We start from the raw sequence: 41,259 nt of genomic DNA, 5'->3' as shown, positions 1-41,259 counted from the left end.
GAGATGACGATGCGGTTCATGGTGATCGTCAAGGCGACCGACGAGTCCGAGAGCGGTGCCCTCCCCACCCCGGAGGCGCTCGCCGAGATGGGCGCGTTCAACGACGAGCTGACCAAGGCGGGCGTGATGCTCACCGGGGACGGGCTGCAGGCGAGCTCGAAGGGCGCCCGCATCCGGTACTCCGGAGAGAGGCGCACCGTGATCGACGGACCCTTCACCGAGACCAAGGAGCTGGTCGCCGGGTTCTGGCTGATCCAGGTGGGGTCACGGGAGGAGGCGGTCGAATGGATGTCCCGGGCGCCGTTCCGGGACGGTGAGGTGGAGATCCGCCAGCTGTTCGAGGCCTCGGACTTCCCCGGGTAGCCGGAGACTCGATGGACCGGGGTCGACCGGGGGGTGGCTCCAGCCTCCCCCCGGTACAAACCCGGACAATCCCGCTATGCCCACCTCCGTCGACTTCCTCATCCTCTGCGACGCCGCGCAAGTCTCGCCGGACAGCAAGCTCCACCTCCTCGGCGGCGCCTGGACCCACCACCAGCGCCAGGTCCCGCAGAACCCGCCGCCGGGGTCGGCGCCGCCGATCTCCCAGTTCGCCATCGCCGCCGGCTTCCTCGTCGACTGGAACGAGACCGACGACCCGCTGGTGGTGAGGATCAGCGTCGAGGACGACGACAACCAGCAGCTGGCCCAGGTCTCGGGTCAGCTGCTGGTCGGCCGCCACCCCCAGGCGATCGTCGGCACCGACCAGCGGGCGCTGATCGCGGTGCCGGTCACGATGGTCTTCGAGAGGGCGGGGCCGCACCACGTCCGCGCCGGGGTCGAGGGCCGGGCGGTGGACAAGGTCACCCACTTCACCGTCGTCGACCTGCCGGTCGCGGGGTAGGCCATCGATCTGAACAGGTGATAGCGGCGCTGTCGTATCGACGCCAGCGAGCTACCTTTCGGACGTTCGTGCAGTGGCGACCGCCCCACCTGGCGGTTCGTACGGGCAAGGAAGTCAGAGGTTTCGGCGTTGCTCTCATATGAAGGGCACGACCATCTCTCATGGGGGTGTCATCGCGGTGCGACGCGACCTGCGAGCGGGTGGGTGTAGGCTCCGATGATGAGTGGCACCCCTCCGGTCGTGGCGGCCCGGCTGGCCGCGCTGCGCGCTCCGGTCGCCCTCTGCCTCAGCGGTGGCGGAGCCCGCGGCGCCGCCCAGGCGGGCGTCGTCATCGAGCTCGTCGCCCACGGGCTGCGCCCCGATCTGATCGTCGGCACCTCGATCGGCGCCTGGAACGGCTCCTGGCTCGCCGCGCACCCCGAGATGGAGAACGCCCGCGCCCTGCAGTACTGGTGGACCGACCCCGAGGTGCGCCGGATGATGCGCGGGATGCTGCTCGGCTACGCCGGGGCGATCGCCTGGCGGCGCAGCGCGGCGCTCTCCGCCGGCCGGGTCGAGCACCTGCTCGGGCGCGCCCTGGGGAAGCTCACCTTCGAGGATCTGCAGATCCCCCTCGCCATCGGCGCCTGCGACCTGCTCAGCGGCGACCTCATCTACTTCGACCGCGGCCCGGTCGCCGCGGCGGTGCGGGCGTCGTCGGCGATCCCCACGGTGCTGCCGCCGGTGCCCCTCGACGACCGGCTCTTCCTCGACGGCGGCGTCATCGACAACTTCGGCGTCAACGAGGCGGTGCGCCGCGGCGCCCGGACCATCCTCCTCGTCGACGCCAGCACCTCGGAGCTGAGCAACCTCCCGGTCGGGCTCGGCGCGATCATCGACCGTGCCACCCTGGTCGCCCAGCTGCACCAGCGGCGCCGCTCGCTGGCCGCGGCCGCCGGCGCCGGGGTGCCGCTGCACCTCATCGAGGTGGGTGCGCTCGGCGGCGTCCTCGACTTCACCCACCTCGGCGGCTCGCTCGAGCTCGGTCGCAAGGCGGCACGCGCCTGGCTCGCCGGCGAGACCCTGCCCGCGACGGTCCCGCTCGCCGAGGAGGAGCGCCGCCGCGTGGTCGCGAGCTGGCGGATGATCGAGGACCGGGTGCTGCCGCTGTGGCGCCGCGCCACCGGCCAGGCAGCCCACCCGGGACCGGCCGGAATCGCCCTGCCGCCGCCGGGGATGGCCGAGGCGAGCGGCGGCTGATGACCTCTGCGGCGAGCGGCCGGCGGAGGCTGCTGCGCCTCGGCCCCCAGGGCCGCTCGTGGACCACCGACGCGGTGGTGGTCGAGGAGCCGATGGAGATCCGCGCCGGCGGCGTGCCGGTGGCGGTGACGATGCGCACCCCGGGCCACGACTTCGACCTCGCCGTCGGCTTCCTGGTCACCGAGGGGGTGATCACGGGGGCGGAGCAGATCGCCACCATCCGCACCTGCGAGGTCGCCGCCGACGGGCGGCACAACATCCTGGAGGTCGAGCTCACCGCCTCCGCCCCCGGCTTCGACCCCGCCCGGGCCCGCGCCTTCTACGTCAGCTCCTCGTGCGGTCTGTGCGGGCGCGCCAGCCTCGACGCGGTGCGCACCCGGGCACGGTGGGACGTCGCCGGCGACCCGGTGCGGGTCTCGGCCGAGCTGCTCGCCGCCCTGCCGGCGCGGCTCCGTGAGGCGCAGCGGGTCTTCGACCGCACCGGCGGGCTCCACGCCGCCGCGCTCTTCGACGCCGGGGGACGGCTGCTCTGCGTCCGCGAGGACGTGGGCCGGCACAACGCCTTCGACAAGGTGATCGGCTGGGCGGCCACCGACGGGCGGCTGCCGCTGCGCGCCCACGTCATCCTCGCCTCCGGGCGGGCCAGCTTCGAGCTCGCCCAGAAGGCGCTGCTCGCCGGCATCCCCGTGCTCGCCGCGGTCTCGGCGCCGTCGAGCCTCGCCATCGAGCTCGCCGAGGAGGCGGGGATGACGCTGGTCGGGTTCCTCCGCGACGGCGGCATGAACGTCTACACCGGCCACGAGCGGATCGAGGTGGCCGCCGGCTAGAGCTGGCGGCAGGCCCCGGCGATCTCCGCGGCGGGCGGCACCCGGGTCACCTCGAGGCCGGCGCGTTGGGCGAGGGCGGCGAAGCGGGCGGCGTCGCGCACCGCGCAGGCGCGCTGGTCGTTGTTGAAGTAGACGAAGCCCTCGACGTCCCGTCCCCAGAGCTCGGCGAGGCGCAGCGCCCAGGAGCGCAGCGCGGTGTCGCCGTAGCCGGGGCGGTTGCGGCCGCGGCCGGCGTGGAGGCGGAGATACGCCCAGTCGGCGGTGCGCCACAGCGGGGTCACCGGGCGCGACTCCCGGTCGGCGAGGCAGAGCGCGGCACCGTGCCGCTCCAGCAGGGCGCGCACCTCGGGGACGAACCACGACCGGTGGCGCATCTCCACCGCGACCCGCACCCCGGCGGGGAAGCAGGCGAGGGTCTCGTCGAGGCGTGCGGGCTCGGCGCGCATCGTCGGCGGCAGCTGGAGGAGCACGGGCCCGAGGCGGTCGCCGAGCGGCTCCATCCGCGACATCAGCAGCGCCACCGGCTCGGCGGGGTCGCGGAGCCGGCGCACGTGGGTGAGGTACCGGCTCGCCTTCACCGTGATCACGAAGTCCGCGGGGGTGCGCTGCCGCCAGCTCTCGAAGGTGGTGGCGGCGGGCAGCCGGTAGAAGGCGTTGTTGACCTCGACCGTGGCGAAGCGGGCCGCGTAGTGCTCGAGCCAGCGCGACTGGGCCAGGCGCTCCGGGTAGAAGCGCCCACGCCAGTCGCGGTACTGCCACCCCGAGGTGCCGGTGGCGACGGTCATCCCGGCCGCTCCGGGCTGGAGTTGGCGGGGCTCAGGCCTCCGGGTCGATCTCCACCACGCCCTGGCCGGCGCGGCCGACCACGCGCATGCGGTGGGTGCGCTCGGTGGCGAGGGGAAGGGTCAGCTCGGCGCCGCAGCCGAGGCAGCGGCCGCGGAGGTCTCCGTGCACCTCCACGAGCACCCGGCGCCGGCCAGAGCACCGCGGACAGGAGGCGAGCCGGACGAAGCCGGGTTCGGACGGGGCGGCGCTCTCTCCGGAGCGCGGCAGGGTCGAGGGAGCTGCCATGTGGGGTCTCCTCGAGCCGGAGGGGTGGGGGCGGGATTGTCGCACCGCACCGGCCCGAAGTGAACCCTCTGTCGATGGCCCGAACCATCCCGTCACATCGCCGGGCTACGGGCTGCCGAGCGTCGGGTGGCGGGGGATGTCCTCGTCGTCGACGTCGCGGGGGGTCGTGACCTTGACCAGCTCGCTCTCGCCGGCGCCGGGGCCGGTGGAGGACTCGGCGACGCGCTCGATCTCGTCGCCCTCGGGCACGACCCGGGGATCGACCCCCTCGGTGGTGGCGTCGGGCGCCGCCTCCTGACCGGGGTCCGGAGGTGTGTGCGGGTCACGGCGGGGATCGGGTGGCTGCTCGGCCATACTCCACTCCCGGTTGAGCTGACAACCCAACCATCATACAAACGGAGTCCGTCAGCGGCAGGTTGGTGCCCTCCTCGCCCGGCTCCCTATGATCCGTTCGGTTCCTTGACCGCCCTCCGGAGAACGCGATGAGTCCAAGGCCTCGCGCCGCCGTCCTGGGTGCCGGCGCCCTGCTGCTGGTCGCCGCCGCCTCGGCGGCGCACACCGCCGCCGGCGCGCCGGCGCGGGCGGCGACGGCGCCACGGCCGGCGATCACGGGACACGTGGCGCGGGAGTCGCTCACCTTCCCTCCGGACACCGCCTGGTGCCGCGCCCACCTGCAGCGGTCCTGCTACCGGCCGGCCCAGCTGCGCCACGCCTACGGGCTCGATCCGCTGCTCGCCCGCGGCCTGGATGGCCGGGGTCGGACCATCGCCGTCGTCGACTCCTTCGGCTCGCCCACCATCGCAGCCGACCTCCACCACTTCGACCAGGCCTTCGGCCTGCCCGATCCCCCGAAGCTCACCGTCATCCATCCGGCGGGCGCCCCGCCCGCCTTCGACCCCGCCAACGAGGACATGGTCGGCTGGGCGGAGGAGACCACCCTCGACGTCGAGTGGGCCCACGCGATGGCGCCGGGCGCGAAGCTGCTGCTGGTGGTCACCCCGGTGTCGGAGACCGAGGGCATCACCGGCTTCCCCGAGATCGTCCGCGCCGAGAACCACGTCGTCGAGCACCACCTCGCCGACGTCATCTCGCAGAGCTTCGGCGCCACCGAGCAGACCTTCCCCTCGGCCGCGGCGCTGCTCGGGCTCCGCTCCGCGTTCAGGAACGCCGCCGAGCAGGGCATCACCGTGCTCGGCGCCTCCGGCGACAACGGGGCCACCGACGCCCGCCTCGACCAGAGCTGCTGCTACCCGATGCGGGTCAACTCCTGGCCATCCAGCGACCCGCTGGTGACGTCGGTCGGAGGCACCCGGCTGAACCTCGACGCCGCCGGCAACCGGCTCTCACCCGACCGGGTGTGGAACGACGACGGCGGCGGCGCCGGCGGGGGAGGGGTGTCGAGCATCTTCGACCGCCCCGATTTCCAGGACTCGGTGCGCAGCGTGGTCGGCGACCATCGGGGCACGCCCGACGTCAGCATGAGCGCGGCCGTCGACGGCGCCGCCGTCTTCTACTACAGCTTCGCCAACCCGAAGGCCTCGGCCGGCGGCTGGCACCTCGTCGGTGGCACGAGCGAGGCCACCCCGCTGTTCGCCGGCATCGTCGCGGTCGCCGGCCAGGCGGCCGGGCGGCGCCTCGGCGTGCTCAACGACCGCCTCTACCGGCTCGCGCGCGAGGACGCCTCCGGGATCGTCGACGTGGTCGGCGGCGACAACAGCCTCACCTTCTGCGCCTCCGCCTGTGCGGCGGCGGTGCCGGTGATGGTCACGGTGAAGGGCTACCCGGCGGTGCGGGGCTACGACCTGGCCACCGGGCTGGGAACCGTCGACGCCTCCCGGCTGGTGAGGGCCCTCTCCGGTCGGGACTAGGGCTGGTCCTGGGGCCGGTTCAGCTGCTCCTGCTGGGCCATGGCGCGGCGGAAGCTGATCACGAAGACGACCACGATCAGAGCGCCGGTCAGGTAGAGGCCGTAGTGGGAGATGTTGTTGGCGAGGTCGATCGCCGGCTTGCCGATGAACCAGCCGAGCATCACGTAGGTGAGGATGAAGCACAGCGCGCCGAGGCCGTCGGCGAGGGCGACCACCCAGATGCGCATCTTGATCTCACCCGCCGCCATCAGGCAGAGCCACTGGGGCAGGAAGGGGATGAAGTAGGCGAGGAAGATCATCGGCGCGCCCCAGCGCGCGAACATCCGCTCCGCCCGCGCCATCCGCCGCTGCGCCCGCGGGCTGGGGCCGGTCATGTAGGTGATCACCCTCCGCCCGTAGCGCCGGCCCGCCCAGTAGTAGAAGGGGTCCGAGAAGCAGGTGATGAAGAGGGGGGCGAGCAGCGCCAGGAGCAGCGGGAAGTCGCCGCGGTGGGCGACGGCGCCGGTGGTGATCATCGCCGGGAGGCTGCCCCGGAGGAACGAGAGCAGCAGCGGGTGGGGGCCGAGCAGCGAGGGCCCGATCGGAGTCGAGAACAGCAGCCAGATGTTGTGGGCGAAGATCGGGCCGACGCAGGCGACATCCGCCGTTCCGACCGGGAAGCCGGTGGTGTCCGGGCCGGTGGCAGGGCGAGGCGTCACCTCAGTGCTCATGTGGCGGCCATTGTCACCGACACGGCGGCTCCGGGGGGTGTGCGGGCGCGCACGGCTGGCTCACGAGGGTGAAACGGCGGCGTCCCGCCGGTTCCTGCGCCTCACAGCTCGGTGTCGCCGGGGTCGCTCGGGGCGGGGGCGGCGATGAGGCGCACCGGCCGGTCGTAGGCCACGTAGTCCCACCCCCAGTTCAGCAGCGCCACCACGCGGCTGCGGAAGCCGACCAGCAGCAGCAGGTGGACGGTGAGCCAGGTCACCCACCCGAGGAAGCCGCCGAGGCGCAGCGGGCCGATCTGGGCGATCCCCGCGTTCCGGCCGATCGTCGCCATCGTGCCCCGGTCGCGATAGCGGAAGGGCGCGGGCGCCTCTCCCCGGAGCGAGCCGGCGATGGACCGGGCCACGTGCTTCGCCTCCTGCATCGCCACCGGGGCGAGCTGCGGGAGGGCCTCGCCGCGGCTGCCGGCCACCCGGGCGAGGTCGCCGATCACGAAGACGTCCGGGTGGCCGGGCAGCTGCAGGGTCGGACCCAGCTCGACCCGGCCCTGGCGGTCGACCCGGCCGAGCCAGGCGCCCACCGGAGAGCCCCTCACCCCCGCGGTCCAGACCACCGTCGCCGCCTCGATCCGGCTGCCGTCGCGGAGCGACACCCCGCGCTCGTCGACCCCGGCCACCTGGGCGCCGAAGACCAGGCTCACCCGCTTCCGCTCCAGGGTGCGGATGGCCGCGCGCTGCAACGAGGGGGCGAAGGCGCCGAGCACGGTGTCGCCGGCCTCGACGATGCAGATCCGCACCTCCTCGAGGTCGAGGTGGGGGAAGTCCCTCCGGAGCACCAGGTGGACGAGCTCGCTCACCGCCCCGGCGAGCTCGACTCCGGTGGCGCCACCGCCCACCAGCACCACGGTCTGGAGCCGTCTGCGGGTCCCCGGGTCGTCGCTCCAGGCCGCCCGCTCGAAGCAGGTGAGCAGGTGGTTGCGCACCGCCAGCGCCTCGCCCAGCGACTTGAGGCCGTGGGTGTGCTCCTCCACCGAGGTGAGCCCGAAGAAGTTGTTCACCGCTCCCGCGGAGACCACCAGGTGGTCGTAGGCGAGCTCGCCCCCGGTGGTGGTGAGCCGCCGGCGCTCGAGGTCGACGCCGATCACCCGGGCGAGGCGGAAGTCGACGTTGCGGTGACGGCGCAGCGCGGCGCGGACCGGGTAGGCGATCTCCGAGGGGTCGAGCAGCGCGGTCGCGACCTGGTACAGGAGGGGCTGGAAGAGGTGGTAGTTGTGCTGGTCGACGAGGACAACGTCCACCGGCACCCCGCGCAGCGCCCGCGCCGCCGCGAGCCCGCCGAAGCCGGCGCCGAGGATCACCACCCGGGGGCGGGCCTCTCCCATGTGCGGCACTCCTGACAGCGGCCGGTGGAGGGACGTACGGTACCGGTCGCGACGGGGCGGGGCAGGGCCAGGCCCCTCACCCAGGGGCGTAGATCCAGTCGGCGATCCGCCGGCGGTGGAGGTCGGCGTCGCCGTGCTGCAGCTCCAGCGCCTTGCCGCGCTTCAGCCACAGGTGGAGGTCGTGCTCCCAGGTGAAGCCGATGCCGCCGTGGAGCTGCAGCGCCTCGAGGTTGGTGCGCCGCTCGGCGTCGCTCGCACACGCCTTGGCGACGCTGGCGGCGATGCTGGCGTCGGGGGCGTCGTTGGCCAGCGCCCAGGCGGCGTAGTACACCGCGGCGCGCGCCGACTCGACCAGCATCAGGGTCTCGGCGAGCTTGTGCTGCACCGCCTGGAACGACCCGATCCTCCGGCCGAACTGCTCGCGCTGCTTCACATGGTCGACGGTCATGTCGAGCATCGCGCCGGCGACGCCGACCAGCTCGGCGGCGGAGGCGGCGGCGGCATGGTCGAAGGCCCAGCGCGCGTCCTCCGGCGAGCTCGAGAGCACGGTGTCGCCGCCGAGCTCGGCGGTCACCGCGAAGAGCCGGCGGGCGCCGTCCATCGAGCGCAGCGGCCGCAGGGTGAGCCGGTCCTGGGTGACCGCGTGCAGCGCCCCCTCGCGCTCGAGGATGACCAGGTCGGCGGTGGCGTCGGCGACGTACGGCGATCCGGCGAGCCCCACGGTGACGCCGGCCTCGCCGCTCGCGATCCGCGGCAGCCAGCGGCTGCGGAGCTCGTCCGAACCGGCGCGGGCCAGCAGCGGCGCGGCCACGGCGGTGGTCTCCAGCAGCGGCTCGGGGAGCAGCGCGCGCCCCGCCTCCTCGAGGATGAGCACCAGGTCGACCTCGTCCATGCCGGCGCCGCCGTGCTCCTCGGGGACGGTCAGCCCGACCACGCCGAGGTCGGCGAGCCTCCGCCAGCGCTCCGGCGAGCGTCCCGTCGGCGAGGCCCAGGCGCCCCGCACCGCGGCCGGGCTGCACTCACGGCGGAGCAGGTCGCGCACGGTGTCGCGGAGCATGTACTGCTCGGGGGAGAAGTCGAAGTCCATGCGCCGTTCCTACTCGCGGGGAAGGCCCAGCACGCGCTGGGCGACGATGTTCTTCTGCACCTCGGAGGTGCCGGCGAAGATGGTGCTGGCGCGCGCGTACAGGTAGTCGGCGTACCAGCCGCCGTCGTGCTCCGCCTCGGGCGAGCCGCGGCCGAGCTCGGCGCGCGGACCGAGGATGTCGAGGGCGAGCTCGTCGAGGCGCACCTTCATCTCCGACCAGTACAGCTTGCTGAGCGAGGCCTCGGGACCGGGCGCCTCGCCACGCGCCAGCCGGGTGAGCGCGCGCTGCACGGTGAGCTCGTAGACGCGGGTCTCGATGTACGACTGGGCGACCCGGCGGCGCACGTCGGGGTCGTCGGCGGCGACCCCATCACCACGGGGCTCGCGGCGCGACAGGTCGATCACGTCGCGGAGGATGCGGTGGAAGAGCGCGGGGCCGTAGAGGCCGCCGCCACGCTCGAAGCCGAGCAGGGTCATCGCCACCGCCCACCCGTCGTCCACCCGCCCCACCACGTTGGCGGCGGGGACCCGCACGCCGGTGAAGAACACCTCGGCGAAGCGCGCGCTGCCGTCGATCTGCACCAGCGGCCGCACCTCGACCCCGGGACTGTGCATGTCGACGAGCAGGAATGTGATGCCGCGGTGCTTGGGCGCGGCTGGATCAGTGCGCACCAGGGTGAAGATCCAGTCGCCGAAACGGCCCAGCGAGGTCCAGGTCTTCTGCCCGTCGACCACGAACTCGTCGCCCTCGCGCACCGCCCGGGTGCGCAGCGAGGCGAGGTCGCTGCCGGCGTCGGGCTCGCTGTAGCCCTGGCACCAGATCTCGTCGCAGGCGAGGATGCGGGGCAGGTGGCGGGACCTCTGCTCCGCGGTCCCGTAGACCATCAGCGTGGGACCGAGCAGGCCCATCCCCAGCCGGTTGATCCGGTCGGGGGCGCCGGCCAGGATGTACTCCTCGTTGAAGATCGCCTGCTGCACCATCGAGGCGCCGCGGCCGCCGTACTCCTCGGGCCAGGCGACGGCGCCGAGCCCGGCGTCGAAGAGGGCCCGCTCCCAGCTGCGGTAGCGCTCGAACGCCTCGCCGCCCGCCTCCCAGTCGACCGCCCGGGTGTGCGCGATCTGCTCGCGGTGATCGGAGAGCCAGCCGCGCACCTCGTCGCGGAAGGCGGCATCCTCGCCGCTCAGCTCGAAGTCCATGCCTCATCCCCCTTGCTCGCCCGGCCCGCAGCGGCCCGCGGGTCGATGATCGCAGGTCGGCGCCCGGCCGCCGCCTGCGGGTAGCGTGCGGGACGTGACCACGGGCTGGCGGTCGGGGCGGGCGGCGGCGCTGCGGCGCCGGGCGGCGTTCGGCTGGGAGGAGCCGCTGCCCGCCCGGCACTGCGGCCCGCTGGTGGCGCGGCGGGCCGGCGCGGCCGGAACGCCGGTGCTGCTGCTCCACGGGCTCGCCGCCTCGGGGCGGCTCTGGGGAAGCGCCTTCGACCGCCTCGGAGCTCGCCACCGGCTGCTTGTCCCCGACCTGCTCGGCTTCGGCGCCTCACCCTGGCCGCCCACCGGGTACAGCCTCGAGGCGCACGCCGCTGCGGTGGCCGCGACGGTGGCGGCGGCCGGGGTCGACGACGCCCCCGCGGTGGTGGCGGGGCACAGCTTCGGCGCGCTGGTCGCGCTCGCCCTCGCCCGTTCCCACCCCGGGCTGGTCGGCGCCCTGCTGCTGGTCTCGCCGCCGCTCTACCGCGGCCCGGCCGGCGCCCGCGCCGCCACCCGGCGGGCGCTGACCTGGACCGAGCGCACCTTCTGCACCGACACCCGGTACTCGCGCCACCTCTGCCGGGCGATGTGCATGCGCCGTCCCTGGCTGGCTCGCCGGGTGGCCACCACCTACCGGCCCGAGCTGCCTCTGGCGGTGGCCCTCGACGGCGTCCGCCACACCTGGGAGTCGTACTCGCAGAGCTTCGCCGAGCTGGTGGGCGCGACCGCCCGGCCCGCCTGGCTGGTCGAGGCCGGCGTGCCGGTGCGTCTGCTCATCGGCGGCACCGACCCGCTCCCCGACCTCGGCCTGCTCGAGGAGCTCGCCGCCGGCCATCCCCAGGTCACCCTCGAGGTGGTCGCCGGGGCCGACCACCTGCTGCCGCTCTCCCACCCGGGGCGCTGCCTGACCGCCATCGAGGAGCTGGCCGCGTCGGTGGGCCGGGGCGCACGGCCGGAGTATCCTTCTCCATCGACAACCGAATAGCGTCCCGCTGGGGGAGCGAGCAGCTGAGAGGTGGTATCAGGACCACCAACTCCTGGAACCTGATCTCGTTAGTACGAGCGAAGGGAAAGCGGGCCGGCCGAGGAGCGGGCGCCTGTGTGCGCGCCGCCGTCCGTGGCCGCCCCCGCGCGTCTCCGGCGGGTGACACCCAGCAGGAGACGTCAGATGGCCCAGGCGCCCACCGACCTCGCGGCATCCGCCACTCCGATCCGGGGCAGCCGCAAGGCGCACCTCCAGGGTTCGCGCCCCGACCTCCAGGTCCCGGTCCGGGAGATCGTGCTCGAGGACGGTGAGGGGGTGTTCTGCGTCTACGACAGCAGCGGGCCGTACACCGATGCGAGCGTGCGCACCGACGTGCACCGCGGGCTGGAGTCGGTGCGGGGGGCGTGGATCCGCGAGCGTGGCGATGTCGAGGAGTACCAGGGGAGCGCGGAGTCGGTGCGGCCGCTGCGCGCCAGGGCCGGCGCCGCCGTCACCCAGATGCACTACGCGCGCCGTGGCCTGGTGACCCCGGAGATGGAGTTCGTCGCGCTCCGCGAGGCTGTCGACCCCGAGCTGGTGCGCACCGAGGTGGCCCGGGGACGGGCGATCATCCCCGCCAACGTCAACCATCCCGAGACCGAGCCGATGATCATCGGTCGCAACTTCCTGGTGAAGATCAACGCCAACATCGGCAACTCGGCGGTGGCCTCCTCGATCGAGGAGGAGGTGGAGAAGATGACCTGGGCGGCGCGGTGGGGCGCCGACACGATCATGGACCTCTCCACCGGCAGGGACATCCACGCCACCCGCGAGTGGATCATCCGCAACTCCCCGGTTCCGGTCGGAACCGTCCCGATCTACCAGGCCCTGGAGAAGGTGGGCGGCAAGGCCGAGGAGCTGAGCTGGGAGGCCTACCGCGACACCCTGATCGAGCAGGCCGAGCAGGGCGTCGACTACTTCACCATCCACGCCGGGGTGCGGCTGCGCTACGTGCCGCTCACCGCGAAGCGGCTCACCGGGATCGTCAGCCGGGGCGGCTCGATCATGGCGGCGTGGTGCCTCGCCCACCACGAGGAGAGCTTCCTCTACACCCACTTCGAGGAGATCTGCGAGATCATGCGCGCCTACGACGTGGCCTTCTCGCTCGGCGACGGGCTGCGGCCGGGGTGCATCGCGGACGCCAACGACGAGGCGCAGCTGGCCGAGCTGCGCACCCTCGGAGAGCTCACCACCGTCGCCTGGGCGAACGACTGCCAGGTGATGATCGAGGGCCCGGGCCATGTTCCGATGCACCGCATCAAGGAGAACATGGACCTGCAGCTCGAGCTGTGCCACGAGGCGCCGTTCTACACCCTGGGCCCGCTGACCACCGACATCGCGCCCGGCTACGACCACATCACCTCGGCGATCGGCGCCGCGATGATCGGCTGGTACGGCACCGCGATGCTCTGCTACGTGACCCCCAAGGAGCACCTCGGGCTGCCCAACCGCAAGGACGTGAAGGACGGGGTGATCGCCTACAAGATCGCCGCCCACGCCGCCGACCTGGCCAAGGGCCACCCCGGCGCCCAGGCGCGCGACGACGAGCTCTCGCGGGCCCGCTTCGACTTCCGCTGGGAGGACCAGTTCAACCTCTCGCTCGACCCCGACACCGCCGCGTCGTTCCACGACGAGACCCTCCCCGCCGCCCCCGCCAAGCGGGCCCACTTCTGCTCGATGTGCGGCCCCAGGTTCTGCTCGATGAAGATCACCCAGGAGGTGAGGGAGTACGCGCGCACCCACGGCCTGGAGACCGAGGCGGCGCTCGAGGCGGGGATGCGGGACAAGTCCGACGAGTTCCAGCGCACCGGCGCCGCGGTCTACCGTCCGGCGTGAGCGCCGGCCGGGTCGGGCCTGCAGACCGACCCGTCGTTCAGGCAGCATGGACGGCCATGGCGATCGTCGACATTGCCGATGTTCTGGCGCGCGTCCGGCAGCGCTGCCTCACCGCTGGCACTCCGATCCCGCCTCGCGCCACGGTGACCGAGATCGAGCAGGCGGAGGCGCGGCTCGGCTTCTCCCTTCCCGCCGGCCTCCGCCGTCTCCACCTCGAGGTGGCCAACGGCGGGGTCGGCCCGGTGCCGCTCTACGGCATCGGCAGCGGCCGGCGTGACCCCGAGGGCGACGACCTCGTCGGCGTCTACGAGGGCATGCTCCGGCCCCCCCGCGGGCCCTACCCCCCGCGGCCGGGCGGGCGCAGCCTGGTGGTCACGATGGAGGCCTGGCCCACCGAGGTGCTGCCCCTGTCCGAGGCCCGCGACGGGGTCCTGTTCTGCCTCGACGCCCGGGGAGGCGAGGTGCTCTCCGGGGTGGGCAGCGCCCTCGAGCTCGGCCTGCGCCCGGCCGAATGGCTGCAGCGCGAGGCTCCGTCCCTGGAGGCGTGGCTGGTCCGCTGGCTCGACGGCGAGGCCGTTCCGCACCGGCCGCGGGGGGCCTGGGGAGGCCGGTAGCCACCAGCGACCGCAGGATCGGGTCGGTGTGGGCCGTTCTCCTCTCCGTGATGTACTCCGAACGCAGCGGCATCGGACCTCTGGCGGTGGTCGTCTTCGGTGACGGCACGCTTCCCGAGGTGCTGCTGACCTGCATGCAGTTCCGCCTCGTCGTCGACAAGCTGATGACCCCGGTCGCGCCCCCCCTCCACCTGATGCAGCAGCTCCGCGGCCACATCGAGCGGACCCGCTGCCCGAACTGCCGCGGCTACTTCATGGGGCGCATGCTCGAGCGCCGGATCAGCCTCGACCGGGATAGCAAGGACGCCTCGACCGAGCCCTCGCCGACCGAGTGATCTAGTCGGCGGCCCGCTCGCGGTGCGGGCAGTGGGGATCGTCGTGGTGGCAGCCGCAGGCGACCGCGGTCTCCAGCAACTGGAGGCAGCCGTCGGGATAGCGGAGGCCCGCGGCCGCCCCGCAGTCGGCGACGGTGCGTGCCCGGGTGACGAAGACGGGATGGCCCTCCACCTCCACCCAGGCGGGCATGTTGGGCACCCCCGCGCGCACCATCCGCTCGGCCTCGGCGGCGGAGCCGGCGGTGCTGAGGTGGCGGTGCCCGACCGAGGGCCGGTACGACCCCTCGGCGAGGTCAGGCAGGACCCCGGGGTCGCCGGCGAGCATCGCCGCCACCGCCTCGCCGAGGGCCTCGGCGCCGAGGGCGCTGAGCCGGTGGGTGAGGGTGCCCGCGGTCTCGTCGGCGGCGGGACGGAGCCGGCGCTGGGCGATGATCGGCCCGGCGTCGAACTTGGGCACGGCGCGGTGCAGGGTGATGCCCGCCTCGGCGGCGCCGTCGGCGATGGTCCAGTAGATCGGCTCGGGTCCGCGGTAGGCGGGCAGCGCGCTGGGATGGATGTTGAGCCAGCCGTGGGCGGGGATGGCCAGCGCCCGCGTCCCCAGGATCTGGTCGAAGCTGGCGATGACGCCGAGCGCGGGCTGGAGCCCGGCCATCTCCTGGCGGGCGTGCTCGTCGTTGATCCGCCAGTGGCGCAGCAGCGGGATCGAGAGGTGGCCGGCGATCCGGCTCAGCGCGTTGGTGCCGAGGATGGCGGGGTGTGCCCCCGGGCTGGTGACGATGCCCACCAGCTCGACGTCGAGGCGGAGGAGGGCGAGGAGGAACGCGAGGCTGTAGTCCGATGGGAACCCGGCGAAGATCACCCGGGGGCCGCCGCCGCGCTCGGGGCTGCCGTGGGACTGGGGCAGGTCGCGGTCGGGGATGAAGCTGAACGACCCCCGTCCCCACAGCCACCGCTCCGCCTCGGTCAGCCAGTCGGAGGAGGTCGCCATGCGGGCCATGCTACCGGGTGGTCGGCGGGGGACCGCTCCCCATCCACGCGGGCAGCTCGGCGATGAGCCCCTCGCGGTGGAGCTCCTCGATCGCGGCCTCGACCGCGCCCGGCCGCGCCGCGGCGGCGGCGCCGCCCACCCGGGCGAGCAGCGCCTCGGCGCCCGCCGGCGGCTCGGCGGCGAGGAGGGCGCGCAGCACCGCCCCGCGGAGCTGGCGGTGGCTGCCCGCCCAGGCCGCCTGCCGGCGGGGTGGCGGGGGCGGCGGTGCGCCCTCGAGGCGCTCGCGTGAGGCGCATCCCGCCGCCACCGGGCACGCGCTGCAGCGGGGGGCGCGGGCGCGGCAGACGGTGGCGCCGAGGTCGAAGAGCGCGAGGGTGTGGTCGCGGGCGCTCATCCCCGCCGGCCGGGACCGGAGCAGCTCCTCGTCGAGCCGCGCCGGCGACGCCTGGTGGGGCTCGACCCCGAGCCCGGCGCGGGCCGCCACCCGTCCGAGGTTGACGTCGCGGGGCGGCGGCCCGGCGGCGTCGAGGCAGAGGGCGCGCAGCGCCCGGGCGGTGTACGGACCCACCCCCGGCAGCCGGCGCAGCCCCGCCTCGTCCTCGGGCCAGCCGCCGGCGGCGAGGTGCGCCGCGGCGATGTGGAGGGCGCGGGCGCGGCGGGGGTACCCGAGCCCGTCCCAGGCCCGCAGCAGCTCCTCGAGCGGGGTGGCGGCGAGGCTGGCCGGATCGGGCCAGCGGTCCAGCAGCGGCCCCCAGCGCTCCAGCACCCGGCCCACCGACGTCTGCTGCAGCATCACCTCGCTGACCAGCACCGCCCAGGGGTCACGGGTGTGGCGCCAGGGCAGGTGATGGCGGCCGTGGCCCGCGTACCAGGAGGGGAGGGGGTCACTCCACACCCGGCCGATCGTAGCCGCGCCGTGTTCTGGCAGACTGGGCGGCCGTCGCGGCGGCGCCCCGTCCGCGGAGGAGGGTTGTACCTGGAGGATGCAGGGATGACGCGGCACACGATCACGCTGATCCCCGGCGACGGTGTCGGCCCGGAGGTCAGCGAGGCGGCGCGCCGCGCCATCGACGCCGCCGGGGCGGACATCGAGTGGGAGATCCACAACGCGGGGCTGGGGGTGGTCGAGCAGTACGGCCAGCCGATGCCCGACCACGTGCTCGAGTCGATCCGCCGCAACCGGGTGGCGATCAAGGGCCCGCTGACCACCCCGGTGGGCAAGGGCATCCGCAGCGTCAACGTGGCGCTGCGCAAGGAGCTCGACCTCTACGCGCTGGTGCGTCCCTGCAAGTGGTACCCGGGGGTGCGCTCGCGATACTCCGAGGTCGACCTGATCATCGTCCGCGAGAACACCGAGGACCTCTACGCCGGGATCGAGTTCGCCGAGGGCAGCGACGAGGCGCTGCGCCTGATCGACACCATCGGCGAGCTCTCCGGGCGCGACATCCGCCGTGACAGCGGGATCAGCATCAAGCCGATCAGCGTCTACGGCACCGAGCGAGTCTTCCACTTCGCCTTCCGCTGGGCCCGCCAGCAGGGGCGGTCGAAGGTGACCGCGGTGCACAAGGCGAACATCATGAAGCACACCGACGGGCTGTGGCTGCGGGTCGCCGAGACGGTCGCCCAGGAGTACCCGGACATCGAGTTCGAGGACCGGATCGTCGACAACATGGCGATGCAGCTGGTGCAGAAGCCCGAGCTGTACGACGTCATGGTGATGCCCAACCTCTATGGCGACATCCTCTCTGACCTCTGCGCCGGCCTGGTCGGCGGCCTGGGGCTGGCGCCCGGGGGCAACATGGGCGACGAGATCGCCCTCTTCGAGGCCACCCACGGCAGCGCCCCCAAGTACGCGGGGCTGAACAGGACCAACCCGATGGCGATGATGCTCAGCGGGGTGATGATGCTCCGCCACATCGGCGAGCCGGAGGCCGCCGAGCGGCTGGAGACGGCGATCTCGGAGGTCATCGCCGAGGGCCGGCGGGTCACCTACGACATGAAGCCCGACCGCGACGACCCCACCGCGGTGGGCACCTCGGAGGTGGCCGACGCGGTCATCGATCGGATGGGGGCGTAGCCGGACCCGTCGCTCCTGTCACGGGTTCGTCAACGGCTCGACGCAGGCGACTTCACCGCGGGCCGGGAGAATCGGTCGTGTGGATCATCCGGGTGGTTCCTCCCAACCTGTTCAGCACCCGTCGGCGAGCGCCGCGGCCCTGCGACGCTCCTGGCGTGAGGGGATCGCCGCCCTCGGCCCTGATGCCGAGCTGCCCGGGCTGCGGTCGCTGCTCGACAACCGGCTGACCGCGCTCGAGCAGCGCGGCACCCTCGACGAGACCTCGCTGCTGGGTGTCGCCGAGGAGGCGGCCCATCTCGCGCTCGAGACCGGCTCCGCGGACCTCGCCCGGGCGTTGAGCAAGCGGCTGCGCCGCTCCATCTACGAGTTCCTCCTCGCCCTCGACGCCGCTCCCGCCAGCTCGCCGCCGGCGGCCCCGGTGGCCCCGCTCGAGCCCGCCCGGCCGGCGCGGTGGGGGCAGGTGCTGATCGGTGTCGAGGAGGTGGAGGCGGCACAGCGCGCCGGTGGCGACCCGGCTCTCGACCTCGACCTCGGCGGCATGGTCGGCGCCGACGACACCGTCACCGCCGAGGTGGCGCGCGCCATCGCCCGCTCCGAGACCGAGCCCGGTCGCGAGCAGGCGTGGAGCGAGGCCGAGGCCGGCCGCCTGGTCGACCTCGCCGACGCCGCCACCGAGGAGGTCTCGGCACTCCGCAGCCTGCTCGAGGAGGCGATGGCCCAGGGGCTGGAGGTCGACCTGCCCGCCCTCGGCGGCGGCGCCGCCCCCGAGCCGCCCCCCGCCTACGCCGCCGCCGCGGCCGCCGCCCAGGCCTATGCCGCCGCCGTGGCCGAGGCCAGGGCCGCCGCCGAGGCCGAGGCCCGGAGCGCCGCCGAGGCCGAGGCCGCCCGGGTTGCCGCCGAGGCGGAGGCTCGCGCCGCCGCGATGCTCGGCGAGATCGAGGACGCCGAGGAGTCGGCCGCGCGCGCGGTGCTGCTGCGCCTCCGCCTGATGGAGGCGCTGCCGCCTCCCGGGGTGCTCGACCCCGAGGCGATGCGGGTGCCGCCGACCTTCCGCCGGGACGCGCCCCCGCCCCCCGCCGCCGCGGGCGCGCCGGCGCCGGCCTCCACGGCCGGGGCGACCATCCACCCCGCGTTCTACACGCTGCCGGCGCCTCAGGCACCGGTGGCGGCGGTGGCGCCGGTGGTGCCGGTCGCCCCCAGCCTCTATCCGATCGCGCCGCGTGACGGCTTCCACCTCACCGATCCCGCGCTGGTGGGCGATGCGATCGCCTCCGCCTCCGTACCCGCGCCGGTGGCTCCGCAGCCGCCGCCGGTGGCGGTGGCGTCGCGCTGGAACCTGCCCGCGGCGCCGCCGTCGCCGCCGGTGATCCCGGCCACCGCCGATGGTGCCGCCGCGGTGCCGGTGCTGCCCCCGCAGGCCCCCGGCGGCTGGAGCGTGCGGCAGTCGCCGCGCCAGCAGATGCTCACCGAGCGGATGGCGCAGAAGCGCCGCGAGGAGGCGGTGCGGGCGGCCCAGGAGGCGGCCGGGATCGCCGCCGCCCTCGCCGAGCCGGAGCGCAAGCGCCGCCGGGGCCGTCAGGCCGCCCCGGACCGGATCCCCGATGTCGCCACCGCCCGCGAGCTGGTGGAGGAGCAGCTGCGCCGCAAGCGCGGCTCCGAGGCCGCCGCGCTGCTCCAGCGCGTCGCCGCCGAGCTGCCCGGGCGCGAGACCGCCGACCTCGCCCTCGACAGCGGCGACCGCTGCCTGGCCCTCGGCCAGAACCGCTCCGCGACCAACTGCTACCTCGCCGGCTGGCGCGCCGACCCCGTCTACGAGGCGCCCCTGTGGCGGCTCGCCGACGTCTGCCTCGCCGACCGAGAGGTCGCCCTCGCCACCGGCTACCTGGAGCGCATCGCCGAGCTGCTGCGCTCACGCGGCGACGACGCCGGCGCCGTCGCCGTCTACCGGAAGATCGTCGCGGTCGCACCCGAGCGCGAGGACATCCGGCGCCTGGTCCGGCTCGCGCAGACGACGGGTCGCCTCGAGGCCTGAGGGCGCCTCGGGCGTCCCTAGCTCGCCGCGGCGAGGATCTCCTCGCCCTGGTCATCGGGGCCGACGAAGGCGAGGCGGACCTGGTCGAGGCCGGCGGCGATCCTCGTCGCGGCCGCCTGCACCTGCTCGGGGCCGACGCCGGCGATCGCACTGGCGCGGTCGTCGGGGGTCTGCAGCGGCAGCCCGGCGCGCCAGCGGGCGGCGTACCAGTGCGCGCTGCTCCCGGCGGTCTCGGTGCTGCGGAGCAGCCGGCCGATCATCGAGGCGCGGGCGGCCTCGAGCTCGTCCTCGCCCACCGGCTCGACGGCGAGGCGGCGCAGCTCGGCGACCGACAGCTCGACCGCCCGGGCCGCGTCCGCGGGCCGTGTGGCGGTCGAGATGGTGAACAGCCCCGCGTCCTCGAAGTACTCGTGGCCGGCGGAGATCCGGTAGCAGAGCCCGTGGCGCTCCCGGACGGTGTGGAAGAGCCGGGACGACATGCCGCTGCCGAGCACGTGGGTCATCACCGCCAGGCTCGCCCGGTCGGGGTCGTGGGCGGGGATGCCGGGCAGCGCCAGCGCCAGGTCGACCTGTGGCTCCTCCTGGGCGGAGAGCGGCCGGATGTTGGCGGTGTAGCGCTCACCCTGCCCCCAGACCGCGGGGATGCGCGGCCGCGGGCTCGCCGTGGGCACGTCGGCGAGCAGCTCGGCGGCCTCCTCGACCCCGAGGCCGGCGCCCCCGCTCACCACCAGCGCCATCGACTCGGGCGAGTAGAAGGAGCGATGGTAGTCGACGATCGCCTCGCGGCTGACCTCGGCGACGACCGACGGATAGCCCGCCGCCGACCACGACATCGGCTGGCCGCCGCCGAAGGCGACGCTGAGCAGCCGGTCTCCGATCCAGCCGGTGGGGCGGAGCAGCCGGGCGGCCAGCTCCTGGAGGACCACGTTGCGCTCGCGCTCCACCTCCTCGGGGGCGAAGAGGGGCCGGCTGAGCATGTCGGTGAGGATGTCGGCGAGCGGCGCCAGGGTGGTCGCCGGGCCCTCGGCGTAGTAGGCGACCTCCTCGGTGTCGGTGTAGGCGTTGGTGATGGCGCCGAGGCGGTCGACCTCGCGGCTGATGTCCATCGTGGTCGGCCGGCGCCGGGTGCCCTTGAAGAACAGGTGCTCGAGGAAGTGGGCGAGACCCGCCGTGGACGCGGACTCATCCCGCGAGCCGGCCCGCACGATGAGCACGACGCCGACGTTGCGGCTGAAGGGGATGGGGGCGTCGAGCAGGGTGACCCCGTTGGGGAGCCGGGTCACCGTCGGGGTGGCAACGTCGGATGTCATGGGTGACAAGTGTGACGGCTCCGCGGCGTGAGGGTGGGGAGGGCTTGCGGACCGAACTGATGTTCGCCTAGGCTGAGTGGCCCATGGCCGACGCCCCCGGCATCGCCGCCCTCCCCGCGGACCACGTCGCCGCCGCCCTCGACCAGCTGCGCCGCCTCCCCGCGCTGTCGGGGCGCATCGTCCACGAGGCCCGGCTCGAGGCCCGCGCGCCGCGCCACGCCCCCTGGCCCGCCGGCCTCCACCCGCTGCTGGTCGAGGCGCTGCGCGCCCGGGGCGTCGACCGGCCCTACTCCCACCAGGCCGAGGCGGTCGAGCGTGCGCTGGCGGGGCGCGACGTGGTGGTGGTCACCCCCACCGCGTCGGGGAAGTCGCTCTGCTACACCCTCCCGGTCCTCGACGCCTGGCTGCGCGACCCCGAGGCCCGCTCGCTCTGGCTGTTCCCCACCAAGGCGCTGGCCCAGGACCAGCTGGCCGCGCTCGGCGACATCGCCGCCCACCTGCCCCCCGGCCTGCGCGCCGCCACCTTCGACGGCGACACCCCGCCGGGGGTCCGCCGCGCGGTCCGGCAGGCGGGCCACATCGTGGTCACCAACCCGGAGATGCTCCACACCGGCGTCCTTCCCCACCACACCGGCTGGGTGCGCCTGTTTCAACAACTCCGCTACGTGGTCATCGACGAGCTGCACAGCTACCGCGGGGTGTTCGGCTCGCACCTCGCCAACGTGCTCCGGCGGCTGCGCCGGCTCTGCCACTTCTACGGCAGCGACCCGGTGGTGATCGCCTGCTCGGCGACGATCGCCAACCCCCGCCAGCTCGCCGAGCGGCTGCTGGAGCGGCCGGTCGACTGCGTCGACGAGAGCGGCGCCCCGCGCGCGGAGCGGCGGCTGTGGTTCTGGAACCCGCCGCTCGTGGACGGCGCCCTCGGGGTGCGCCGCTCGGCGACCCTGGAGGCCCGGCGGCTGACCACCGAGCTGGTGCGCCGCGGCCTGCAGACCCTCGTCTTCACCCGCAGCCGCAGCTCGGTCGAGGTGCTGCTCACCTACCTGCAGCGGCTCCATCCGCCGCCCGCGCCCGGCCGTCCCGGCCCGGTGCGCGGCTACCGCAGCGGCTACCTCCCGCTCGAGCGCCGCGCCATCGAGGCGGGGCTGCGCGACGGCAGCGTCCGCGCCGTGGTCAGCACCAACGCCCTCGAGCTCGGCATCGACGTGGGCCGGCTGGACGCGGCGGTGCTGGTCGGCTACCCGGGCAGCGTGGCCAGCACCTGGCAGCAGCTGGGCCGGGCCGGTCGCCGCGAGACCACCTCGCTGGGGGTGCTGATCGCCACCGACAGCCCCCTCGACCAGTTCCTCGTCACCCATCCCGAGTACCTGCTCGAGGCGCCGCCGGAGTCCGGCCTGATCGATCCCGACAACCTGCTGGTGCTCGGTGGCCACGTCCAGGCGGCCGCCTTCGAGCTCGCCTTCGACGAGGGCGAGCGCTTCGGCCGCGCCGAGGTCGGCGCCCTGCTCGACTGCCTCGCCGAGGACGGGCTGGTGCACCGCTCCGCGGGCCGCTACCTCTGGAGCGCCGACGCCTTCCCCGCCGAGGCGATCAGCCTGCGCACCGCCTGCGCCGGCAACGTGGTGATCATCGACACCAGCACCGTGCCCGACGGCCCCGGGCAGGGGCCGCAGGGGCAGTGGGCGGCAAGCGCAGGGGGCAGGCCCGGCAGCCACGGGCGGGTGGTCGGCGAGGTCGACCAGTTCGCCGCCCCGGTGCTGGTGCACGACGACGCCGTCTACATCCACCAGGGCGCCCAGTACCACGTGGAGCGGCTCGACTGGGAGGAGAAGCGGGCGTACGTGCACCCCGTCACCGTCGACCACCACACCGTGGCCGAGATCCGGCTGTCGATCGCCGTGCTCGAGATCCACGGAGGCCCGGAGGGGGACGGCTGCCGGCGCTGCCACGGCGAGGTGCGCATCAGCCGGCTGGCGGCGATCTACAAGAAGATCCGCTTCCTCACCCACGAGACCATCGGCGCCGGCCCGATCACCCTGCCCGAGCAGGACCTCCACACCTCCGCCGCCTGGCTCGCCTTCGACCCGGCGGCGCTCGGCGGCCTCGACCGGGCCACCATCGAGACCGGGCTGGGCGGGCTCGCCGCCGCCCTCCACCACGCCGCCTGCCTGCTCTGCATGTGCGATCCCCGCGACCTCGGCCGCCACGCCGAGCTGCGGGGCGCGCCGCTGCCGCCGGCCACCGGCGCCCCGGTGGCGCCGCTGCAGCCCGCCGCCGTGACCGAGCCGGCCGAGCAGGTGGCCGGCTGGCGTCCGGCGGTGGAGCGCCGCGAGGGCATCGCCGGCGGCTGGCCGACCGTCTACCTCTACGACACCGTCCCCGGTGGCATCGGCTTCGCCGAGCACCTCTTCGGCGAGCAGGCCAGCCTGCTCGCCGCCGCCCGGGGGCTGGTCGACGGCTGCGGCTGCCGCGCCGGCTGCCCCTCCTGCGTGGGGCCTCCCTCCGCCTCGGTCGACGCCCGGCGCAGCACCCGGGCGCTGATCGACATCGCGGTGGAGAGCTGCAGGGGCAAGGCTGTCATCCCACCGCTCGGCGCGCCAGCGCCGAGAGCCTAGAGAGCCGGGATGGAGGTCGCCGACCGCGCCGCCGCGGTGGCGGCACTGCGCCAGCGGCTGGCCCGCCTCGGCGGCGGGGGCGCACCCACCGCGCCCCGGCCACGGGTCGCCCGCGAGCTCGAGACGGTCGCGGAGCGGCGCGCCGAGGGCGCTCGTCAGGGGGGCTTCGAGCCCCAGGAGGCGGGCGGCGGGATCGCCTGGGTGCGCCGGGTGAGCGTCGACCTGGGGCCGTTCCTGGAGCGCGCCGGCGCCCCCGGGCCGGTCACCGCCGCCCAGCTGCTGCGCCTCACCCTGGGCGACCCCGGCCCGCACCGGCCGCTCTGGGACGCGTCGTCGGCCGCGGTCCTCGACCTCGAGACCCTCGGGCTGCGGGGGAGCGGGGTGCTCGCCTTCCTCGCCGGCATCGGGGTGCCCCGGGGCGACCGCCTCGAGATCGACCAGGTCCTGCTCGTCGACCCCGGGGCGGAGCGGGCGGCCCTGCTCGCCGCTCTGGCGCGGCTGGCCGGCCGCCGGGTGCTGGTCTCCTACAACGGCCGCAGCTTCGACGTGCCCGCGCTGCGCTCACGGCTGGTGGTCAACCGCCTCGATCCCGCGGCGCTCGAGGCGGGGATGCACTGCGACGTGCTGGTTCCGGTGCGCCGCCTCTTCCGCGACCGCCTCGGCGCCTGCACCCTGGGCCGTGCCGAGCGCGACCTGCTCGGTCTGGAGCGCCACGGCGAGGTGCCGGGCTGCGAGGCGCCGGCCCGCTACCAGGCCTGGCTGCGGGGCGCCGGCTGGGGCGTCCTCGAGGGGGTGGTGGTCCACAACCAGCTCGACCTCTGCGCCACGATGGTGCTGGCGGCGCGGGTGGCCGCCCACCTCGAGGGCCGGATGGTGGCGCCGGTCCACCCCGCCGACCGCTACCGGCTCGCCGTCCACCTCGAGCGCAGTGGGGTGGCCGAGTCGGTGGAGGAGCACCTCCGCGCCACCGTCGCCGGGGAGCGGGGGCCGTGGGACCGGCAGGCCGCCCACGCCCTGGCGGCCCGGCTGCGCCGCCGCGGAGGCGCGGCCGAGGCCGAGGCGGTCGAGATCCTCGGACGGCTCTGGCGCGGCCGGCCGAGCGACCTCCGCGCCGCCCGCGCCCTCGCCATCAGCCTGGAACGGCTGCAGCGCCACGCCGAGGCGCTCGCCGTCGCCGAGGGCTCGCTGGAGCTGTGCTCGCGGCTCGAGGGCTGGCGGCTGTCGGCGCTGCGGGGCGCCCCCGCGGGGGGCTGGGTGGTCGACTGGGAGCGGCGCTGCCGGCGGTTACGCGGCCGTCTCGCGGCTCAGAGCCCGCCCCCCGGCCTGGCGCTCGCCGGAGGGGTGGCCGCTCCCGCGCCGGTGTTGGCGAACTGATCGAAGGGGATCTGCCAGTCGCCCTCGCCGTCGCTGGCGTCGGCGGTGAGCGAGCTGCCGGTCACCTGCACGACGTCGCCGATCTGGCTGAACTGGTAGAACTCCTGGGCCCGCGCCGGGCTCAGGTTCACGCAGCCGTGGGACACGTTGGAGCTGCCCTGCGCCCACATCGACCAGGGTGCGCTGTGCACGAAGTAGCCGGACGTGGAGACCGCCGTGTCCCAGTAGACGTGCTCGTAATAGCCGTCGGGTGAGTACCGGGGGATGCCGATCGACTGCGAGTCCATGAGCACGTCGTACTGCTTGTAGCGCACCACCAGCACGCCGCTGATGGTCGGGTTCTTCGCCCGGCCGGCGCTGATCGGATAGGTGTGGACCACCTGGTCGTTGGCGGTGACCGTCATCTGGTGGCTGACGGTGTCGATGGTCGACACGTGCTTCTCGCCGATGACGAAGGAGTAGCCGAAGTCCCCGAGGCCCCAGACGTCGTTGCCGGCGTCGAGGCCGCGCAGGCTGGCGGTGACGGTCACCTTCGTGCCCGGCTGCCAGTACTCCCGGGGCCGCCAGTGCAGCTCGGTGGGGGCGAACCAGTGCCAGGCTCCGGCCGTGGCCGGGACCGACTGCACCGTCACCCGCTGGATCAGCGCCGCCTGCCGCTCCGGCGGGATCGGGGTGTTGAAGCGGAGGATCACCGGCATCCCGACGCCCACGGTGCTGCCATCGGCGGGCTGGGGCGCGGCGGTGAGGCGGCCGGCGGTGGCCTCGGTGGTGAAGCCGGCGCGTGCGATCCCGGTCAGCCCGTTCTGCCCCTTCGCGGTGGCCTCGACCAGGTACTTCGTGACCGGGTCGAAGAGCGCGCTCGAGGTCCAGCTGGCGTGGTCGGCGGACATCTGCCCCGCCAGCGGGGTGGGGTCGGCGACCGAGTGGAGGACCACGGTGTCGAGCCTGCCGTCCATGCTGCTCACCCGCACCGGGGCGTCGAGCTTGACCGAGGCGTCCCCGTCGCCGGGCGAGATGGCGATCACCGGCGGGGCGGCCCTGGGCGCGCCCGCGCCCGCCTGGCCCTGGCCCGCGGCGGACGAGCCGGAGCAGGCGCTGAGCACGACGGAGCCGGCCAGGGCCAGCAGGGCGGCGGGAAGAGAGCGGGGACGCGTGGAGATCATGGGAGGAACCGTAACACCCTGGAACATTTCGGAAAGAACCGTGGCCACCGCGCGGTGCGCAGTCCAAGCCAGAACGCCCCTGCCCACACAGAGGTTTCGCAGTGGGTCAGTCGAGCCGCTCCAGGATCATCGCCATCCCCATGCCGCCGCCGACGCACATCGTCTCCAGCCCGATCCTCCTGTCGAGGGTGCGCAGGCCGTTGAGCAGGGTGCAGGTGATCCGCGCCCCGGTCATGCCGAAGGGGTGGCCGAGGGCGATCGAGCCGCCGAACGGGTTGAGGCGGTCGTCGAAGGCGTCGAGCCCGATCCCCCGGGCGGAGGGGATCACCTGGGCGGCGAACGCCTCGTTGATCTCGACCACGTCGACGTCGTCGATGGTCATCCCCGCCCGCTTCAGCGCCTGCTTCGAGGCCTCGATCGGGCCCAGGCCCATGATCTCGGGCGCGAGCGCGCTCAGCCCGGTCGAGACGATGCGGGCGAGCGGCGTGATCCCCAGCTCGCGGGCGCGGACGTCGGACATCACCACCACGGCGGCGGCGCCGTCGTTCAGCGGGCAGGCGTTGCCCGCGGTGACCCTGCCGTTCTCACGGAAGACCGGCCGGAGGGTGCCGAGCACCTCGGCGGTGGTGCCGGGCCGGGGGCCGTCGTCGCGGCTCACCTCGGCGCCGTCGGGGCGCAGGACCGGGATGATCTCGCGGTCGAAGAACCCGTCGATCTGTGACTGCACCGCCCGGTTCTGGCTGCGCGCCGCGAACCGGTCCATCTCCTCGCGGGAGATCTCCTCGCGATCGGCGACGTTCTCCGCGGTCAGGCCCATGGCGATGTAGACGTCGGGGTAGCCCTCGGGATTCCCCGGCTGGAGGCGCGGATTCTGGCACTGGGGCATGTCCGAGCTGCCGTTGAGGAAGCGGCTGACGGTCTCCACCCCGGCGCTGACGAAGACGTCGCCCTCGCCGGCCCTGATCGCGTGGAAGGCCATCCGCGTGGTCTGGAGCGAGGACGAGCAGTAGCGGGTGATGGTGGTCCCGGGGACGTTGAGGCCGGCGAGCAGGCTCACCACCCGGCCCATGTTGAAGCCCGACTCGCCGCCGGGGAGACCGCAGCCGAGGATGAGGTCGTCGATCTCGCCGCGGTCCAGCTGGGGCACCTGGTCGAGCACCCGGGAGACCACGTGGGCGGTGAGGTCGTCGGGCCGCAGGTCGACGAGTGAGCCCTTCATGGCCCGGCCGATGGGCGAGCGGCCGGCGGCGACGATGACTGCTTCGGGCATGGGATGACGACCTCGGTGGTGGGGATCGGCGTGGCGTTGACGCCGATGTCAAGAGTATGCCTCCCCGCCCTGACGGCGCCTTCCCCGTGCCCCGTATCCTGCCGGGGGGGCGAACCGAGGGGTGGGGGCGGATGGGGGGTTGAAGGAGGAGGCGTCCGTGCAGTACTTCGTCACCGGTGCCACGGGGTTCATCGGGCGCCAGCTGCTGCCGCTCCTGCTCCGCCGCGAGGGCGGGATCGCCGTCCTGGTCCGGCCCGGGTCGACGGCCAGGTTCGAGGCCCTCCGCGAGCGCCTCGACCCCGGGGGCTCCCGGCTGCGGGCGGTCGCCGGCGACATCTCCCAGCCCGGGCTCGGCATCTCCGAGGCCGACCGGGACGGCCTCCGCGGTGCCCAGGTCTTCCACCTGGCGGCCGTCTACGACCTCACCGCCGGCGAGGAGGAGTCCGACCGGGCCAACGTGGAGGGCACCCGCAACACCGTCGCCCTCGCCAACGCCATCGAGGCCGCCCGCCTCCACCACACCAGCTCGATCGCCGTCGCCGGCCGCTTCACGGGGCGGTTCACCGAGGCGATGTTCGACGAGGGGCAGGAGCTCGATCACCCCTACTTCCGCACCAAGCACGCCGCCGAGGCGATCGTCCGCACCGAGAGCGCCGTCCCCTACCGGATCTACCGGCCGGGGATGGTCGTCGGCTCCTCCGAGACCGGCGAGGCCGACCGGGTCGACGGCCCCTACTACGCCTTCAAGCTGATCCAGCGGCTGCGCGACTCGTTCCCCCAATGGGTGCCATTCGCCGGCCCCGAGGGAGGTGAGCTCAACCTCGTCCCCGTCGACTTCGTGGCCCGCGCGATGGACCACATCGCCCACCTGCCGGACCGCGACGGGCAGGTCTTCCACCTCGTCGATCCCGCCCCGCTCAGCCTCGGCGACACCCTCAACACCTTCTGCCGCGCCGCCCACGCGCCCGAGTTCGCGCTGCGCCTCGACCGGCGGATGACCCGGCTGGTGCCGGGGAACGCGCTCGAGCTGATCGGCGGGCTTCCGGCGGTGCGGCGGGTGCGCGGGCAGGTGCTGGAGCGGCTGGGGATCCCCGAGGCGGCGCTCCACTACATGGACTACCCGGCGACCTTCGACGCCGCCAACGCCCAGGAGGCGCTGCGCGGCACCGGCATCGCCTGCCCGCCGCTCCACACCTACGCCTGGAGGGTCTGGGACTGGTGGGAGCGGCACCTCGACCCCGAGCTGCCCACCGAGGCCAACCTGCGCCGCGTTCTCCAGGACCGGGTGGTGCTGATCACCGGTGCCTCCAGCGGTATCGGCCGGGCGGTGGCGCTGCGCGTCGCCGCCGCCGGCGCGATCGTGGCGCTGGTCGCGCGCGGCGCCGAGAAGCTCGAGGAGCTGCGCGCCGAGGTCGAGGCGGCGGGCGGGCGGGCCTCGGTCCACCCCACCGACCTCAGCGACGTCGATGGCTGCCGCGCGATGGTGCGCGGCGTGATCGCCGAGCACGGCCGCGTCGACGTGCTGGTGAACAGCGCCGGCCGATCGATCCGCCGGGCGGTGATGCACTCGCTCGACCGCTTCCACGACTTCGAGCGCACCATGCAGCTCAACTACTTCGGCGCCGTCGCCTGCATCCTCGAGGTGGTCCCGGGGATGCGGGAGCGCGGCCGCGGCCAGGTCATCAACATCTCCAGCATCGGTGCCCAGACCTTCCCGCCGCGCTTCGCCGCCTATGTGGCCAGCAAGGCCGCCCTCGACGGGTTCTCCCGCTGCCTCGCCGCCGAGGTGGCCGCCGACGGCGTCGCCATCACCGAGATCCACATGCCGCTGGTGCGCACCCCGATGATCGCGCCCACCTCGATCTACAAGAGCTTCCCCACCATCAGCCCCGAGGAGGCCGCGGACATGGTGGTGCAGTCGATGATCAGCCGCCCGCCCGAGGTGTCGACCCGGCTCGGCAAGGCGGGCCAGGTCACCAACGCGGTGAGCCCCGGGCTCGCCCAGCTGCTGATGAGCGCCGCCTACGCGGTGCTGCCCGACAGCGCGCCCCGGCCGGACGGGGGGGGCAGGGCGGAGCCGGCCACGGTCAGCCCGGAGGCCTGGGCGGTGGGACGGCTGATGCGGGGGATCCACCTGTAGCCGCCGTCGACGCCGACCTCGCCCTGGCGCTGGAGCTCGCCGACCGCGCCGACCGCATCAGCATGGCCGGCTTTCGCACCGCCCTCGCGGTGGAGCGCAAGCAGGACGGCTCGCCGGTCACCGAGGCCGACCGCGCCGTCGAGCGCGAGCTCCGCACCCGGATCGAGGCCGCCCGTCCCGAGGACGCGCTGGTCGGGGAGGAGTACGGCAGCGCCGGCGGCGGCGCGCGGCGCTGGTTCCTCGACCCGATCGACGGCACCAAGAACTTCGTCCGCGGCATTCCGGTCTTCGCCACCCTGATCGCCCTCGAGGTGGAGGGCGTCATCGAGGTCGGGGTGGTCTCCGCGCCGGCGCTGGGGGCGCGCTGGTGGGCGATGCGCGGCGGCGGCGCGTATGCCTCGGGGCGGCCGGTGCGGGTCTCGACCGTGGCCTCGCTCGACCGGGCCCAGCTCGCCTACGACAGCGTTCCGGGCTTCGCCGTCCGCGGCCTCGAGGCGCCGTTCCTGGGGCTGGCGCGGCGCTGCGCCCGCACCCGTGGCTTCGGCGACTTCTGGTCGCACGTGCTCGTCGCCGAGGGCTGCGTCGAGGTCGCCGTCGAGCCCGAGGTCGCCCCCTGGGACCTGGCTCCGCTGCTGCGGATCGTCGAGGAGGCGGGGGGCCGGTTCACCGACCTGGAGGGCCGGCCGCGCATCGACGGCGGCAGCGCGGTCGCCAGCAACGGGCTGCTCCACGACGAGGTGCTGGAGGCGCTCCGGACACCCTGCTGACTGTCCTACCCTGACGCGCGATCGTCCACTCACCGTCATCAGAACGAGGTCGACATCCCATGCATGAGAAGCTCGATGTCCTCGCCGAGAGGGGATTCGTCGTGCTGCGTGACCACAACGGTCCGCCGGTGCCGGAGAGCGAGTTCCTGGACCTCGACTACATGGACTGGAAGAGCGGCGGCGACACCAACTTCGCGCCCATCGCCTCGGCGCTCGGCGAGATGGAGTGCGGCGGCTTCTGGGACCACGGCAAGCCCGACAAGGACGGCGTGTGGACGAAGAACCGTTCCATCTGCCCGACCCTGGTCGACTACGTCGAGAGTGTCGGTGCGCGCTTTGGACGCGTGCGCGTCATCAAGCTCAATCCGTACGAGTCGGAGCAGGCGGCGCTGCGCCAGCTCCACCTCGACGACAACAACCGGCTGAACCCCGACGGTGAGGGCTGGGTGGTGCGCTCGTGGTTGGAGCTGAGCGACTGCCCCGACTCGTACTTCGTGCTCCGCGAGGACCGCGAGGATCCCGCCACCGAGTCGCGCATCCGGTTGCACCGCGGGATGCAGCTGCTCATCGACACGCAGCGCCTGTACCACGTCGTGTGGCATCCGGGACCCGAGCCGCGGTACGCGCTGATCACGTCGTGGGAGAGCGGTGACGCGCTGCGCCGTTGGGTGGAGAGCCGCATGCCCGAGCGGGTCGGCTGACGCGGTCCGCACACGCCGACTCTCCTTGCGGTGTAACGGAACATCACAGGGTGTTGACGGGAGCGGTCCGCTGCTGCATCCTAGGCAGCACGAAGTTTGGCAATTGTCGGAGGGATCGCCCTACATGATGCGAACCTGCTGGCAGCGCCTGAGGCGCGGCCGGGCCGAGACCTAGAGCCCCGACCACCAGTCCGCACCGCGGGTGCGGACGCGAGTGAAGGGTCAACCTTCGCGGATGGTCTGGGGCAGCGACCGACATCACGGTACTCAGACCGATTCCCGGCTTTGACAGTCGGGTCGAAAGAGATCTTTCGAAGAATAGGGGCCGGCCAAGCGCCGGCCCTTTTCTTTTTACTCGGGAAGGACCACGTCCCGCACGCGTCTCACACACGTGCACTCACACCGAGGTGGCCGGGCCGCGGGCGAGGCGCTCGGTCGCTGCGCGCGTCACCAGGCGTCGCACGTGCGACGACATCGCGAGGGCGCGCAGCGTCAGCGTCGGCGCGGCGTACACGAGGCGTGCGGCCTGGCGCATCCGCCACAGGTGGGTGCGGAGGGTGGCGTCGACGGCGGCGGTGTAGTCGCCGAGGTCGTCGCGGCGGCCCTCGATCACCTCGCCGGCGGCGCGGGCGCCGAGGCGGCCGCTGGCCAGCGCCTCGGCGATGCCCTCGCCGAAGAACGGGTCGGCGAGCCCGGCGGCGTCGCCGAGCAGCGCCACCCGGCCCCGGTGGAGGACCCGCCGGCCGCCCCAGAAGGGGATGCGCCGCCCGGTGGCGCGCTCCGCGGAGAGCTCCTCGAAGTCCAGCCCCACCTGGTCGAGAAAGCGCGCCAGCCGGGGGCGCAGCTCACCGCCGAGGCCGGTGCGGCCGGTGACGATGCCGGCGTTCCACCAGCCCTCGTGGCCCACCTTGGGGAACGCCCACGCGTAGCCGCCGGGGACGGCGTAGTCGAAGACGAAGGCGTCGTCCCTCGGCGGGGCGACTCGGGCCCGTCCCTCCAGCTCCAGGGCCACCGCCATGGTGCCGGCGGTGGGCGCCAGGCCGAGCGCGGAGCGCAGCGGGGCCTCCGCCCCGGTGGCGAGCAGCACCGCCGCGGCCCGGTAGCGGCCGGCGCCGGTGCGCACCTCGACCCCGCCGGCGTCGGGCTCGAGGGCCGTCACCGCCTCCTGGTGGTGGAGCTCGGCGCCCGCCTGCTCCGCGGCCTCCCCGATGCGCCGGTCGAGGTCGCGGCGGCGGACCATCAGCACCCCCTCGGCGCCGAGGGCCACGCGCACCGCCCGCCGGGGACCGCAGCGGAGGTCGGCGATGCCGACCCTGGCCACCACCAGGTCGTCGATCGGCACCTCGAGGTCGCGCCAGGAGCGCACCGTCAGCCCGCCTCCGCAGGGCTTGTCGCGGCCGGGGCGCGCCTTCTCGAGGACCAGCACCCGGCGGCCCTGGCGGGCGAGATGGAGGGCGGCGAGCGCGCCGGCGGGGCCGGCGCCGACGACCACGGCGTCGTGGGTGAGGGCGGCCACCCCGCGACGCTACGGCCCGCCGCTCCCGCGGCGCAACCGGCGCCCCACCGGCCGTCTACCCTGGGGCCGATGCTGCGGGCTGCGCTGGTCGACGTCGGGGGCACCCTCTGGCCCGACCGCGCCACCGCATCGCCTCCGCCCGGGGATGCGGTCCGGCGCCTCGCCGGGGTGCTGCCCGGCGCCGCTCCCGACCTCCTCGAGCGGCTCCGCGCGGCCCTGGAGGAGGCGGTGACCGGGTTCTCCGGCGAGCTCGTCCAGGACACCGACGGCCTGGTGCTCGAGGTGGCCGGGCGGCTGGGGATGCCCCTCACCGCCGCGGCGGCGGCGGCGGTGCGGAGCGCGATGAACGCTCCCGCCGCCGGCCTCGTCGAGCTCTTCGCGGGTGCCGAGCGGCTGCTCCGCACCCTCGGCGAGCTGGGGCTGCGCACGGTGATCGTCAGCAACGCCTACTGGCGCGACGCCGCGACCTATCGGTGCGACCTCGAGGCCTTCGGGCTGCTGTCGCTGGTCGACGGCATCGTCTCCTCGGTCGACGTCGGCCGGCGCAAGCCCGACCCGGCGATGTTCCTCGCCGCCCTGCCGCTGGCCGGGTGCGAGGCCGGAGAGTGCGTGATGATCGGCAACATCGAGGAGAAGGACGTGCTCCCCGCGCTCAGCCTCGGGATGCGCGCGATCCGGGTCGCGCCGGGGGCGTCGCACCCCCCGGTGAGCGCCGCCCACGCCTCCGTGACCAGCCTGGACGCGGCCGCCGCCGCGGTGCGCGAGCTGACCCGGCTGGGCTGACCCGCGGGACGAACAGGGGTTCCCCAAAGCCCCACGGGTTGTGCTACGGTCTCGACGGCTCCCCAACATGTAGGGGGGCTGGGCCACGACCCCGGTCGACCGGACTCCCTCGGCGGGCACTGCATGCACTCCTTCGTCCAACTCCTGCGCTCGGCTCTTCTCTCCCTCTCTGCCGGGGGTCGTGGCTCACCCAGGATCCGCCGGTGGGCGGCGTGGCGGGGCTCGATGCCACCGGCCTCCGTCCCACCGACCACCGGCGGATCCACCGCCCCGGCCCCCACCGCGGCGCCGTCCGCCATCGTGGCGCCCGAGCCACCCGCGGTCCCGGTCCCGCCCACCCCGCCGGCCGCGCCCCCCGAGCCGGCGCCCCCCGACCTGCACCTGCCCGTTCTGCCGCCGCCGCGGCTGGAGCTGCCGGCGGCGGTTGCGATGGGGGCGCCGGCGGCGCGGCCGGTCTCGGTGGCCGGGTTCGTGGCCGCCGAGCTGCGCTCGATCCCCGCCCAGTGGATCGAGGAGGCCAGCGGCCGCCGCGCCCCCGCCGAGCCGGTGGGCGGGCGCGCCCTGGTGGTCGAGGGCGGCGCCGCGGTGGCGGTGGCGACCGCGCCCGCACCGCGCCCGGTCACCGCGGCCCGGGTCCACCTCGTCGCCGTCCCGGATGTCGAGGAGGGGGGTGGGGGAGGAGTCCCCCAGGCGGAGGCGCGGCCCGGGGCCGCAGAGCTGCCGCCGGGCTGGCCGCTGGCGCTGGCGGCGATCATCCGTCCCTGCCCCATGCCCGACGGCGCGCGGCTCTTCGGCCCGCTGCACTCGAGCTACGTCGACGGCCCCTCGCTGCTCCGCGAGCTCGGCGGCCGCGGGCACAGCGGCGCCCTGGTCACCGCCGGCGGGGGGCGCGCCCAGGCGGCGATCCTCCACCGCGGCGACGTGGTCGCCCTGCTCGCCACCGGCCGCAACGGCACCCGCCGGCTGGAGAGCCTCCGCCTCCCCCTCGCCGGGCAGGAGGAGGAGCACGACCTGACCGTGCCCGTCTACCTTCCCGAGGTGGCCCTGGCGCTGGCACAGATGGTCAACCTGGTGGCCCGGTTCCGCCGCCTGCACGCCTCCTTCGTGCGCCTTCCCGCGCTCCTCGAGCACCTCGCCGAGAGCCGGGTGACCGGCGGCGTCCGGGTGGTCACGGCGTCCGACGTCGGCGTGCTGCTGCTCAGCGACGGCACCGTGCTCGGCGCCTACACCGCCCGCCACCCCGCCCTCGACGAGCCCGAGCTGGTCACCCGGCTGTGCGCCGCCGGCGACGCCGAGATCGACGTTCACGCCGCCCCCGCGCCGGGCTCTCCTCCGGCGATCACGGTGGCCCGCCTGCTGGGCTGAGTCGCGCCCCCATCCGGCATCATCCCGGTGACGTCGGCGAGTGAACGGAGGCCCACGTGCTCACCCTCGGCTACAAGGCATCCGCAGAGCAGTTCGGTCCGCGCGAGCTCCTCGACTTCGGCATCCTCGCCGAGGAGGTGGGGTTCGACTCGGTCGTGATCAGCGATCACTTCCAGCCCTGGCGCCACGTCGGTGGCCACGCCCCCTTCTCCTTCGCCTGGCTCGGCGCGCTCGGCGAGCGCACCCGGCGGGTGCGGTTGGGCACCAGCGTGGTCACCCCGACGCTGCGCTACCACCCCGCGATCGTGGCCCACGCCACCGCCACCCTCGGCTGCCTCGACCCCGGCCGGGTCTTCCTCGGGGTGGGCACCGGCGAGGCGATGAACGAGGTGCCCGTGGGGGTCACCTGGCCGGACCAGAAGGAGCGCTTCGCCCGGCTCCGCGAGGCCTGCGAGCTGATCAGGCGGCTCTGGACCGAGGAGCGGGTGACCTACGAGGGCACCTACTTCCGCACCCACATGGCCACCCTCTACGACCGCCCGGATCCGCCCCCCGGCCTCTACGTCGCCGCCTCCGGCCCGGCCGCGGCGCGCCTCGCCGGACGGCTGGCGGACGGCTTCATCTGCACCAGCGGCAAGGCCCCCGAGCTCTACCGCGACACCCTCATCCCGGCGGTGCGCGAGGGGCTGGACAAGGCGGGCCGCGATCCATCCGAGATCGAGCTGACCATCGAGATGAAGGTCTCGTACGACACCGACCGGCAGAAGGCGATGGAGGACACCCGCCACTGGGGCGCGCTGGCGCTCTCCGCCGAGGAGAAGGTGGGCGTCGAGGACCCGATCGAGATGGAGCGGCTCGCCGACGCGCTGCCGGTGGAGCGCACCGCCTCGCGCTTCATCGTGTCGAGCGACCCCGAGGAGCAGATCGCCGGCATCCGCCCCTACCTCGAGCTCGGCTTCACCCACCTCGTGTTCCACCATCCCGGGCCCGACCAGGCGCGTTTCCTGCGGCTCTACGCCGAGCAGGTCCTGCCCCGGCTGCGCGCCCTCGACAGCTCGGGCTGAAGCCCGGCCGGGGCACGCTGGCATACTCCCGGCTGCAGGGGAACGGCCAGGGGGAAGGCTGTCACCCGCAGAGCAGATCCGCGGATGATGGCCTGGGGGAGGCCCCCCCAGACAAGGAGGAATCGAGCATGGCGGTCACGGCGCGGCCCGGGCGTGATGCGGCTCCGAACATGACCGACTACGAGGCGGAGCGCGCCCGCTTCCGGCTCGACGTGCCGCGGCGCTTCAACTTCGTGCTCGACGTGCTCGAGCGTCAGGCGGCGAGTGGACCCGACCGCCCCGCGCTGCTCTCGCTCGACGCCGCCGGCGGGGTGGTCTCCCGCCAGAGCTATGCCGACCTCTGCCGCGAGAGCCGCCGCATGGCCAACGCGTACACCGCGCTCGGCGTCGGCAGGGGCGATCCCGTCTTCGTGATGCTGCCGAGGATCTCGGAGTGGTACACGGCGGTGCTCGGCGCCATCCGCATCGGCGCCATCGCGATGCCGGCCCCGACCATGCTCACCAGCCGCGACGTGCGCTACCGGATCGAGCGCTCCGGCGCGGTGGCGGCGGTGGTCGACACCGACGGCGCGGCGAAGGTCGACGCCGTCCGCGACCAGCTGCCCACGCTGCGCACCAACGTGGTGGTGGGGGAGGCCCCGTCGGCCATCTGGCTCCCGCTCGCCGGCCTGCTCGCCGCCGCCGGCGACGGCGACACCGCCGCCGACCCCACGGCGAGCGACGACCCCATGCTCGTGTACTTCACCAGTGGCACCGTCGCCTACCCGAAGATGGTGCTGCACCCGCAGTCCTACGCCATCGGCCACGCCGCCATCACCGCCCGGTACTGGCAGGACCTGCGCGCCGACGACGTGCACTGGACCATCTCCGACACCGGCTGGGCGAAGGCCGCCTGGGGCAAGCTGTTCGGCCAGTTCGCCGCCGGCGTCGAGGTGGTGAACATGAACATGGGCCGGCCCGACGCCGACCTGATCCTCGACGTGGTCGCGCGCAACGGCATCACCACGTTCTGCGCGCCGCCGACGCTCTACCGGATGCTGGTGCTCACCGACATCCGGGGTCACGATCTCGGGGGGCTGCGCCACTGCATGAGCGCGGGCGAGCCCCTCAACCCCGAGGTGATGCGGGTGTGGGAGGACGGCACCGGCGGCCTCACCGTCTACGACGGCTACGGCCAGACGGAAACAGTCAACGTTGTCGCCAACTACCGGTGCATGCCGGTGCGCGCCGGCTCGATGGGCAAGCCCACGCCGGGCATGGACGTGCAGATCGTCGACGACGAGGGCAATCCCGTCCCCGACGACGAGGAGGGGAACATCGCGGTGCGGGTGCGGCCCGACCGCCCCATCGGCATGTTCCGCGAGTACTGGCACGACCCCGACGCGACCGCCGCCTGCCACGTCGGCGACTGGTACCTCACCGGTGACCACGCCCGCCGGGACGCCGACGGCTACCTCTGGTTCGAGGGTCGCGCCGACGACGTCATCACCAGCTCGGCGTACCGCATCGGTCCCTTCGAGGTGGAGAGCGCGCTGGTCGAGCATCCCGCGGTCGCCGAGGCGGCGGTGGTGGGCAGGGAGGACCCCGAGCGCACCCAGATCGTCACCGCCTTCTGCATCCTGGTCCCCGGCGTCGAGGGAACCCCGGCGCTGGCCAGGGAGCTGCAGGACCACGTGCGCACCGTGACCGCCCCCTACAAGTACCCGCGCGAGGTCCACTTCGTCAGCGAGCTGCCCAAGACGGTGAGCGGCAAGATCCGCCGCACCGAGCTGCGCCAGCGGCTGCGCGAGGGCCTGCAATAGCCGCGGGCGGGAGACGGCCTCCCGTCCGGGTCGCGGTCACCGGCGGGGCGGGGTTCATCGGGTCGCACACGGTCGAGGCGCTCGCCGCCGGCGGCGGCTCGGTGCTCGTCATCGACGACCTCAGCCACCCCTGCGGCGCGGCGCCGCCGCCGGGGGTGGAGGTGCTCGAGGCCGACTGCGGCGGCCCGGCGGCGGCCAGGGGGCTGCGTGCCTTCGCCCCCGACGCGGTGCTCCACCTCGCCGCCCGGGGCGGGGTGGCGCACGCGCTCCGCGATCCCGCCGCCCAGGTGCGGGCGGTGCTCGCCGCCACCGTCGCCCTCTACGAGGCGGCCTGCGCCGCGGGGGCGCGCCGCATCGTCAGCGCCTCGTCCGGAGGCGCGGTCTACGGCGACCCCGCCCGGCTGCCCGCCCACGAGGGGCTGGCGCCCCGGCCGCGCTCGGCATATGGGGCGGGCAAGCTCGCCGAGGAGGGCTACCTCGCCGCCGCCCGCCAGCGCCACGGGGTCGAGGGGCTGTCGCTGCGCTACGGCAACGTGTACGGCCCCCGCCAGGACGGCACCGGCGAGGCCGGGGTGGTGGCGATCACCTGCCACCGCCTCCGCGCCCGCCGCCCGCCTCTGGTGGTGGGGAGCGGCGAGCAGACCCGCGACTTCGTCTTCGTCCTCGACGTGGTCGCCGCCAATCTCGCCGCCCTCGCAGCCCGCCGCTCCGGCTTCGTCAACGTCGGCACCGGCGAGCAGACCAGCGTCCGCCGGGTGGTGGAGATCCTGCTCGACCGTGGCGGCGGCGGTGGCGGCGTGGAATCCGCCCCCGCCCGTGCCGGTGAGGTGGCGCGGGTGAGCCTCGACGGCGCGCGGGCACGTCGCTGGCTGGGCTGGGAGCCCCGGACCGCGGTGGAGGACGGCCTCGCCGCCACCGCCGCCTGGTTCGGGCTGGAGCCGGCGCGAGCCTAACCCTGGGCGCGGGCCAGGGCGACGCCGATGATCACCTCGATCGCGGCCCACACCGGCAGCGTCCGCCAGGCGATCGAGATCCAGGGGATGGGGGTGCGGATGAGCCGGGTCTGCTGGAGCCAGAACAGCAGCGCCAGCGAGACCCCCTCTGCGAACCCGAGCGCCCCCAGCAGCCGGTAGCCGTGGGGAGAGCCGGCGTAGCCACCGCGGACCGCCGACCACGCCACCAGGTAGAGGCCGAGGGCGACCAGGAAGCAGACGCTCTCCCGATAGCGGCGCAGCGGTCGCTGCGGCCTGGTGGCACCGGGGGGAGGAGCGCCGGATCTCACGGTGCCCACAGTGTCGCTCACCGGGGCCGTGCGCGCGAGGGGTCGAGCGCCCGATTCCCTGCGTTCGCGGTGGACACCCGCGCCGAGTGCCGACGATGATGTCGGGACACCCCGCCCCACCAACGCTCCCGCCCACCCAGAGGACCGCCGTGCGCGCAGGCCGCCATGTCCTGCGCGGCCTCGCCGCCGCGCTGGTGCTCACCGCCGCCGTCCCCACCGCCCGGGCGGCGGCTCCGCCGGCCGCGCCGGTGGTGCCCGGCCTCCAGCAGCTGCGCGTCGCCGGCGCGGTCGACCGGGGGACGATCGCCCCGCGACGGCTCGACCTCACCCTGGTGCTGCCCCTCCGCGACCCCGCCGGGGCCGCGGCCCTGGCCGCCGCGCTCGGCCGCCCCGCCGACCCGGCCCACCACCGCTTCCTCGCCGCCGGCGAGTTCGCGACGCGCTTCGGCGCCGAGCCGGCCTCGGTGGCGGCGGTCGCGGAGTGGGCGCGGCGGACCGGGCTCGCGGTGACGTCGGTCTCCGCCGCCCGCACCCTGGTGCGCCTCAGCGCGCCCAGCCCGGTGGTCGAGGCCGCCCTCGGGGTGCGGCTCCACGCCTACCACGCGCCCGGCCTCGACTACGTCGCGCCCGACCGCGACGCCCGGCTCCCCGACGGCCTCGCCGGCCGGGTGCGGGCGGTGCTCGGCCTCGGCGACCTCGGCCGTCTCGAGCCCACCCTGCGCCGGCCCGCGGAGCCGCCGCCCATCCCCGACGGGGTGCCGCCGCCGCCACCGTCGGTGCACCTCTCCCGCCACGGGCCGGCCGACCTCTGGCGCTTCTACGACGCGCCCCCGGCGGTGCGCGGCGCCGGCCAGACCGTCGCCGTGCTCGCCGCCGGCGACGTGAGCCACGCCCGCAGCGACCTCGCCCTCTTCGAGAGCCGCCGCGGCCTGCCCCGGGTGCGCTGGACCACCGTGCCGGTGGGCACGCCCTCCACCGACCTCGCCGGCTCACCGGAGTGGGACCTCGACACCCAGGTCTCGACCGGGATGGCGCCGGACGTCACCGACCTGCTGGTCTACGACACCACCTCGCTGAGCAGCGGCGACGTCGCCTCGATGATGGCGCGCTGGGTGACCGACGACCGCGCCCCCCAGGCGAGCGCCTCGTTCGGCGCCTGCGAGAGCGTCGCCTACCTGACCGGCGTCGTCGACGCCCTCGACCCGCTGATGCTCCAGGCGGTCACCCAGGGGCAGAGCCTCTTCGCCGCGAGCGGCGACAGCGGCTCGTTCTGCCCCGCGGTGGTGGGCGTCAACGGCATCCCCGCGGGGCTGCCCGGCCCCCTGTACCCGGCGTCCAGTAGCGCCGCGGTGAGCGTCGGCGGCACCACCATCACCGGCCAGCCCGGGGCGGTGAGGGAGGTCGCGTGGAAGGCCGGTGGCGGCGGCATCTCGCAGGTGGAGCGGCCCGGCGCCTACCAGTCGGGCGCCGGGGGCAGCTTCCTGGGGGTGGGCCGCGGCACCCCCGACGTGAGCCTCGACGCCGATCCCCTGAGCGGCTACTCGGTGGTGGTCGACGGCAGGGAGATGATCTACGGCGGCACCAGCGCCAGCGCGCCCGCCTGGCTCGGGGTCTGGGCGCGCGCCCAGCAGGCCCATGGTGGCGGGCTGGGGTTCGCCGACCAGGTCATCTACCGGGTGCCCGCCGCCGCCTTCAACGACATCGTCGCCGGCTCGCAGGTGCTCCACGCCGCCACCCCGGGGTGGGACTACTGCACCGGCCGCGGCACCCCCGACATCGCCGCCTTCGTGGCCGCGGCGTAGCCGGCCACGGCGGCGCGTTGACAGCGGCGCCGTGGCACCGCCATCCTGCAGCCCCCTCGGCGGTGGCACTCCAAGGCGGTGGTGGATGATCGGTCGGCGTCGCCTGGCCGGGCTGGGCCTGCTCGCGCTCAGCCCCGCAGCCGCCGTGCTCACCAGCCTGGCCGGGCACCGCTCGGTGGCCTCGGCCGAGGTCCGGGTGAGCCTGGCGGGCAGCGTCCCGGAGTGGGCGGTGCCGGCGCAGCGGGAGGCGCCGGTGCCGGGCTCGGAGCTGGTCGACCTCGCCGTCTACATGTCGTGGCGCAACCCCGAGGAGGCGCTGCGGCTCGCCGAGGCGGTCTCCGACCCGCGCAGCCCGCGCTACGGCCGTCACCTCGGCGCCGGCGAGTTCCGCGAGCGCTTCGCCCCGGCCGCCGCCGACGTCGAGGCGGTGGCCGCCTGGCTTCGGGGCCAGGGGCTGCGGGTCGTCGACATCCCCGCCAACCGGCACTACGTCGCCGCCGAGGGCACCGCCGCGCGGGTCGCGGCCGCCTTCGGCACCGGCCTCGCCGGCTATCGCGTCGGCGACCGGGTGCTCCGCGGGCCCACGGTGGCGCCGTCGATGCCGGCCCTGCACGGCGTCGTGGCGGTCAGCGGCCTCGACGAGGGCGGCGCCGCGGTCCGCCCCGACCACGCCATCGCCGGGCCGGCGGCACCCGCAGGATTCGTGAATGCACCACCGTGCAGCGCCTGGTGGGGCGAGCGCCTCGCCACCGAGCTGCCTCCCGCCTACGGGACGGTGCCGCCCTACGTGCCCTGCGGCTACAGCGCGGTGCAGCTGCGCACCGTCTACGGCCTCGCCGATGCCGAGCGGGACGGCCTCGACGGGCGCGGCCAGACGGTGGCGGTCACCGACGCCTACGCCAGCCCCACCATCCGCGCCGACGTCGACCGCTACTCACGGAGCCGCGGGTTGGTGCCCCTCGGCCGCGACCAGCTCACCGAGATCCCGGCGCGGCCGCTCACCAGCCCCCAGGCGGGCACCCACTGCGACCCCGGGGGCTGGTACGCGGAGGAGAGCCTCGACGTGGAGGCCGTCCACCTCCTCGCTCCCCGG

36 protein-coding genes, 1 pseudogene and 1 riboswitch are annotated in these 41,259 nt (G+C 74.6%); of the genes and pseudogenes, 23 read left to right on the top strand and 14 right to left on the bottom strand.

What is annotated here, in order from left to right:
- Positions 1–9 precede the first annotated feature (9 nt).
- From VGL20_00375 to fdhD, 4 genes and pseudogenes are all read left to right on the top strand, one after another.
- Positions 10–354, top strand: a pseudogene (locus VGL20_00375) (YciI family protein).
- A gap of 85 nt (positions 355–439) precedes the next feature.
- Positions 440–883: a hypothetical protein gene (locus VGL20_00370; protein HEY2702121.1), complete on the top strand. Its 444-nt coding sequence runs from the start codon at positions 440–442 to the stop codon at positions 881–883.
- 219 nt (positions 884–1,102) lie between these two features.
- Entirely contained in the window at positions 1,103–2,122 is a 1,020-nt protein-coding gene (locus VGL20_00365; protein ID HEY2702120.1) for a patatin-like phospholipase family protein, read from the top strand.
- The gene (gene fdhD / locus VGL20_00360) at positions 2,122–2,949 is read left to right on the top strand and encodes a formate dehydrogenase accessory sulfurtransferase FdhD (protein ID HEY2702119.1); all 828 of its coding nucleotides are present in this window, start codon (positions 2,122–2,124) and stop codon (positions 2,947–2,949) included. Before VGL20_00365 ends, fdhD begins: the two co-directional genes overlap by 1 nt.
- Here fdhD and VGL20_00355 read toward each other — a convergent pair.
- From VGL20_00355 to VGL20_00345, 3 genes are all read right to left on the bottom strand, one after another.
- Positions 2,946–3,734: a DUF72 domain-containing protein gene (locus tag VGL20_00355; GenBank protein ID HEY2702118.1), complete on the bottom strand. Its 789-nt coding sequence runs from the start codon at positions 3,732–3,734 to the stop codon at positions 2,946–2,948. The two genes, fdhD and VGL20_00355, sit on opposite strands and share 4 nt — an antisense overlap.
- 31 nt (positions 3,735–3,765) lie before the next feature.
- Positions 3,766–4,020 (bottom strand): hypothetical protein, encoded by a 255-nt coding sequence (locus VGL20_00350; protein HEY2702117.1) that lies wholly within the window; start codon positions 4,018–4,020, stop codon positions 3,766–3,768.
- A 105-nt stretch (positions 4,021–4,125) separates the two neighbouring features.
- Positions 4,126–4,374, bottom strand: a complete 249-nt coding sequence (locus VGL20_00345) for a hypothetical protein (protein ID HEY2702116.1) — start codon at positions 4,372–4,374, stop codon at positions 4,126–4,128.
- A gap of 128 nt (positions 4,375–4,502) precedes the next feature.
- Between VGL20_00345 and VGL20_00340 the strand changes: the two genes are divergently transcribed.
- Positions 4,503–5,888, top strand: a complete 1,386-nt coding sequence (locus VGL20_00340) for a S53 family peptidase (GenBank protein HEY2702115.1) — start codon at positions 4,503–4,505, stop codon at positions 5,886–5,888.
- On the opposite strand, the gene VGL20_00335 is transcribed toward VGL20_00340, so the two are convergent.
- The 4 genes from VGL20_00335 to VGL20_00320 form a co-directional block, all read right to left on the bottom strand.
- A complete protein-coding gene (locus VGL20_00335; GenBank protein HEY2702114.1) occupies positions 5,885–6,598 on the bottom strand; it encodes a VTT domain-containing protein in 714 nt (237 codons plus the stop codon). The two genes, VGL20_00340 and VGL20_00335, sit on opposite strands and share 4 nt — an antisense overlap.
- 101 nt (positions 6,599–6,699) lie before the next feature.
- Entirely contained in the window at positions 6,700–7,974 is a 1,275-nt protein-coding gene (locus VGL20_00330) for an NAD(P)/FAD-dependent oxidoreductase (GenBank protein HEY2702113.1), read from the bottom strand.
- 76 nt (positions 7,975–8,050) lie between these two features.
- Positions 8,051–9,061 (bottom strand): acyl-CoA dehydrogenase family protein, encoded by a 1,011-nt coding sequence (locus tag VGL20_00325; protein ID HEY2702112.1) that lies wholly within the window; start codon positions 9,059–9,061, stop codon positions 8,051–8,053.
- A 9-nt stretch (positions 9,062–9,070) separates the two neighbouring features.
- Complete coding sequence (locus VGL20_00320) at positions 9,071–10,258, bottom strand: acyl-CoA dehydrogenase (GenBank protein ID HEY2702111.1); 1,188 nt, start codon at positions 10,256–10,258, stop codon at positions 9,071–9,073.
- A gap of 94 nt (positions 10,259–10,352) precedes the next feature.
- Here VGL20_00320 and VGL20_00315 point away from each other — a divergent pair, with 94 nt between their 5' ends.
- The 4 genes from VGL20_00315 to VGL20_00300 all read left to right on the top strand — a co-directional run bounded on the left by VGL20_00315 (position 10,353) and on the right by VGL20_00300 (position 14,115).
- A complete protein-coding gene (locus tag VGL20_00315) occupies positions 10,353–11,291 on the top strand; it encodes an alpha/beta hydrolase (protein ID HEY2702110.1) in 939 nt (312 codons plus the stop codon).
- Positions 11,291–11,395: riboswitch (TPP riboswitch) on the top strand. It overlaps the preceding gene by 1 nt.
- A gap of 79 nt (positions 11,396–11,474) precedes the next feature.
- Complete coding sequence (thiC, locus tag VGL20_00310) at positions 11,475–13,166, top strand: phosphomethylpyrimidine synthase ThiC (protein ID HEY2702109.1); 1,692 nt, start codon at positions 11,475–11,477, stop codon at positions 13,164–13,166.
- A 56-nt stretch (positions 13,167–13,222) separates the two neighbouring features.
- Positions 13,223–13,780, top strand: a complete 558-nt coding sequence (locus VGL20_00305) for an SMI1/KNR4 family protein (GenBank protein ID HEY2702108.1) — start codon at positions 13,223–13,225, stop codon at positions 13,778–13,780.
- A gap of 26 nt (positions 13,781–13,806) precedes the next feature.
- The gene (locus VGL20_00300; GenBank protein HEY2702107.1) at positions 13,807–14,115 is read left to right on the top strand and encodes a hypothetical protein; all 309 of its coding nucleotides are present in this window, start codon (positions 13,807–13,809) and stop codon (positions 14,113–14,115) included.
- Between the two features lies 1 nt (position 14,116).
- On the opposite strand, the gene VGL20_00295 is transcribed toward VGL20_00300, so the two are convergent.
- Positions 14,117–15,103: a formyltransferase family protein gene (locus tag VGL20_00295; GenBank protein ID HEY2702106.1), complete on the bottom strand. Its 987-nt coding sequence runs from the start codon at positions 15,101–15,103 to the stop codon at positions 14,117–14,119.
- A gap of 10 nt (positions 15,104–15,113) precedes the next feature.
- Positions 15,114–15,998 carry an A/G-specific adenine glycosylase gene (locus VGL20_00290; protein HEY2702105.1) on the bottom strand — a complete coding sequence of 295 codons (885 nt, stop codon included), beginning with the start codon at positions 15,996–15,998 and terminating at the stop codon, positions 15,114–15,116.
- Between the two features lie 96 nt (positions 15,999–16,094).
- Between VGL20_00290 and VGL20_00285 the strand changes: the two genes are divergently transcribed.
- Both VGL20_00285 and VGL20_00280 read left to right on the top strand, forming a co-directional pair.
- Positions 16,095–17,180, top strand: coding sequence for an isocitrate/isopropylmalate dehydrogenase family protein (locus tag VGL20_00285; GenBank protein HEY2702104.1), 1,086 nt, complete (start codon positions 16,095–16,097; stop codon positions 17,178–17,180).
- Between the two features lie 79 nt (positions 17,181–17,259).
- On the top strand, positions 17,260–19,212 hold the full coding sequence (locus VGL20_00280) for a hypothetical protein (protein HEY2702103.1): 1,953 nt from the start codon (positions 17,260–17,262) through the stop codon (positions 19,210–19,212).
- Between the two features lie 17 nt (positions 19,213–19,229).
- Here VGL20_00280 and VGL20_00275 read toward each other — a convergent pair whose 3' ends face one another.
- Complete coding sequence (locus VGL20_00275) at positions 19,230–20,522, bottom strand: pitrilysin family protein (GenBank protein ID HEY2702102.1); 1,293 nt, start codon at positions 20,520–20,522, stop codon at positions 19,230–19,232.
- An 83-nt stretch (positions 20,523–20,605) separates the two neighbouring features.
- On the opposite strand from VGL20_00275, the gene VGL20_00270 reads away from it, so the two are divergent.
- Both VGL20_00270 and VGL20_00265 read left to right on the top strand, forming a co-directional pair.
- A complete protein-coding gene (locus VGL20_00270) occupies positions 20,606–23,137 on the top strand; it encodes a DEAD/DEAH box helicase (protein HEY2702101.1) in 2,532 nt (843 codons plus the stop codon).
- 9 nt (positions 23,138–23,146) lie between these two features.
- A complete protein-coding gene (locus VGL20_00265; GenBank protein HEY2702100.1) occupies positions 23,147–24,511 on the top strand; it encodes a ribonuclease H-like domain-containing protein in 1,365 nt (454 codons plus the stop codon).
- Here VGL20_00265 and VGL20_00260 read toward each other — a convergent pair.
- Together VGL20_00260 and VGL20_00255 are read right to left on the bottom strand one after the other, a co-directional pair.
- Positions 24,442–25,674 (bottom strand): Ig-like domain-containing protein, encoded by a 1,233-nt coding sequence (locus VGL20_00260; GenBank protein HEY2702099.1) that lies wholly within the window; start codon positions 25,672–25,674, stop codon positions 24,442–24,444. The two genes, VGL20_00265 and VGL20_00260, sit on opposite strands and share 70 nt — an antisense overlap.
- Positions 25,675–25,780: 106 nt before the next feature.
- Positions 25,781–26,944: an acetyl-CoA C-acetyltransferase gene (locus VGL20_00255; GenBank protein ID HEY2702098.1), complete on the bottom strand. Its 1,164-nt coding sequence runs from the start codon at positions 26,942–26,944 to the stop codon at positions 25,781–25,783.
- 157 nt (positions 26,945–27,101) lie between these two features.
- Between VGL20_00255 and VGL20_00250 the strand changes: the two genes are divergently transcribed.
- Genes VGL20_00250 through VGL20_00240 form a run of 3 tightly spaced genes read left to right on the top strand, consistent with a single transcriptional unit; the run spans position 27,102 to position 30,552 of the window.
- The gene (locus tag VGL20_00250; protein ID HEY2702097.1) at positions 27,102–29,084 is read left to right on the top strand and encodes an SDR family oxidoreductase; all 1,983 of its coding nucleotides are present in this window, start codon (positions 27,102–27,104) and stop codon (positions 29,082–29,084) included.
- Positions 29,045–29,851, top strand: a complete 807-nt coding sequence (locus VGL20_00245) for an inositol monophosphatase family protein (protein ID HEY2702096.1) — start codon at positions 29,045–29,047, stop codon at positions 29,849–29,851. Before VGL20_00250 ends, VGL20_00245 begins: the two co-directional genes overlap by 40 nt.
- 59 nt (positions 29,852–29,910) lie before the next feature.
- Complete coding sequence (locus VGL20_00240) at positions 29,911–30,552, top strand: hypothetical protein (protein HEY2702095.1); 642 nt, start codon at positions 29,911–29,913, stop codon at positions 30,550–30,552.
- Positions 30,553–30,949: 397 nt separating this feature from the next.
- On the opposite strand, the gene VGL20_00235 is transcribed toward VGL20_00240, so the two are convergent.
- The gene (locus tag VGL20_00235; protein HEY2702094.1) at positions 30,950–32,068 is read right to left on the bottom strand and encodes a geranylgeranyl reductase family protein; all 1,119 of its coding nucleotides are present in this window, start codon (positions 32,066–32,068) and stop codon (positions 30,950–30,952) included.
- 69 nt (positions 32,069–32,137) lie between these two features.
- On the opposite strand from VGL20_00235, the gene VGL20_00230 reads away from it, so the two are divergent.
- The 5 genes from VGL20_00230 (at position 32,138) to VGL20_00210 (ending at position 38,035) form a co-directional block, all read left to right on the top strand.
- Positions 32,138–32,851, top strand: a complete 714-nt coding sequence (locus VGL20_00230) for an HAD family hydrolase (protein ID HEY2702093.1) — start codon at positions 32,138–32,140, stop codon at positions 32,849–32,851.
- A gap of 300 nt (positions 32,852–33,151) precedes the next feature.
- Positions 33,152–34,216 (top strand): hypothetical protein, encoded by a 1,065-nt coding sequence (locus VGL20_00225; GenBank protein ID HEY2702092.1) that lies wholly within the window; start codon positions 33,152–33,154, stop codon positions 34,214–34,216.
- Between the two features lie 56 nt (positions 34,217–34,272).
- Positions 34,273–35,280, top strand: a complete 1,008-nt coding sequence (gene fgd, locus VGL20_00220; protein HEY2702091.1) for a glucose-6-phosphate dehydrogenase (coenzyme-F420) — start codon at positions 34,273–34,275, stop codon at positions 35,278–35,280.
- Between the two features lie 128 nt (positions 35,281–35,408).
- Positions 35,409–37,082, top strand: coding sequence for an acyl--CoA ligase (locus VGL20_00215; protein ID HEY2702090.1), 1,674 nt, complete (start codon positions 35,409–35,411; stop codon positions 37,080–37,082).
- A complete protein-coding gene (locus VGL20_00210; GenBank protein HEY2702089.1) occupies positions 37,079–38,035 on the top strand; it encodes an NAD-dependent epimerase/dehydratase family protein in 957 nt (318 codons plus the stop codon). The genes VGL20_00215 and VGL20_00210 overlap by 4 nt, the downstream gene beginning before the upstream one ends.
- On the opposite strand, the gene VGL20_00205 is transcribed toward VGL20_00210, so the two are convergent.
- Positions 38,032–38,364 (bottom strand): hypothetical protein, encoded by a 333-nt coding sequence (locus tag VGL20_00205; protein HEY2702088.1) that lies wholly within the window; start codon positions 38,362–38,364, stop codon positions 38,032–38,034. The two genes, VGL20_00210 and VGL20_00205, sit on opposite strands and share 4 nt — an antisense overlap.
- Positions 38,365–38,513: 149 nt before the next feature.
- Between VGL20_00205 and VGL20_00200 the strand changes: the two genes are divergently transcribed.
- Positions 38,514–40,166 (top strand): S53 family peptidase, encoded by a 1,653-nt coding sequence (locus VGL20_00200; GenBank protein HEY2702087.1) that lies wholly within the window; start codon positions 38,514–38,516, stop codon positions 40,164–40,166.
- A gap of 85 nt (positions 40,167–40,251) precedes the next feature.
- A partial coding sequence (locus tag VGL20_00195; protein ID HEY2702086.1) for a protease pro-enzyme activation domain-containing protein occupies positions 40,252–41,259 on the top strand: 1,008 nt, incomplete at its 3' end.

Source organism: Candidatus Dormiibacterota bacterium, assembly GCA_036495095.1.
Lineage (GTDB): Bacteria > Chloroflexota > Dormibacteria > Aeolococcales > Aeolococcaceae > CF-96.
Note: the sequence above shows the minus strand (reverse complement) of the source record. Positions and strands in the feature narration are given on the sequence as shown.

Excerpts from the sequence above, each read along its gene's own strand:
- VGL20_00370 (HEY2702121.1), top strand. The coding sequence starts at position 440 with ATGCCCACCTCCGTCGACTTCCTCATCCTCTGCGACGCCGCGCAAGTC.
- VGL20_00365 (HEY2702120.1), top strand. The coding sequence starts at position 1,103 with ATGAGTGGCACCCCTCCGGTCGTGGCGGCCCGGCTGGCCGCGCTGCGC.
- fdhD (HEY2702119.1), top strand. The coding sequence starts at position 2,122 with ATGACCTCTGCGGCGAGCGGCCGGCGGAGGCTGCTGCGCCTCGGCCCC.
- VGL20_00355 (HEY2702118.1), bottom strand. The coding sequence starts at position 3,734 with ATGACCGTCGCCACCGGCACCTCGGGGTGGCAGTACCGCGACTGGCGT.
- VGL20_00350 (HEY2702117.1), bottom strand. The coding sequence starts at position 4,020 with ATGGCAGCTCCCTCGACCCTGCCGCGCTCCGGAGAGAGCGCCGCCCCG.
- VGL20_00345 (HEY2702116.1), bottom strand. The coding sequence starts at position 4,374 with ATGGCCGAGCAGCCACCCGATCCCCGCCGTGACCCGCACACACCTCCG.
- VGL20_00340 (HEY2702115.1), top strand. The coding sequence starts at position 4,503 with ATGAGTCCAAGGCCTCGCGCCGCCGTCCTGGGTGCCGGCGCCCTGCTG.
- VGL20_00335 (HEY2702114.1), bottom strand. The coding sequence starts at position 6,598 with ATGAGCACTGAGGTGACGCCTCGCCCTGCCACCGGCCCGGACACCACC.
- VGL20_00330 (HEY2702113.1), bottom strand. The coding sequence starts at position 7,974 with ATGGGAGAGGCCCGCCCCCGGGTGGTGATCCTCGGCGCCGGCTTCGGC.
- VGL20_00325 (HEY2702112.1), bottom strand. The coding sequence starts at position 9,061 with ATGGACTTCGACTTCTCCCCCGAGCAGTACATGCTCCGCGACACCGTG.
- VGL20_00320 (HEY2702111.1), bottom strand. The coding sequence starts at position 10,258 with ATGGACTTCGAGCTGAGCGGCGAGGATGCCGCCTTCCGCGACGAGGTG.
- thiC (HEY2702109.1), top strand. The coding sequence starts at position 11,475 with ATGGCCCAGGCGCCCACCGACCTCGCGGCATCCGCCACTCCGATCCGG.
- VGL20_00305 (HEY2702108.1), top strand. The coding sequence starts at position 13,223 with ATGGCGATCGTCGACATTGCCGATGTTCTGGCGCGCGTCCGGCAGCGC.
- VGL20_00295 (HEY2702106.1), bottom strand. The coding sequence starts at position 15,103 with ATGGCGACCTCCTCCGACTGGCTGACCGAGGCGGAGCGGTGGCTGTGG.
- VGL20_00285 (HEY2702104.1), top strand. The coding sequence starts at position 16,095 with ATGACGCGGCACACGATCACGCTGATCCCCGGCGACGGTGTCGGCCCG.
- VGL20_00275 (HEY2702102.1), bottom strand. The coding sequence starts at position 20,522 with ATGACATCCGACGTTGCCACCCCGACGGTGACCCGGCTCCCCAACGGG.
- VGL20_00270 (HEY2702101.1), top strand. The coding sequence starts at position 20,606 with ATGGCCGACGCCCCCGGCATCGCCGCCCTCCCCGCGGACCACGTCGCC.
- VGL20_00265 (HEY2702100.1), top strand. The coding sequence starts at position 23,147 with ATGGAGGTCGCCGACCGCGCCGCCGCGGTGGCGGCACTGCGCCAGCGG.
- VGL20_00260 (HEY2702099.1), bottom strand. The coding sequence starts at position 25,674 with ATGATCTCCACGCGTCCCCGCTCTCTTCCCGCCGCCCTGCTGGCCCTG.
- VGL20_00255 (HEY2702098.1), bottom strand. The coding sequence starts at position 26,944 with ATGCCCGAAGCAGTCATCGTCGCCGCCGGCCGCTCGCCCATCGGCCGG.
- VGL20_00240 (HEY2702095.1), top strand. The coding sequence starts at position 29,911 with ATGCATGAGAAGCTCGATGTCCTCGCCGAGAGGGGATTCGTCGTGCTG.
- VGL20_00230 (HEY2702093.1), top strand. The coding sequence starts at position 32,138 with ATGCTGCGGGCTGCGCTGGTCGACGTCGGGGGCACCCTCTGGCCCGAC.
- VGL20_00215 (HEY2702090.1), top strand. The coding sequence starts at position 35,409 with ATGGCGGTCACGGCGCGGCCCGGGCGTGATGCGGCTCCGAACATGACC.